This window comes from Rhizobium tibeticum (genome assembly GCF_900110205.1).
Classification (GTDB): Bacteria; Pseudomonadota; Alphaproteobacteria; order Rhizobiales; family Rhizobiaceae; genus Rhizobium; species Rhizobium tibeticum.
In genome coordinates this window covers 1-56,390 of record NZ_FOCV01000032.1, presented here as the reverse complement: position 1 = coordinate 56,390, position 56,390 = coordinate 1, and the positions used below count along the sequence as shown (strand labels likewise).

47 protein-coding genes and 14 pseudogenes are annotated in these 56,390 nt (G+C 59.4%); 34 read left to right on the top strand and 27 right to left on the bottom strand.

Annotated features, from left to right (window positions below; genetic code table 11):
* The first annotated feature begins 375 nt into the window (after positions 1–375).
* Positions 376–2,783: pseudogene (locus BSG20_RS27085) on the top strand (MASE1 domain-containing protein).
* A gap of 293 nt (positions 2,784–3,076) precedes the next feature.
* On the opposite strand, the gene BSG20_RS27080 reads toward BSG20_RS27085, so the two are convergent.
* From BSG20_RS27080 to BSG20_RS27065, 4 genes are all read right to left on the bottom strand, one after another.
* A complete protein-coding gene (locus BSG20_RS27080; RefSeq protein ID WP_065814348.1) occupies positions 3,077–3,223 on the bottom strand; it encodes a DUF1127 domain-containing protein in 147 nt (48 codons plus the stop codon).
* A 264-nt stretch (positions 3,224–3,487) separates the two neighbouring features.
* Positions 3,488–3,895: a hypothetical protein gene (locus BSG20_RS39190; RefSeq protein WP_438646487.1), complete on the bottom strand. Its 408-nt coding sequence runs from the start codon at positions 3,893–3,895 to the stop codon at positions 3,488–3,490.
* A gap of 4 nt (positions 3,896–3,899) precedes the next feature.
* Positions 3,900–4,271, bottom strand: coding sequence for a nuclear transport factor 2 family protein (locus BSG20_RS27070; RefSeq protein WP_072380122.1), 372 nt, complete (start codon positions 4,269–4,271; stop codon positions 3,900–3,902).
* A 402-nt stretch (positions 4,272–4,673) separates the two neighbouring features.
* On the bottom strand, positions 4,674–5,069 hold the full coding sequence (locus BSG20_RS27065) for a hypothetical protein (RefSeq protein WP_072380124.1): 396 nt from the start codon (positions 5,067–5,069) through the stop codon (positions 4,674–4,676).
* A gap of 170 nt (positions 5,070–5,239) precedes the next feature.
* Between BSG20_RS27065 and BSG20_RS27060 the strand changes: the two genes are divergently transcribed.
* Positions 5,240–5,446: a hypothetical protein gene (locus BSG20_RS27060; RefSeq protein ID WP_072380126.1), complete on the top strand. Its 207-nt coding sequence runs from the start codon at positions 5,240–5,242 to the stop codon at positions 5,444–5,446.
* A 123-nt stretch (positions 5,447–5,569) separates the two neighbouring features.
* On the opposite strand, the pseudogene BSG20_RS27055 reads toward BSG20_RS27060, so the two are convergent.
* Positions 5,570–5,894 (bottom strand): annotated as a pseudogene (locus tag BSG20_RS27055) (metallophosphoesterase family protein); the annotation flags it as partial.
* Positions 5,895–6,261: 367 nt separating this feature from the next.
* Here BSG20_RS27055 and BSG20_RS27050 point away from each other — a divergent pair.
* Together BSG20_RS27050 and BSG20_RS27045 are read left to right on the top strand one after the other, a co-directional pair.
* Positions 6,262–8,199 (top strand): GTP-binding protein, encoded by a 1,938-nt coding sequence (locus tag BSG20_RS27050; protein ID WP_072380130.1) that lies wholly within the window; start codon positions 6,262–6,264, stop codon positions 8,197–8,199.
* Positions 8,200–8,371: 172 nt separating this feature from the next.
* Positions 8,372–8,809: a GNAT family N-acetyltransferase gene (locus BSG20_RS27045; RefSeq protein WP_072380132.1), complete on the top strand. Its 438-nt coding sequence runs from the start codon at positions 8,372–8,374 to the stop codon at positions 8,807–8,809.
* Positions 8,810–9,225: 416 nt separating this feature from the next.
* On the opposite strand, the pseudogene BSG20_RS39185 reads toward BSG20_RS27045, so the two are convergent.
* From BSG20_RS39185 to BSG20_RS27020, 4 genes and pseudogenes are all read right to left on the bottom strand, one after another.
* Positions 9,226–9,414: pseudogene (locus tag BSG20_RS39185) on the bottom strand (IS110 family transposase); the annotation flags it as partial.
* 326 nt (positions 9,415–9,740) lie between these two features.
* Positions 9,741–10,052 carry an ASCH domain-containing protein gene (locus BSG20_RS27030; RefSeq protein WP_072380134.1) on the bottom strand — a complete coding sequence of 104 codons (312 nt, stop codon included), beginning with the start codon at positions 10,050–10,052 and terminating at the stop codon, positions 9,741–9,743.
* Between the two features lie 298 nt (positions 10,053–10,350).
* Positions 10,351–10,977, bottom strand: a pseudogene (locus BSG20_RS27025) (calcium:cation antiporter); the annotation flags it as partial.
* Between the two features lie 273 nt (positions 10,978–11,250).
* Positions 11,251–12,270 (bottom strand): LacI family DNA-binding transcriptional regulator, encoded by a 1,020-nt coding sequence (locus BSG20_RS27020; RefSeq protein WP_072380198.1) that lies wholly within the window; start codon positions 12,268–12,270, stop codon positions 11,251–11,253.
* A 219-nt stretch (positions 12,271–12,489) separates the two neighbouring features.
* Between BSG20_RS27020 and BSG20_RS27015 the strand changes: the two genes are divergently transcribed.
* The 4 genes from BSG20_RS27015 to BSG20_RS27000 all read left to right on the top strand — a co-directional run bounded on the left by BSG20_RS27015 (position 12,490) and on the right by BSG20_RS27000 (position 18,102).
* On the top strand, positions 12,490–14,082 hold the full coding sequence (locus tag BSG20_RS27015; protein ID WP_072380136.1) for a sugar ABC transporter ATP-binding protein: 1,593 nt from the start codon (positions 12,490–12,492) through the stop codon (positions 14,080–14,082).
* Positions 14,079–15,395 carry an ABC transporter permease gene (locus BSG20_RS27010; protein WP_072380138.1) on the top strand — a complete coding sequence of 439 codons (1,317 nt, stop codon included), beginning with the start codon at positions 14,079–14,081 and terminating at the stop codon, positions 15,393–15,395. Before BSG20_RS27015 ends, BSG20_RS27010 begins: the two co-directional genes overlap by 4 nt.
* Positions 15,392–16,360: a substrate-binding domain-containing protein gene (locus BSG20_RS27005; protein WP_072380140.1), complete on the top strand. Its 969-nt coding sequence runs from the start codon at positions 15,392–15,394 to the stop codon at positions 16,358–16,360. Before BSG20_RS27010 ends, BSG20_RS27005 begins: the two co-directional genes overlap by 4 nt.
* A 203-nt stretch (positions 16,361–16,563) precedes the next feature.
* A complete protein-coding gene (locus BSG20_RS27000; protein WP_072380142.1) occupies positions 16,564–18,102 on the top strand; it encodes an FAD-dependent oxidoreductase in 1,539 nt (512 codons plus the stop codon).
* Between the two features lie 152 nt (positions 18,103–18,254).
* On the opposite strand, the gene BSG20_RS26995 is transcribed toward BSG20_RS27000, so the two are convergent.
* On the bottom strand, positions 18,255–18,968 hold the full coding sequence (locus BSG20_RS26995) for a GntR family transcriptional regulator (protein WP_072380200.1): 714 nt from the start codon (positions 18,966–18,968) through the stop codon (positions 18,255–18,257).
* 266 nt (positions 18,969–19,234) lie between these two features.
* Between BSG20_RS26995 and BSG20_RS26990 the strand changes: the two genes are divergently transcribed.
* The 8 genes from BSG20_RS26990 to BSG20_RS26955 all read left to right on the top strand — a co-directional run bounded on the left by BSG20_RS26990 (position 19,235) and on the right by BSG20_RS26955 (position 26,385).
* Positions 19,235–20,317: an ABC transporter ATP-binding protein gene (locus BSG20_RS26990; protein WP_072380144.1), complete on the top strand. Its 1,083-nt coding sequence runs from the start codon at positions 19,235–19,237 to the stop codon at positions 20,315–20,317.
* Positions 20,318–20,346: 29 nt separating this feature from the next.
* Positions 20,347–21,645, top strand: a complete 1,299-nt coding sequence (locus BSG20_RS26985) for an ABC transporter substrate-binding protein (RefSeq protein ID WP_072380202.1) — start codon at positions 20,347–20,349, stop codon at positions 21,643–21,645.
* Positions 21,646–21,718: 73 nt separating this feature from the next.
* Positions 21,719–22,633: an ABC transporter permease gene (locus BSG20_RS26980; RefSeq protein WP_072380146.1), complete on the top strand. Its 915-nt coding sequence runs from the start codon at positions 21,719–21,721 to the stop codon at positions 22,631–22,633.
* Position 22,634: 1 nt separating this feature from the next.
* Positions 22,635–23,456 carry an ABC transporter permease gene (locus tag BSG20_RS26975; protein ID WP_072380148.1) on the top strand — a complete coding sequence of 274 codons (822 nt, stop codon included), beginning with the start codon at positions 22,635–22,637 and terminating at the stop codon, positions 23,454–23,456.
* Between the two features lie 4 nt (positions 23,457–23,460).
* Positions 23,461–24,204: an aspartate/glutamate racemase family protein gene (locus tag BSG20_RS26970; RefSeq protein ID WP_072380150.1), complete on the top strand. Its 744-nt coding sequence runs from the start codon at positions 23,461–23,463 to the stop codon at positions 24,202–24,204.
* Between the two features lie 3 nt (positions 24,205–24,207).
* Positions 24,208–24,819: a flavin reductase family protein gene (locus BSG20_RS26965; protein ID WP_072380152.1), complete on the top strand. Its 612-nt coding sequence runs from the start codon at positions 24,208–24,210 to the stop codon at positions 24,817–24,819.
* A gap of 208 nt (positions 24,820–25,027) precedes the next feature.
* Positions 25,028–25,480 carry a hypothetical protein gene (locus BSG20_RS26960; RefSeq protein ID WP_072380153.1) on the top strand — a complete coding sequence of 151 codons (453 nt, stop codon included), beginning with the start codon at positions 25,028–25,030 and terminating at the stop codon, positions 25,478–25,480.
* Positions 25,481–25,872: 392 nt separating this feature from the next.
* A complete protein-coding gene (locus BSG20_RS26955) occupies positions 25,873–26,385 on the top strand; it encodes a sigma-70 family RNA polymerase sigma factor (RefSeq protein WP_244541441.1) in 513 nt (170 codons plus the stop codon).
* A 393-nt stretch (positions 26,386–26,778) separates the two neighbouring features.
* Here BSG20_RS26955 and BSG20_RS26945 read toward each other — a convergent pair whose 3' ends face one another.
* On the bottom strand, positions 26,779–27,048 hold the full coding sequence (locus BSG20_RS26945; RefSeq protein WP_072380156.1) for a hypothetical protein: 270 nt from the start codon (positions 27,046–27,048) through the stop codon (positions 26,779–26,781).
* A 452-nt stretch (positions 27,049–27,500) separates the two neighbouring features.
* On the opposite strand from BSG20_RS26945, the pseudogene BSG20_RS37780 reads away from it, so the two are divergent.
* A pseudogene (locus BSG20_RS37780) lies at positions 27,501–27,867 on the top strand (sulfite exporter TauE/SafE family protein); the annotation flags it as partial.
* 73 nt (positions 27,868–27,940) lie between these two features.
* Here the strand turns inward: BSG20_RS37780 and BSG20_RS26935 are convergent.
* Positions 27,941–28,441, bottom strand: coding sequence for a winged helix-turn-helix transcriptional regulator (locus BSG20_RS26935; protein WP_072380157.1), 501 nt, complete (start codon positions 28,439–28,441; stop codon positions 27,941–27,943).
* 98 nt (positions 28,442–28,539) lie between these two features.
* Between BSG20_RS26935 and BSG20_RS26930 the strand changes: the two genes are divergently transcribed.
* The 4 genes and pseudogenes from BSG20_RS26930 to BSG20_RS38665 form a co-directional block, all read left to right on the top strand.
* On the top strand, positions 28,540–29,064 hold the full coding sequence (locus BSG20_RS26930; protein WP_072380158.1) for a hypothetical protein: 525 nt from the start codon (positions 28,540–28,542) through the stop codon (positions 29,062–29,064).
* 31 nt (positions 29,065–29,095) lie between these two features.
* A complete protein-coding gene (locus tag BSG20_RS26925; protein ID WP_072380160.1) occupies positions 29,096–29,746 on the top strand; it encodes a cysteine hydrolase family protein in 651 nt (216 codons plus the stop codon).
* A 205-nt stretch (positions 29,747–29,951) separates the two neighbouring features.
* Positions 29,952–30,161 (top strand): annotated as a pseudogene (locus BSG20_RS38670) (epoxide hydrolase N-terminal domain-containing protein); the annotation flags it as partial.
* 168 nt (positions 30,162–30,329) lie between these two features.
* Positions 30,330–30,522, top strand: a pseudogene (locus BSG20_RS38665) (sulfite oxidase); the annotation flags it as partial.
* Positions 30,523–30,662: 140 nt separating this feature from the next.
* On the opposite strand, the gene BSG20_RS26915 reads toward BSG20_RS38665, so the two are convergent.
* The 3 genes from BSG20_RS26915 to BSG20_RS26905 form a co-directional block, all read right to left on the bottom strand.
* Positions 30,663–31,835 carry a phosphatase PAP2 family protein gene (locus BSG20_RS26915; RefSeq protein WP_072380162.1) on the bottom strand — a complete coding sequence of 391 codons (1,173 nt, stop codon included), beginning with the start codon at positions 31,833–31,835 and terminating at the stop codon, positions 30,663–30,665.
* 241 nt (positions 31,836–32,076) lie between these two features.
* Positions 32,077–32,865 carry an S-adenosylmethionine:tRNA ribosyltransferase-isomerase gene (locus BSG20_RS26910; RefSeq protein WP_083540004.1) on the bottom strand — a complete coding sequence of 263 codons (789 nt, stop codon included), beginning with the start codon at positions 32,863–32,865 and terminating at the stop codon, positions 32,077–32,079.
* Entirely contained in the window at positions 32,862–33,584 is a 723-nt protein-coding gene (locus tag BSG20_RS26905) for an SDR family NAD(P)-dependent oxidoreductase (RefSeq protein ID WP_072380164.1), read from the bottom strand. The genes BSG20_RS26910 and BSG20_RS26905 overlap by 4 nt, the downstream gene beginning before the upstream one ends.
* An 86-nt stretch (positions 33,585–33,670) precedes the next feature.
* Between BSG20_RS26905 and soxR the strand changes: the two are divergent.
* Positions 33,671–34,100: pseudogene (soxR, locus tag BSG20_RS26900) on the top strand (redox-sensitive transcriptional activator SoxR).
* 493 nt (positions 34,101–34,593) lie between these two features.
* On the opposite strand, the gene BSG20_RS26895 reads toward soxR, so the two are convergent.
* Both BSG20_RS26895 and BSG20_RS26890 read right to left on the bottom strand, forming a co-directional pair.
* Positions 34,594–35,112 (bottom strand): RES family NAD+ phosphorylase, encoded by a 519-nt coding sequence (locus BSG20_RS26895; RefSeq protein WP_072380166.1) that lies wholly within the window; start codon positions 35,110–35,112, stop codon positions 34,594–34,596.
* Positions 35,109–35,498 carry an antitoxin Xre/MbcA/ParS toxin-binding domain-containing protein gene (locus BSG20_RS26890; RefSeq protein WP_072380168.1) on the bottom strand — a complete coding sequence of 130 codons (390 nt, stop codon included), beginning with the start codon at positions 35,496–35,498 and terminating at the stop codon, positions 35,109–35,111. The genes BSG20_RS26895 and BSG20_RS26890 overlap by 4 nt, the downstream gene beginning before the upstream one ends.
* Before the next feature lie 467 nt (positions 35,499–35,965).
* On the opposite strand from BSG20_RS26890, the gene BSG20_RS26885 reads away from it, so the two are divergent.
* Positions 35,966–36,718 carry a protein-L-isoaspartate(D-aspartate) O-methyltransferase gene (locus tag BSG20_RS26885; RefSeq protein WP_072380170.1) on the top strand — a complete coding sequence of 251 codons (753 nt, stop codon included), beginning with the start codon at positions 35,966–35,968 and terminating at the stop codon, positions 36,716–36,718.
* Positions 36,715–39,198: a spermidine synthase family protein gene (locus tag BSG20_RS26880; RefSeq protein ID WP_208611011.1), complete on the top strand. Its 2,484-nt coding sequence runs from the start codon at positions 36,715–36,717 to the stop codon at positions 39,196–39,198. Before BSG20_RS26885 ends, BSG20_RS26880 begins: the two co-directional genes overlap by 4 nt.
* Here the strand turns inward: BSG20_RS26880 and BSG20_RS26875 are convergent.
* Positions 39,169–39,524, bottom strand: a pseudogene (locus tag BSG20_RS26875) (winged helix-turn-helix transcriptional regulator). The gene BSG20_RS26880 and the pseudogene BSG20_RS26875 sit on opposite strands and share 30 nt — an antisense overlap.
* 103 nt (positions 39,525–39,627) lie before the next feature.
* On the opposite strand from BSG20_RS26875, the gene BSG20_RS26870 reads away from it, so the two are divergent.
* The gene (locus BSG20_RS26870; RefSeq protein ID WP_244541444.1) at positions 39,628–40,104 is read left to right on the top strand and encodes a MarR family winged helix-turn-helix transcriptional regulator; all 477 of its coding nucleotides are present in this window, start codon (positions 39,628–39,630) and stop codon (positions 40,102–40,104) included.
* Between the two features lie 220 nt (positions 40,105–40,324).
* Here BSG20_RS26870 and urtE read toward each other — a convergent pair whose 3' ends face one another.
* From urtE to urtA, 5 genes are all read right to left on the bottom strand, one after another.
* A complete protein-coding gene (gene urtE, locus BSG20_RS26865) occupies positions 40,325–41,020 on the bottom strand; it encodes an urea ABC transporter ATP-binding subunit UrtE (RefSeq protein ID WP_072380173.1) in 696 nt (231 codons plus the stop codon).
* A 1-nt stretch (position 41,021) separates the two neighbouring features.
* Positions 41,022–41,777: an urea ABC transporter ATP-binding protein UrtD gene (urtD, locus tag BSG20_RS26860; RefSeq protein ID WP_072380206.1), complete on the bottom strand. Its 756-nt coding sequence runs from the start codon at positions 41,775–41,777 to the stop codon at positions 41,022–41,024.
* Between the two features lie 5 nt (positions 41,778–41,782).
* Positions 41,783–42,946, bottom strand: coding sequence for an urea ABC transporter permease subunit UrtC (urtC, locus tag BSG20_RS26855; protein ID WP_072380175.1), 1,164 nt, complete (start codon positions 42,944–42,946; stop codon positions 41,783–41,785).
* Positions 42,943–44,562: an urea ABC transporter permease subunit UrtB gene (gene urtB, locus BSG20_RS26850; RefSeq protein ID WP_072380177.1), complete on the bottom strand. Its 1,620-nt coding sequence runs from the start codon at positions 44,560–44,562 to the stop codon at positions 42,943–42,945. The genes urtC and urtB overlap by 4 nt, the downstream gene beginning before the upstream one ends.
* A gap of 199 nt (positions 44,563–44,761) precedes the next feature.
* Positions 44,762–46,054, bottom strand: a complete 1,293-nt coding sequence (gene urtA, locus BSG20_RS26840; RefSeq protein ID WP_047518526.1) for an urea ABC transporter substrate-binding protein — start codon at positions 46,052–46,054, stop codon at positions 44,762–44,764.
* 217 nt (positions 46,055–46,271) lie between these two features.
* Here urtA and BSG20_RS26835 point away from each other — a divergent pair, with 217 nt between their 5' ends.
* From BSG20_RS26835 to BSG20_RS37775, 3 genes and pseudogenes are all read left to right on the top strand, one after another.
* On the top strand, positions 46,272–49,658 hold the full coding sequence (locus BSG20_RS26835) for a hybrid sensor histidine kinase/response regulator (RefSeq protein WP_072380179.1): 3,387 nt from the start codon (positions 46,272–46,274) through the stop codon (positions 49,656–49,658).
* Complete coding sequence (locus tag BSG20_RS26830; RefSeq protein WP_072380181.1) at positions 49,651–50,562, top strand: response regulator transcription factor; 912 nt, start codon at positions 49,651–49,653, stop codon at positions 50,560–50,562. Before BSG20_RS26835 ends, BSG20_RS26830 begins: the two co-directional genes overlap by 8 nt.
* 310 nt (positions 50,563–50,872) lie before the next feature.
* Positions 50,873–51,065 (top strand): annotated as a pseudogene (locus tag BSG20_RS37775) (hypothetical protein); the annotation flags it as partial.
* On the opposite strand, the pseudogene BSG20_RS26820 reads toward BSG20_RS37775, so the two are convergent.
* Positions 51,029–51,151, bottom strand: a pseudogene (locus tag BSG20_RS26820) (TetR/AcrR family transcriptional regulator); the annotation flags it as partial. The pseudogenes BSG20_RS37775 and BSG20_RS26820 overlap by 37 nt on opposite strands.
* A gap of 192 nt (positions 51,152–51,343) precedes the next feature.
* Here BSG20_RS26820 and BSG20_RS26815 point away from each other — a divergent pair.
* The 3 genes from BSG20_RS26815 to BSG20_RS26800 all read left to right on the top strand — a co-directional run bounded on the left by BSG20_RS26815 (position 51,344) and on the right by BSG20_RS26800 (position 53,398).
* Entirely contained in the window at positions 51,344–51,601 is a 258-nt protein-coding gene (locus BSG20_RS26815; protein WP_072380188.1) for a type II toxin-antitoxin system VapB family antitoxin, read from the top strand.
* Positions 51,601–51,987, top strand: a complete 387-nt coding sequence (locus BSG20_RS26810) for a type II toxin-antitoxin system VapC family toxin (RefSeq protein WP_072380190.1) — start codon at positions 51,601–51,603, stop codon at positions 51,985–51,987. The genes BSG20_RS26815 and BSG20_RS26810 overlap by 1 nt, the downstream gene beginning before the upstream one ends.
* 457 nt (positions 51,988–52,444) lie before the next feature.
* Complete coding sequence (locus BSG20_RS26800; protein WP_072380192.1) at positions 52,445–53,398, top strand: sulfonate ABC transporter substrate-binding protein; 954 nt, start codon at positions 52,445–52,447, stop codon at positions 53,396–53,398.
* 112 nt (positions 53,399–53,510) lie between these two features.
* Here the strand turns inward: BSG20_RS26800 and BSG20_RS26795 are convergent, their stop codons facing one another.
* The 3 genes and pseudogenes from BSG20_RS26795 to BSG20_RS26785 all read right to left on the bottom strand — a co-directional run.
* Complete coding sequence (locus BSG20_RS26795) at positions 53,511–54,146, bottom strand: RES family NAD+ phosphorylase (protein WP_244541445.1); 636 nt, start codon at positions 54,144–54,146, stop codon at positions 53,511–53,513.
* A 2-nt stretch (positions 54,147–54,148) separates the two neighbouring features.
* Complete coding sequence (locus tag BSG20_RS26790) at positions 54,149–54,925, bottom strand: hypothetical protein (protein ID WP_072380208.1); 777 nt, start codon at positions 54,923–54,925, stop codon at positions 54,149–54,151.
* A gap of 150 nt (positions 54,926–55,075) precedes the next feature.
* A pseudogene (locus BSG20_RS26785) lies at positions 55,076–55,261 on the bottom strand (DUF1330 domain-containing protein); the annotation flags it as partial.
* Positions 55,262–55,316: 55 nt separating this feature from the next.
* Between BSG20_RS26785 and BSG20_RS37770 the strand changes: the two are divergent.
* The 3 genes and pseudogenes from BSG20_RS37770 to BSG20_RS26775 all read left to right on the top strand — a co-directional run.
* A pseudogene (locus BSG20_RS37770) lies at positions 55,317–55,466 on the top strand (IS110 family RNA-guided transposase); the annotation flags it as partial.
* 112 nt (positions 55,467–55,578) lie between these two features.
* Positions 55,579–56,005 (top strand): annotated as a pseudogene (locus BSG20_RS38950) (M24 family metallopeptidase).
* A gap of 110 nt (positions 56,006–56,115) precedes the next feature.
* A partial coding sequence (locus BSG20_RS26775; protein ID WP_143147536.1) for a transposase occupies positions 56,116–56,390 on the top strand: 275 nt, incomplete at its 3' end.

Here is a 56,390-nt window from a genome sequence, read left to right as displayed (position 1 = left end):
ATCGAGACGCCAAACGAAATTTGTAGCGGGCCTCTGTACATTATTGGAACACCGATTCACGGTAGGCGCTGTCTCCGCCGATCGGCCGGAATCGACCTCATGAAGGTCGTTCGGTGTGCAGCTTGGCGATCCTGGAAGCCGTCATTCGTTCATTGGGAGCTCGAAGGTAGCAGGCTTATCGCCACAGTTCGCCTGACCCATCCGATAATCATCGCAAACGAAAATAAGCGCGGTTGGCTTTTGCAATGAACGCGGCGCCCCGCTTCCGATCGGGGCGAAGAGCCATGGCTTGCGCCCGAGAGCGTACCTGCTCTAGGTTTTGCTGATCGCTCGAAGCGCTGATTGCCAGGCATTCGATGTCCGACAGGAGATCTGATGATATACGTTTGGTCGAACCGCCCCCGATTCCTGCACTTGGGTCTCTTTACTGTGGCCTATGTTTTGGGCTGCGGATTCGCTCAATTGCTCGCAATCGTACCTGGAACGGGTATTTCCGTATGGCCTCCCGGCGGACTTTTCATGGCTGCGCTTATCCTCGCCCCCAGGTACAGCTGGCCGTGGTGGATTCAGGCGGGCCTTCTGGCGGAACTGTCAAGCAACGTCTTGTGGTTTCACAGTCCACTGCCTGCCGCCGTCCTGATCTATGTCGGCAACGCTCTTGAAGCGGCGGTCGGCGCATGGCTCGTGAACCGCACCTGCAAGCGGCCCGTTCGGCTGGAGACCTTGCAGGAAGTTCTTGCATTCGTTGTACTGGGTGCTGGAATTGCGCCAGTCGTAAGCGCGACGGTGGGAAGTGGGACACTCGCGTGGTTTGGCTTGCAATCGCAAACCTTTTCGGCGGCTTGGCCTCTATGGTGGATCGGAGACGCCACCGGCGTCTTGATCGTAGCGCCACTGGCGCTAGTCGTGTTCCAGAATTGGCGCGGTGAGGCCCAGCTCTCGGCCGCGCGATGGATGGAAGCATGCGTCCTGGGGCTGATCTTTCTTGGCGTCGCCACCCTTTCCTTGAGCGGTTACCTGCCCTTCGCCTACATCATCATGCCGCCTCTTCTTTGGGCCGCGGTGCGCTTTGAGTTCAAAGGCGCCGCCGTCACCTTGACCCTCCTCGCTCTGATCACGGCGGTATTCACAATATCCGGCGCCAGCCAATTTGCCGGCAATCCTGAGTCCCAGAAGCAATAATGCTGCAGCTTTTTCTAGCCATCTCGGCATTTTCGGCGCTTATCGTGGCCGCGATATCTCGGCAGCACCATTTGGCCGTGCTGACATTGCGCCAAAGCGAGCGCTCCCTGCTGGAGCTCATCGAGACGGTCCCTGCCCTCCTTTGGCGACTGGCTCCAGACGGCGAGCCAATCTTCTTTAACAAACACATGATCGATTTCCTCGGCCTGGGAGTAACTGATTGCGAAAAGCCGGGCATGAACCGGTTGGCGGCCACCATACAGACCGTCGTCCATCCCGATGATAGAGCCGGTTTGGGGGATGCGCTCAACGCATCGCTCAAAACCGGCGAGCGCTTTTTTCAGAGGTCTCGCATGCGTCGCGCGGACGGGGTCTATCGCTGGATCGAGTCCCGCGCCGAGCCCATGCGAGATTGGGACGGCGTTATCATCCAGTGGTACGGTGTGAGCGTCGACATCGACGACGAGGTGCGCGCGCAGAAGGCGCTGCAAGAGAGCGAGCGACAGCTTCAGCAGATCATCGACGCCGTACCGGCCAACATCTGGAGCTGGACACCTGCCGGCGAGATGTCCTACGTCAGCAAACGATACTTGGACTATCTGGGCCTGACAGACGCAAACCCCGAAGATTTCGAACGGGTGGCGCAGGCGCTGGTTCATCCCGACGATATTCCTGAAGTACAGCGCACCACAGCGACCTGTCTCCAAACGGGCGAAGCCTTCGTAATGCGGTACCGTCGGCGTGAGAAAAATGGCTCCTATCGCTGGATGGAAGGCAGGTGCGAGCCATTGCGCGATCGAGACGGAACGATTGCGCAATGGTACGGCGTGTCACTTGACGTTGACGATCAGGTACAGTCGCGGGAGGAACTGAGGGTCGCGCAGGACAATCTGGCACGAGCAAGCCAAGCGGCCAGTCTGGCTGAGCTTTCTGCATCGATCGCACATGAGGTCGCTCAACCGCTGGCCGCCGTGGTGTCCAGTTCAGACGCCTGCCGGCATTGGCTCTTGGCGGAACCGCCAAACATCGAGCGGGCACAGAAGACGCTGGAACGCATCCTTCAGAGCGCCAACTCTGCGGTCGAGGTCGTGAGCCGCATCCGTGCGCTGTTCAAGCATTCCGAAGAAACGAGAAATCTCGCGCCGCTCGGCAGGGTCATTAGCGAGGCACGTGACCTCATGGCCGAAGATGCGTCAAGACGTAGTGTGTACATGGATGTTGAGGTTGCGAGCGACCTTCCGCTTGTCGCGTTCGATCGCGTACAGATCCAGCAAGTCCTGATCAACCTCATTCGCAACGCCGTGGACGCTATGGACACCATGATGAGCGACAAAGTCCTGAAGGTGCGCGTGCACCGAATGGAGCATGCAATCCAGGTCGAGATCAGTGATCGCGGGCGGGGCATTGAAGTCCCTGACAGGATATTCGAGCCATTCTTCACGACGAAACGGCAAGGAATGGGCATGGGGCTCGCCATTTGTCGTTCAATTGTCGAGTCTCACGGAGGAAAGATATGGGCGCAAAAGAACGAACCGCAGGGTGCCATACTGGTCTTCACATTGCCGATCGAACCTGACTCCAGTCACGAACCCACCGGGTAGACCAAAAGACAGCCGGCACTCAGAGTGCAAAATCCAGCAGATCCGGCCTCAGCCGGAAGAGCAGAGCGCTCGGTGCCGAAGGGCGGGCAACTCCGGAAAGACCATAGGCGATGGGCGTTGTTGCCGATGCTTTTCGATATCGGCGGGAAAAGCTCACGGGGCTGTGTGCGCAGTGCGTTTGGTGGGTGGCTCAAAAGGCCTTCCCGACACATTCGAACGGTAGTCCGTGCTAAAAAAGAGCGTCTGCCAGAGGTCTGACAGACGCTCGATACGTCGAAACTTTGACGCTCGCCTTAGCGAGCAATCGCTGCCCGGGCGACGCTGCGGATGTCCGCGCGTTCGATGCCGAGATCGAAAAGCTCGCGGGAGCTCATGCGGCCAAGTTCGGAGACCGTCTGACGGTACTTGCGCCAATTGTTGAAAGAGCGTGCTACGTTCATGATAATCCCCTTTCCTGGGCTTTCGAAGCACAGCTGCCAATCCTTGGCGCTTTGTTTGCCTCGATGACGCTGATATAGGCGCATCCCTGATTGGCGAACAGCATCAAGACTTCACGCCACCTTTGCGATAGGCGCATAGCGGGCCCTGATGGCGCCGCATACGGCCCGGCTTGACTGGCGGATCTGCCTGCTTTCGCTCCAGTATATCACGGCCACCAGGTGCATGTGGGCACAAGCACCCTTGGCCTGCAGGGCTACAGTCCCCTACCTGCCCCTCACTGTCGTGCGGTCGTATGACTCTATGGCAACGATATCCAAACCTGGCTGGCGCGTCTGAAGCGGGACGCGCCGCTCGAAACCGGCGGTCTGTCCCTTTTCAGCGATCTGGGTCTGGGCCTTGCAGACGCCAAATCCGGCCGCGTGCCCACGCGGCCGTGGGGGAGCGCGATCCTCGAAGCGCGCGACGAACTCCCTACCAAGGAAGATCTCGATATGGTGTTTGAGGGACTCACCACGCTGAGTCCCCGCCGCTTTGCCGCCTTGCTGCAGCAGCATCAAGGTGAGCGCCTGTTCCTCGTGTTCGCCGACCGCCACAAACATGCCCGGCCCTGCTGAAATCTCATCCGGAGCAATGGCGATCGTTGCGGTGGATGGATGATTACGTGATTTCATTTACTCACTCAACGAGATGCGCACGCGACGGTGCAGGGTCAAAATGATCGGCGAAATATTGAGTTTCGTTGACTACCAGCCCCTCGCGCAATTCCATAATGCTCACAGCGTAAGATGGTATGCCATCATAGGTAAGTACGAATTCGGTGACCCAGAGATCGCCGCTGCCGATAATTCGTCGCACCGTAAAATGCTTCTTGTTCGGCTGCACGAAGCGGCTCTCTTGAATGTTGTGTCGTCCGCGAATTCGCTCGCCCGATTGCGGATAATAAAGCACGGCATCCTCGCCGTATATGTCATGTTCGACCTTGAAATCGCCCGCGTCCGAAGCATCCCAATGGCGTTCCAGTGCCATGCGCACGGCTCGGTCATCCATCTCAAACTCCCATCTACGCTTCCTGCTACATTCGGAAGCACTGAGTTCACTGTGGTGGAAATGCTTTTCTGAAACCAGGGCACATTCCCGACCGAGCCAGTCGTGTGTCGCCTTACGATACGGCAAATTGCAGTTTCGTTTGAGGATATGCGCTGTGGGGAGCACCCGAAAACATCCGGTGTTGCGTAGCAAATGCGACCAGAGGCAGCTCGTGAACCCATTGCTGTCACTTGATATGACCGACGGTGTCTACCTGGGACCAATTTCCAGCCGCATCAACAGCTCATCGTAGTATTTTCCCCCACTTTCAAAGCATCAACCTCGATGAACCGCCAAAGGAACCCCCGAATGCGGGCCTAAGATCGAGCCGCGGCCGCGAGTGGTGGATCAGACCCCCGAACCTCACCCGACAGTCGAGACTGCATGTACTTGCATATCATCTCGAACCTCGTAGAACTTGTCGCCGTCGATATAGATAAAGTGGCAATTTGGCTTTTCGCCCTTGCCGTTGGAACAAGCTTTATCACCCTTGAACGTGAGTTTGGTTTTCACGTCCATCATTTTACCATCTACGTTGGCCTTACCCGTGATGGTGCCCTTCTTCCAACTCCACACTAGATCAGCGCTCACGGGCTTTTCCAGATCGAAAATTTCCACCTTCACATGCTTGCCATCAGCAAACGCTTTGAACTCTTCCATAGTGACCTTCTTGGCACCTGCCGGGAGGTCTACTGAATAAGCGTCCACAGCCGATAGCAAGAACGCTACTGCGCCAATGCTCGAAAGAATCTTTCCCATGTTGGGCCCACCAGATTAGCACTCGCTAAATTACAACCCGCTGGGCGAAACGGCAATAAAATACATCCTACCCTCTTATGATGAGGCGATCGAACAACCGAAGTAGAGCGCCGCATTCGTTCAACCTATGAGCATTGCCAATCCTTCCCTGATCCGTCACAACATTTGTCATGACCGACGAACATTTCAGAGCGCTGCGGCAGTTGATCCTTGAGCAAAGCCTCAAGATCGAGGCCCTGTCGCTTGAAGTTCGTAAGCTCAAACACGCATTCGAGACGACAGAGGTGATTGTCGTCGAGGATGAGCGCATAACAACCGACGAACTCGAAGAGCTCCTCAAAACTCGACGACCCCGCAGGCCACGCAGCGACAGTTGATCCCCTGCCCAGGTGGCAGCCCCTGCTCTGCGCCGATTGCATCCCTCCACTTATAAGTTCTCCACTCAGCTTTTTTTGCAGCGGCCGCACACGTTCAGGATGAGGAGCAGGCTATCGGCAGTCTAAATGAGCCTGCGGAATGAGCCCGCCGTAGGACTCAACCGTCTCGATGCCACCGTTTGCAAGCCACCAGGACTCTTCGTAGCGGCCCGCCATCGCGCCGACCATCATGTCTTCGTGATTTACCCTTAAGCGCGATCCATTTCCACTCCAGCGACTTCGGGCCGGCAATCAGCCTTTCCACAACGCCCCGGCTATTAGGTCCCCGGTCGACATAGTCTCCGAGGAAAATGACAGTCCCGCGCCCATAGGGTTCGATCCAGCGAAGCATTGCCTCCAGTTGCCTGAGGCATCCGTGTATGTCACCGACGGCAAACGTGAAGCTCATGCTCCAACCCTTCCACCTGAATGACCTTGCTCGAACGATCGGTCGCACGGACGGAAATAGTGCGTCGGCTTGAGACTTCGCGTGGACCGTCTCACCGTCGCGAACGAGATGCCCGTTGAAGTATGCGAGGAGACGAGTTGTGACAGCCATAAGGGCCTCGATCTCGGTCGGGAATACACGAGAGCGTTTGATCATTAATTTCGCCCCACTGGGGCGCTTGACGGTTCCGGTGCGGCATGTTTACAACTGACGAGCGCTCCGTGGAAGGCGAGGTTCGCGGCATCCGACAGTAGCAACCTGGAGCTCCCAATGCGCCGAGTCACTTCTCAAAAAAATCAAGTCCGAAATTTTGAGAAGTTGATGAGATATGCGTACATTAAATCTGGGCATCCTCGCCCATGTGGATGCAGGCAAAACTAGCCTCACGGAACGACTGCTTTTTGACACCGGCACAATCGACAAGCTCGGCAGCGTCGATGCCGGTAACACTCAGACAGACAGCCTTGAACTCGAACGACAACGTGGCATCACGATTACGGCCGCTGTGGTTTCCTTCACTCTCGGCGACCTCGTTGTAAACCTCATCGACACGCCCGGTCATCCGGATTTCATCGCCGAGGTCGAGCGGATACTTCAACTACTCGATGCTGCCGTGGTTGTTGTCTCGGCAGTGGAGGGCGTTCAGGCACAGACGCGAGTCTTGGTTCGGGCGCTGCGGCGTCTCGGTGTTCCGTTCGTCTTCTTCATCAACAAGATCGACCGCCCTGGGGCGCGTTACTCAGAGATCGTAGGGGATACCGCCAGCCAATTGTCGGTTCGATCGGTCGCCATGTCCGCCGTGACGGATGCCGGTAGCCGAGAGGCAAAGGTGGAGACTGTCGATATAATGCACGAGCCCCATTTCTCTGCTTTCTGTGATGCCCTTGCTGCCGAGGATGAAACTCTTCTCAATGATTTCATTTTGGCCCCCGAAAGTCTGACTATCGAGAGGCTTAGAGCAGCTCTTGCGGACCAAGTTGCCAAGGGTCTTTTGCATCCGGCTTTTGGTGGAACCGCGATGACCGGCATCGGTATTCCGGACCTGATTGCAGCTATCGAGACCCTGCTGCCAGGCCGAAATCCCGACCCTCTCGGACCAGTCGAAGGGAAAATATTCAAGATCGAACGCGGATGGGGCGGAGAAAAACTGGCATATCTCAATCTCACCTCCGGTACGGTTGCGGTGCGCAACTATCTCGAACTGCCAGCCGGCGCGGCCAAGGTGACAACCATGCAAGTCTTCAGCGAGGGTCGGCTGGAGAAGGTCAATCAGGTCAGTGCGGGTCAGATCGCCAAGATCGGCGGGCTTGCCAATGCCCGCATTGGGCATGAAGTGGGAGCCGGCAGGAGCGCAACCGGTAGCTTTCATTTCGCGCCACCCACTCTTGAAACCCGCATTCGTCCACGCCGACCATCTGACATTGAAGCACTTTGGTTGGCGCTTCAGCAACTCTCAGAGCAAGACCCGCTCATCAATCTGCGCATCAATGGCGACGCCAGCGAGATGTCCGTCTCTCTCTATGGCGAGGTGCAAAAGGAGATCATTCAGGCCACATTGCAAAACGACTTCGCCCTCGACGTCACGTTTGAGGAAAGCACGACTATCTGCGCCGAAAGGCTGGTCGGTACCGGGAGCGGGCTTGAGATCATTTTTAAGGAGCCAAACCCATTTCTTGCGACGATTGGGTTGCGTGTCGATCCACGGCCGGCAGGCGCGGGCAACAGTTTCGCGCTTGAAGTGGATGTCGGTCAAATGCCGGTGAGTTTTTACCGAGCGGTCGAAGAAACCGTTTTTGAAACGCTCAAAGCGGGCATCTACGGCTGGCAGGTAATCGATTGCCATGTGGCCATGACAGCCGCGCGGCATTCTTCCCCTTCCAGCACCGCCGCCGACTTTCGAAAGCTGACGCCATTGGTGCTGGCGACCGCTCTATCATCTGCGCATACAGTCGTGTGCGAGCCGGTTGATCGTTTCCTTCTCGAGGTACCGGCGGCAGCATTAACTACCACTCTCACCCTGCTTGCAAAATGTGGTGCGTCCCCCAAAGAACAGCTGATCAGCGACGGCATAGCCCGGTTGGAAGGAACGATAACATCCGCGATGGTTCAGACCGTTCAACGACGGTTGCCGGGACTATCGAGCGGCGCGGGTGTGCTGGAGAGTTCCTTTGATCATTATGCTCGAAAATCTGGCTCAACGGTTTCACGGCCACGTTCGGGGGCCGACCCGTTTGATCGGGCTGACTACCTACAGAGGACGCGATGAGGCTTCAAACATTGCGGCGGGGCTCTACTGGCCGTAACGATATCGTTCAAGTCTGCGAAGGTCGACAGCAGTCAAAATGCGCGATGTGCGGACTTTGCGATTTGAAATGCACACGGCTTGCAAGGTGCATCCCCCGCAAGGTATCTGCTGTGCTGCGGGAGTGAGGAGCACAATGATCCACCAGTTGCGAAGCGACGACGAAGCACAATGGCGTACGCTCTGGACGCAATATCTTGCGTTCGACGGCAGCGTTCTTGACATCGCTATCCATGATGGAACGTGGTGCCGCCTATTAGACGAAGGCGAACGGGTGCACGGTGCACTGGCGGTTGTGGACGCTGACGCCGTGGGCTTTGTGCACTACGTCTTCCACCCTTCGACCTGGAGCCTCAGCGACGCCTGTTATCTACAGGACCTTTTTGTCGCACCGACGATGCGCGGGCGGGGTATTGGTCGAGCGCTGATCTCTCATGTGTGTGCAGAGGCGGCGGCGGCTGGATCGTCGCGCGTTTATTGGCAAACGCAAGCGGACAACGCAGCAGCGATTGCGCTTTATGACAAAGTTGCCGAACGCTCGGGCTACATTCAATTCCGAAAGCCGGTCGTCTGATGGTCTGCTGAACAGGGCCAATTCCTGACTGCGAGTTATCATTTGACCGCTCAGGCCAGAAGCTGTCGCTGGTGACATTTGCCATGGTGATGATCGCTATCCACCCTCTCATGGGATCTACCGAATATCGGGAATTTCTGACACCAAACTGTCCGCCTTCGCCCGCTGCACCTAAAGCGATAAGCCCGGCAACGATGCGAAGCTGGAACGACAGGAACGCCACGATCTGCGAGAGCGTGACAATGCCGGTGGCCGTCCCGCCCGAATCGATGAGTTTCTGCAAAGCCTCGGGGCTTGCCTCTCTTGGACGGAAGACAAGCAGATGCGCGTGATCCAGCGGCGCTGCAATCTTTGCGCCCAATCCGGCGCGATTGGATTTCCGATACGACGAATGCCGGTCCAGGCGCATCTTCTGCACGAAAGTGCGAGGCGGCGTAATCCAGCCAGCGTTCACGCTGGCGCAGATAGGCGCGCATGACTGCAACTTCGCCTGACAGTCGGAAGCTGGTTCTGAGCTACCCATATTCATTCAAACGCTGCAGCCATTGGGCATCGCTGATATCGGTCTTGCGGCCCGGCATGTGCTTGGAATCGCGGGCGTTTACGTGCCCAATTATACCGGATTATCTCCAAAATCCGCACCAGACTATATGCCTGGTTATACCCGAATAGGCGCGTTGTAGCATCTGCGACATAATCCCGGATTCTTCGATAGCGTCGCAGCCATCCTTCGGCACATCAAATAGACAAGGACGTGATCAAACCAGAGCATAACAGTCGAAATTCTGACCGGACCCGCGGTGCCATCTCGGCCACTCGCCTCCAGAGATTTCCGACAGAATTGAGTGTATCGGAAGGGTCCGCGAAAACAGGCCAGCTCGATGGCGGATAATGTCGCGTTACCTCAGGAAGCCCCCTCAGCCAAGCGCCTTTATGCAGACTTCCAGCTGATGACGGTAACTTCGGATTCTGTCGATATGCAGGGATGGGCCGGACGAAGATTTTCAACCATTGCATCGGCGCTGGGAAACCCGCTCTGGACAAGTTCGACCGAGCTCAGACTCGATATGGACTTCCGTTCGACTGCAATGACATGCACTTTCGATGCTCCCCAGAAACCACTGGCAGACTTGATCTCAAGCGGCCCTGGTTTGATTGAGCAGTAACCGACCCGAACAGCAATGGTTTTGCTGCCACTCTCTACGGACTCCATATGGTTGTCCGCAATTGCCATGTTTTGCATCACGTCTCCTTTTAAGGCCAACAGGGCATCACACGCAGGGTCGGCTCGATCCTCTTTGCGGGGAGTATTATGCGGATATCGGTTGGAGGCCAAGCGCAAATGCCGAATGGCAGCTATGCATGGCAACCCGAGCGACTTGGGATAAGGGGCGGACAGACGATGACTTCCAGCTCAGCTGCGTGTCCCTGCCGTTGCCTGAGTTGGTGACGGTCATTGGGTACCCGATGCGCAAGCGGCACTCGAATGCATCTCACCTGGCCTTCTCCTTTGACGGCTGACGCGAGGGGGCAACTCCTGGTTACTGGCTATGTGGAGGCAACAAATACAGTGTCATGGCGAGGATCAGGTAGACCATCAGCATCAGCACGCCGACAAACCGCGTCGATCGGCCGCTATTTGTAACGATGATCGCAGTCATCATGGCAATTATTATCATGACGACCACCCCTGGCCAGAATTGCAGATTCATCGGGGTAGGACCGATCACATAGCTGAGAAGCACGAGGGCCGGAGCGACGAAGAGCGCGATCTGCGCGGCGCTACCGAGCCTGTTCTTGCGGGCCGCCGAAAAGGCGGAGGCCATCTCCGCGGCTCCGCCGACCAGCGCAACGACGATAAAGCCGACGAATGCCGGGGTCATCCCGAACGTCTCGGCAGCCGCCTGGACAAATTCGACGAATATTTCGCTGACGAGCCCTACCAGGACGGTCACTCCGGCAAGCGTGGCGAGGGCCACTTTGAGCGGCCAAGGTGCGTGCTCCTCCTCGACTTCCTCCGTGGCACCGAACAGTTCGCGGTGGGTTCTCAGCGAAAAGAGCAGGCCCAGCAGCCCATAGGCTACGATGAGGAGCACCGACAAGCCGACACTCAGTTGCTGCAGGAATTCCGGCGCGGCCTCAGAACCGGCGGAGCCGACAGCCGAAGGATGATCAGGGCAACCGTCGCTTCGTGCCGGTCATAAAAAACTGATCTTGGACGTGGCGCATCAACTCGCTAGGGGTTTTTGGAAGACCACACGGCATGCATGACCGGTGACCATTGAGTGCCCTAGCGGGCAGCTCACAGGAATATCGGCTGCAGATGGGAATCTCCGAGTTGGAGACTGGCCAGCGCTCTTGCTGCAATCAACTTCTATTCGTGATCGACTTCGGCTTCCCTGCCGCAAGCACTCTGTTCAGTAAGCCACCTCGATCCGGGATCATGCCGTAGCGTGAGGCGCAGTCAGCGGAAACGGCCGGCAGGAATCTCGGATTATCAGGCGCCCCTGAAGCATGAGGCGACGTGGCGGTTCCATTCCTCTTCCCGAGAGCCGGTCGATGATCAGTTGTGCCGCCTGTTCGCCGATGGTCTGCACTGGTTGAGCGATAGTTGTCAGATGAGGCTGGAAAACGTCGGCCCAAGGAAAGTCGTCGAAACTGACGACGGAGATATCGTCCGGGCACCTGAGCCCAATGTCGCGAATGGCCTTCATCACACCGATGACCATCAAGTTGTTTGCCGAAAAGATAGCGGACGGACGACCGGCGCTGGTGAGAAGTTGCATCGCCGCCTTGTAAGCATCCTTCTCCCGAAAATTGCCTATTTGCACAAGTTTCTCATCGAAGGGCAGAGCCGCTGCGTCGAGTGCGGCGCGGTAACCAGCAAGGCGTTCGCGACCGGTGGATGTCTCCAGAGATCCCGAGATATAGCCGATACGGCGATGCCCAAGGCTCAGCATGTAAGCAGTGGCGTCCAGAACGGCGCGGCGGTTGTCGAGAATGACCGCATCGGTCTCGATCCCGTCGCAGAGCCGATCGATCAGAACGGTTGGCACGCTGGCGCTCGCAAGAATTCGCTTCAGATGGGCATCCTCGCCCGCCGGCGCGATGATCAGCCCATCGACCATACGGTCGAGAAGCAGCTCAATCTGTTCGTCCTGAAGATTAATATCCTCGTCGTTGCAGCAAAGCATTACCGCATAACCGGCGCGGTGCAGGACATCCTGGATGACAGAGACGACATCGGTGAAGAAGGGGTTGGTGATATCGGCGACCATCAGTCCGATCGTCCGTGTCGTTCCAATCTTGAGGCTGCGGGCGATCGTGTTGCGCTTGTAACCGATCTGCTGGATTGCCGTCTCGATGCGGCTTCGAAGCTCGGGGCTTACGGGCGTCGACCCGTTGACGACTGCCGAGACCGTCGCGACCGAAACTTTAGCCGACTGCGCAACATCCAACATGGTCGGCGATTTTCTGGTGCTTTTGCGCCGCTGCTGCATTTCTTCACCGAAACGTTTCAAGATGTGGCTCGATGGAGTGTATTTCACGAAGCGGAGTTGCGCAATATTGGGGTTGAAGCCTGCATTTTCGGCTTATTGACACAATCTAAACGTTTCGAATAAGATCGGTTTCGATAAGAATAAATCGTCGGATGTGGGCGCAGGGAGGCTGCCAACGTCATGCGCGATGATAGTTCGAAGCCATTCTTTTCGGATGATGTCAGCGCTGCAGCCCAACCTGCGGTGCTGGCGGCGGAATCCATTTCCAAGACCTTCGGCGCCATCAGCGCTCTCAAGGACGTCCGTTTCGAACTCAGACTCGGCGAGATTCACGCGCTGATGGGCGAAAATGGCGCCGGCAAGTCGACGCTGATGAAGATCCTTTCGGGCGTGTATCAAGACTACGACGGTATTGTTCGCATCAATGATGCCCCTGTCCGGTTCACAAGTGTTAGGGACGCGAAAGCCGCCGGCATCGCGATCATCCATCAGGAACTAAATCTCGTTCCGGACCTCAGCGTCGCTGACAATATCTTTCTCGGCAGGGAGCGGCTGATCGCCGGCCTGTTCGTGGACCGCAAGGCGAGCCTGGAGGCAGCACGGCTCCTGCTGCGGCGCCTCGGCATTGAGCTCGACCCGGAGCGGCGGGTCTCGTCTTTGCGGGTGGGCGAACAGCAACTGGTCGAGATCGCCAAAGCGCTTTCGATCGAAGCTCGCATCCTTATCATGGATGAGCCAACATCGGCGCTTTCGCCTGGCGAATGCGAGCGGCTATTTAAGATCATGCGGCAGCTGGCCGCCGGCGGCGTGGGCATCGTCTATATTTCTCATCGGATCGACGAGGTCATGCATCTTAGCGACCGCGTCACGGTATTTCGCGACGGCCGCCATGTCTGGACCAAATCGATAGGCGAGCTGGAAGAAGACACCGTCATCGCGGCTATGGTCGGCCGTAATCTCCTGGAAGCGACGCGTGGTGATCACCACCCTGGCGAGTTCCCCGTTCTTTCCGTTGACGGACTGTCTCTTTCCGTCGCTGAGCGACATGGGTGGCGCAATGTACTGAAGGGCGTGAGTTTCGAGGTGAGCGCGGGAGAGATTCTCGGCATCGGTGGGCTGCTCGGTGCAGGCCGAACCGAAATCCTTGAGACGATCTTCGGGTCCAGCGACGGGCGTCGCGGCGGTGAGATCCGGATAGGTGGAAGGCCTGTCGATGTTCGTTCCCCGCTTGATGCGCGCCGGCTCGGCATGGCGCTCGTGACCGAGGACCGCAAGACCCAAGGGCTGCATCTTCGCGATTCGATAGCGGATAATATCGCACTGCCTCTGGTGGGCCGGATCGCACGCTTCGGCATTCGCGCGTTCAACGCGGAAGCTGCGCTGGCTCGCAGAGCTGTCGAAACGCTCGGCGTGCGTTGTGGTGGGATCAATCAGCCGGCGGCTACGCTGTCCGGTGGAAACCAGCAGAAGGTGGTCATCGCAAAGTGGCTGGCCACCAGGCCCCGTATCCTGCTTCTCGACGAGCCGACGCGCGGGATTGACGTCGGGGCGAAACGCGAAATCTACGATCTCATCTTCAAGCTCGCAGCGGAGGGTCTTGCCATCGTCGTCGTCAGTTCGGAAATGCCGGAGCTTTTGCATCTTGCCGACCGTATCCTGGTGATGGCCGAGGGCCGCCGGACAGGACTCCTTACGCGTGCGGAAGCAAGCGAGGAGCGGATAATGCAGCTTGCCGCGCCGCGCAGCGCAAGACACGGGAGGCCTGCCGCATGAGCGTCCTGAAACTGATCTCCCAAACCAAGCTCTATTGGGGCCTAATTGCCATCTTCCTGATTGGAGTCCTCTGGTCGCCGGTGACCTCTTCGGGAAAGAACATTTTCCTGTCTTCAGGCAATCTTCTTGACGTTCTGCGGCAGGTATCGACGACTGGACTGATTGCGACCGGGATGACTGCAGTCATCATCACCGGCGGCATCGACCTTTCGGTCGGATCGCTGATGGCCATCTGCAGCGTCGTCTGCGCTATGCTGCTGACCGTACCCGGCGTGACGCCTGCCGTGTTCCTCGGTTTGCCTGCCGTCGGGTTTGCGGCATTGCTGGTCGGCGCAGTCGTAGTCCGGTTCATCTTCGTAAACCTGGCAAAGTCGCGGAAGGAAGGCATCAGCAACCGAGAGATCCGGCTGGATCGCATGCGCGGCACGGTCCTGCCCGCCGCTGCCGGACTCCTTCTTTGCGGGCTTCTGCTTACATTCCTCTTGCCGCAGTTACAGACGAAGTTTGGTGTTCTCGGCGTTCTTCTGGTCGCACCCGCCGTCGGTCTCCTCTTCGGTGCGATCAATGGTTTCATTATCGTCGCGGGCCGCCTCCAGCCCTTTATCGTCACGCTGGCAATGATGGTATCGGCGCTCGGCGTCGCGCGGCTGACGGCCGGACAGAACAACGCCGTGCTGCCGGTTTACACTGGATCGAATGCGGCTGCGGAATTCGACATGCTGAGGCAGCTTGTGTTCGGCATCGTGCCAATGCCCGGTATATTCTTCATTGTCGCGATCATCGTTTACGGCGCCGTTCTGCGGCTGACCCCCTTCGGTCGCTATGTCTATGCAATCGGCGGCAACGAAGAAGCCGCAAGGCTGTCCGGCATTAATGCGGGTCGCGTCAAGATTGTCACCTATGCAATTTCGGGCCTGCTCGCCGGCGTCGCAGCAGTGCTCTACGTGGCGCAATACCGGCAGGGAAAGCCGGATGCCGGCGCGGGGCTCGAGCTGGATGCGATCGCCGCCGTCGTCATCGGCGGCACCAGCCTCATGGGCGGCAGGGGCAGCCTCGCGGGCACTTTTTGCGGTGTGCTGATTTTCGGGCTTCTGTCGAACATCCTGCAACTCCACAACATCAATTCCAATCTTCAGCTGGTGCTGAAGGGCGTCATCATCATCGGCACAGTGCTCGTCCAGGAGCGGAATGTCGGCGATATCTTCGCCCGTCTGCGGCCGTCGGGCCGCCGTCCGGCGCAACGGGAAGCGTCCGCAGAGGAGCGGGCGTCGAGAGACACTGTGTCTCTAACATTGGGAGGAAACGAAAAATGAAACGTCGCGACATCATGAGACTGGCCGTTCTTGCCGCAGCGCTTGCCGCAACAACTGCCCTGCTTCCCTCGCGAGATGCCCTTGCCCAAGACAAGAAGTGGCGCATCGGCTTCTCTCAGGCGACCACGATCGAGCCCTGGCGTGCGCAGTTCAACAAGGACATCGTCGCCGAAGCTGCCAAGCACCCCGAAGTCGAACTGATTATCACCGATGGCGGAGACAAGACCGAGAAGCAAGTGGCCGATGTCGAAAACCTGATCCGTCAGGAAGTGGACGCGTTGCTCGTCTCGCCAAAGGAATCAGCGGGGCTGACCGGCGTCGTCCAGCAGGCGATCGATGCAAAAATTCCCGTATTCGTCCTCGACCGCAATGTCGACACGGACAAATACAATCAGTTCGTCGGCGGCGACAACAAACTGATCGGCCGCGCGGCGGGGGAATACGCTGTCGAGTTGCTGGGTGGGAAAGGCAAAGCGCAGGGCAACGTCGTGGAAATATGGGGAGGAATGGGAACGCAGCCGGCGCATGACCGGCATGACGGTTTCCATGAGTTCACGGACAAGGAACCCGGCATCAAGAACCTGTTGGATCAACAGTCGGGCGATTGGAAGCAGGACCAAGCCTATAACATCATGGCCACGGCGCTGCGCAATAATGAAAAGATCGATCTGGTGTATGGGCACAACGATCCCATGGCTTACGGCGCCTATCTCGCCGCTAAGGATGCAGGCCGGGAAAAGGAAATCAAATTCATAGGCATTGACGGTCTGCCTGGCGAAGGCGTGACCTGGGTGAACAACGGCGAACTTAGCGCCACTTTCCTCTATGCGACGCCCGGAGCCGAAGGTCTGCGCCAGGCGATAAAGTTTTTGAACGGTGAGAAGGTCGAGAAGACGGTGACCCTCAACACAATGAAAATCACCAAGGACAACGCCGCACAGATCATGAAGGACAACGGGCTTTAAACAATGCCGGGGCGGGCGGCAGGCCGCCCGCCCAACCTGCAGATGCCGTCGTCAATGAAGACGGGCTCGGCGCAGACCAGCCCTTCAACGCTTTGTCTTTTCTGCTTTGGCTCGGCAGCCGCAACACTGAGATCAAAGGCAGTGCGACACAAAGTTCGCCCTTCGCCCCGCCGAGGCGACCTCTAAAGCCAAGGAGAAGAAGAATGACTCCTAAGCACACGAACACAACTGGGCCAGACTTGGTGCAAGGTGTCGGACTTGCCGATCTTCCCGACGGCAGCAAGCTGGTTGGCCATTTTGGCGATACGCAGGTGTTGCTCGTGCGTCGCGGGCCGCAGATATTCGCCGTTGACGCACATTGCACGCACTACAACGGTCCCCTTGTCGACGGTCTGGTGGCCGGCGACGCCGTCCGCTGCCCTTGGCATCACGCATGTTTCGACTTGAGAACAGGGGAGGCTCTGCGCGCACCGGCCTTCAGGCCGCTGGCATGCTGGTCGGTGGAGCAGCGCGACGGCAAGATCTTCGTGGTCGGAAAGCGAAAGCGTGCAGAACCAACAATAAGCGAGCCTTCTGTGGAAGCAATGCCGGGGAAGATCGTCATCGTCGGCGGCGGTGCGGCCGGCTTTGCCGCGGCCGAGAGGCTGCGGCGAGAGCAGTATCCGGGAAGCATTGTCATGCTCAGCGACGACGAAGCGCCGCCTGTCGACCGGCCGAACCTTTCAAAGGACTACCTTGCCGGGAAGGCGCCGGAGGACTGGGTCCCACTGCGGGGGGAGAGCTACTATTCGAAAAACCAGATTGACCTCCGTCTCGGTACGCAAGCAGTTCGCGTCGATCCGCACACACGTGAGGTCATCCTCGCTGACGGAGGCTCGATTCCCTACGACAGGTTGCTGCTGGCGACCGGTGCAGAACCCGTTCACCTGACCATTCCAGGCGCCGACCGGCCCCATGTTCATACGCTACGCTCGCTTGCCGACTGCCGTGCCATCATTGAGCAGGCCAAGACTGCCAAGCGCATCGTCGTGCTTGGCGCCAGTTTTATCGGCCTCGAAGTCGCCGCAGCCCTGCGCTCTCGCAGAATCGACGTCCACGTCGTCGCACCCGACAAGCAGCCACTGGGGCGGGTTCTGGGTCCACAGATGGGCGATTTTATCCGGACCCTTCACGAGAAGAACGGGGTCGTTTTTCACATGGAGGAGATTGCGAGCAGCATCAAGGGCGGCGAGGTGAAACTTCGCAGCGGCCATGCGCTAGCCGCCGATCTTGTTGTGGCCGGTATCGGCGTACGGCCGCGCACCAGCCTCGCCGAAATGGCGGGGCTGACTGTTGATCGCGGCGTCGTCGTGAATAGCTTTTTGGAAACCAGCGCACCTGGAATTTTCGCGGCCGGTGATATTGCGCGATGGCCCGATCCCAATAGCGGAGAGAACATCCGCGTCGAACATTGGGTGGTTGCTGAGAGGCAGGGGCAAACCGCGGCGCTCAATATGCTCGGCCGGAACGAAAAGTTCGCAGCCGTGCCGTTCTTCTGGAGCCAGCACTACGACGTCAGGATCAATTATGTCGGCCATGCCGAACGATGGGACAAGATCACGGTCGAAGGGGACATCGCCGGCAGGGACTGTCTGCTGCGCTTCACGCGTGACGGACATGTATTGGCTGCCGCTTCGATTTCCCGTGACGTTGACAATCTGATGATCGAGGTGGCGATGGAGCGTGAAATGGCCGCCTGCTGACGATGCAGGCGCCGACTGGCTTGCACCGCCGCAGTGAAGTAAATGAGCTAAACTATGTCGATGTTGCCCGAACACAATTGAGGTTCTGGCCTGCATGTTGGTTGCCGAAACGCTCGGCGTGCGCTGCGGCAGGACCCAACGCTAAAATCTTGCTACAGATCGAAGGCTTCCTTGAGGCCGACACTCTTGCGTTCGCGTAGATCGAGGTCCGCCTCGATGTGCGCGATGTGGTGAAGCATCAACCGGCAAGCCTCCTCCAGATCGCTTCGCTCGATCGCGGCGACGATGTTGCCATGCTCGGAATGGCCGCAGCTCGAGATGGTCGATTGGCCGTAAAGGGCGATCACGAGCGAGGAGCGCGCGACGAGTTCATCCATGAAACGCTGCATGATGGCGTTGCCCGATATCGCCGCAAGCGTCAGGTGAAAATCGCCGGAAGCCTGGATTTCGGCGCGGCGTGCTGTCTGACCGCGTTCGCCCATCAGTCGGCCTTCCTCGAGCAGTAATTGCTTCAGGTGCTGGATCTGCGAAGGCGCAATTCTGGCTGCCGCCTCCCGCAGAATCCCGGGCTCGATGAGACGACGGGCGGCGAAAATCTGGCGCGCCTCTTCGGGCGAAGGGTAGGCAACGAACGCGCCTCGATTTTTCTCGACGCTGACCAGGCCCTCATAGGAAAGGGACTGCAAGGCTGCCCGAGCGAGTGTGCGGCTGACATTGAACAGGTTGCCAACGTCGCTTTCCGACAGCTTCGTACCTGGCGCTAGGCGCCGTTCCACGATTGCATCGCGGATCGCGTCGCGGATTTGCTGCGTGCCGGTATCGGCTGAATCGTCGGCGGTTTGGAGAGCGTTTGCGGAGGATTTCATGAAATCGGATACCTTTTGACCGGGAAATGATATCTGCGTTTCCCGCAAAAGTTAAATGGAATTTGCTCTCAAAGTGGCGACTAAATTGTATACGATAATCTGCACGAATTGCAGACGATCGCCTATTTTATGTGCAAGCTGGCATCCTGCCTGAATTTTGAGACAACGGCGATTTCAGGGACAAGTCTCTGATTTGCCGGTGCCTGTGCGCCGTAACAGGAACTGGCACGGCAGATGCATTGTCTTTCTCAAACAGAGGAAGACCGATGTCGAAAGCCGCAGAGATCGATATAGTATCCGTTTCCAAGGTGTATGGCGCCACGACGGCCGTCCATTCCATCAGCCTGAAGATTCCGGCCGGTTCCTACTGCTGCTTCCTTGGGCCTTCGGGCTGCGGCAAGACGTCGACGCTGCGCATGATCGCCGGACACGAAAGTATTTCCTCCGGCGACATCAGGCTTGGAAATGCCGTCGTCACCGATTTTCCACCGGCCAAGCGCGGCACTGCCATGATGTTCCAGTCCTACGCGCTGTTTCCGCACCTAGACCTCATCGACAATGTCGCCTTCAGCCTGAAGATGAAAGGCGTCGAGAAGGAAGAGCGTCGCGCCAGGGCGCTGCAGATGCTGACGCTGATGCAGATGGACGCCTATGCGACGCGGCGGCCGGCTCAGCTTTCGGGCGGCCAGCAACAGCGTGTGGCGCTGGCGCGCGCCCTCATCACCGATCCGGAGGCGCTGCTGCTCGACGAGCCGCTTTCGGCACTTGATCCGTTTCTCAAGATCCGCATGCGCGCCGAGCTCAAGAAGCTCCAGAAGAGCCTCGGCATCACCTTCGTTCATGTGACGCATAGCCAGGAAGAGGCGATGGCGCTGGCCGATCTGATCGTCATCATGAACGACGGCAAGATCGAGCAGGCGGCAACCCCGCGCAAGGTGTTCGAAGAGCCCGCCACTGCGTTCGTCGCCCGTTTCATGGGCGATCACAACGTGCTGTCTGGCCGTGTCGTCTCTTCGCAAAACGGGGTCACGACGCTGGAGGCGCCGGAGGGGCAAGCCTTCTGCGTGCGCGGCAATGGCAAACAGGTCGGCGAGAGCGTCGATATCGGCATCCGCACTGATCGCGTCCGCCTCGAGGCGACCGCCGACAAGACGCTCGGCTTCAACGGCATCGTCTCCAACATCGAATATCGCGGCGCGTCGGTGAAGATCACCGTCGTCGGCGCGGGCAGTGACGACTTCACGGTCATCGCGAATGACGGCGACTACTTCGCCAAACCCGTATCGGTCGGCGATGCGGTGTCTCTGAGTTGGGCTCTGGAGGACGCGATCCTCCTTGGCCATGCATGAACCTCACCACCAAAAAAAGGGGAACTGACATGACAACTGAAAAGAACACGACCAAGACGAAACCGGCTATTTCCCGCCGTAGCCTGCTGAAGACTGGCGCTGCCGCCATCGGTGCAGCCGCGGGCTCCGGCCTGATCACTGGCTTCCCGACCATCTGGGCACAGTCGAACATCACACTTCGTCAGTTCGGCACCGGCGTTTCGAACATCAACGCCATCGCCGAGCAGTGCAAAAAGGACCTTGGCATCACACTCGAGATGACGGCAACCGATTCCGACGCTGCCGCCCAGCGCGCCGTGACGCAGCCAGACAGCTACGACATCGCCGATATCGAATACTGGATCCTGAAGAAGGTCTATCCGACTGGCGTCATCCAGCCGATGGAAACGAAGAAGCTGAAGTATTACGACCAGGTCGTGCCGCTGTTCAAGACAGGCAAACTGAAGCCAGACAGCGTTATCGCTCAGGGCACGGCGCCGCACACGGTCGGCTACGTCGAAAGCAAGGATGCCAAGACTTTCGCCAAGGGCGAGACCGAATTCTTCACCATGATGCCGACGATCTACAATGCCGATACGCTGGGTATTCGCCCTGACCTCGTCGGCCGCGAGATCAACACCTGGGCCGATATCATGGACCCGAAGTTCAAGGGCAAGACCTCGATCCTCAACATCCCGTCGATCGGCATCATGGACGCCGCGATGATCATGGAAGCCTTGGGCAACATTACATATGCCGACAAGGGCAACATGACCAAGGAAGAGATCGACAAGACGATCGAGTTCCTGATCAAGGCAAAGCAGGATGGCCAGTTCCGTGCCTTCTGGAAGAGCTTCGACGAGTCCGTCAACCTGATGGCCTCTGGCGAAGTCGTTATCCAGTCCATGTGGTCGCCGGCCGTTGCCGCCGTCCGTTCGAAGGGCATCGCCTGCAAGTATCAGCCGCTCAAGGAAGGCTATCGTTCGTGGGGCGGCGGTCTCGGCCTTGCCTCGCACTTGAAGGGTGCTCAGCTCGACGCGGCATACGAATACATCAACTGGTACACGTCCGGCTGGGTCGGCGGCTACCTCAACCGCCAAGGCTATTACTCGGCCTGCATGGAGACTGCCAAGAAGTTCATGACCGCCGATGAATGGGGTTACTGGATCGAAGGCAAGGCGGCGCAGGGCGATGTCCTCTCACCGGAAGGCAAAGTCATGGAGAAGGCCGGCGCCGTTCGCGACGGTGGTTCGTTCGAAGAACGCATGGGTCATGTCGCGTGCTGGAACTCCGTCATGGACGAAGACCGCTACATGGTTCGACGCTGGAACGAGTTCATCGCCGCTTAAGGCATACCGCTTCTGCCAGGCCCTCTCCCCAGTTCCTTTGGGGAGAGGGTGTCCACAACGGAGAGACCGGAACATGGCCACGATCGCGTCTTCGCAGGCCGAGCAACAATCGCAACAGTCAAGCCGTCGAACGATCGGATGGCCGGCATGGACTGCGTCCTATCTGCAGGCGACGCCGCTGATCCTCATTCTCGGTTTCTTCTTCATCCTGCCGATTGCCATGATCGCGGTCGTCAGCTTCTGGGACTATGATTTCGCAGGTCTTTACCCGGCCTTTCTGACCATGAACTACACCGATACCCTCGGTTCATGGGTCACATGGAAAACCTATCTCAACACCCTGAAATTCACGGTGATCGTCTGGGGCTTGACGCTCTTCATCGGCTTCTGGGTCGCCTACTTCCTTGCCTTCCACATCCGCCGCACGACGACGCAGATGATCCTTTTCCTGGTCTGCACCGTGCCGTTCATGACCTCGAACATCATTCGCATGATCTCCTGGATCCCGGTGCTCGGCCGTAACGGGCTCGTCAACTCGGCGCTGGTTCAGATGGGCATCGTGCCGCAGCCGATCGAATGGCTGCTCTATTCCGATTTCGCCGTCGTCCTTGCCATGGTGCACCTCTACACGCTGTTCATGGTAACGCCGATCTTCAATACGCTGATGCGCATCGATCGCTCACTGTTCGAGGCGGCGCGCGACGCCGGCGCCAGCGGCTGGCAGATCCTCTGGAACGTCGTTCTACCACTTGCAAAGCCCGGCATGGCGATCGGGACGATTTTCGTCGTCACCCTCGTCATGGCCGATTTCTCGACCGTCCAGGTCATGTCCGGCGGCCAGAGCGCCTCCGTGGCGCTGATGATGAAGAACCAGATGTCGCTGCTGCAATATCCGGCCGCTGCCGCCAATGCAGTGGTGCTGCTGGTGGTGGTCCTCCTGATGGTCGCCGCGATCCTGCGCGTCGTCGATATCCGCAAGGAGCTGTGAGATGAACCACGAGAAGCGCACCTTCGAATTCTACGTGCTCGCGGCGTTCTTCCTCATCTTCGTGCTGTTTCTCTACGGACCGCTGTCGGCGATCCTGATCCTGTCCTTCCAGGGACCGGATGGCGGCCTGACGTTCCCGCTGAACGGGGTATCCGTTCATTGGTTTTTCAACCTCTTCGAGAAGCAGGCGGTCGGGGACTTCGGCGCATCTTTTCGTCGCTCCTTCACGCTCGGGCTGATGGTGATGGTGGTAACCGTTGTCGTTTCGCTGCTCGCAGGCCTGGCGTTCCGGCGCCGCTTCCGCGGTTCGACCGTGCTTTTTTATGCGACCGTCGCAAGCCTCGTCGTTCCATCGATCATCATCTCGCTCGGGATCGGCGTAGTGTTCCAGCAAAGCGGCCTGAAGCCAGCCTGGTATTCATCCGCTTTCGGCGCGCATCTGACATGGACGCTGCCCTTCGGCGTGCTGATCATGTTTGCCGTCTTCAACCGCTTCTCCCCCGCCTATGAAGAGGCGGCGCGCGATCTTGGCGCGACCTCCTGGCAGACTTTCAGGCATGTCGTGCTGCCAATGATTGCGCCAAGCCTGATCGGCGTCGGCCTCTTCGGCTTCACGCTCTCTTATGACGAATTCGCTCGTACGCTGATGACATCGGGCAGCTACAACACGCTGCCGCTCGAAATCTACGGCATGACCACCAACGTCACGACGCCAGTGCTCTACGCGCTCGGAACGGTGACGACGCTGTTTTCCTTCACCATCATTCTCGTCGCGCTCGGCATCATGCTCATGCTGCGCCGGCGCCAAGCAAAAACAAGTTGATTTCATGCGCATTCTTCTCGTCAATCCCAATACAACGGCTTCCATGACCGAGAAGGCGGCTGTCGCTGCCCGCGCGGTCGCGGCCTCGGGCACCGAGATTATTGCTGCGACCTCCCGTATGGGGCCGGTCTCGATCGAGGGGCATTACGACGGTGCCTTGGCAATCCCGGGGCTTCTCAGCGAACTGAAGGAACAGAAGGCCGGTGGCTATGACGCGGCCATCATCGCCTGCTTCGACGATACCGGGCTTGATGCCGCGCGCAGCTTTGCCGATGTGCCGGTGCTCGGGCTTTGCGAGTCCGCGGTCGCGACGGCCGGCTTCCTGGCGCAACGCTTTACCGTCGTGACGACGCTGGAGCGCTCGCGCGTTCTGATCGACAATCTCGTCCGGCGCTATGGCATGGGCGCACGTGCAAAGGTGCGCGCATCGGACATACCGGTTCTTCAGCTCGAAGACCCCGCGTCGGGAGCCATCGACAAGTTGCGAGCCGAGATCGAACGGGCGCTCTCGGACGATGGGGCGGAGGCGATCGTTCTCGGTTGCGCCGGCATGACCGATCTGGCGCGCGAGCTGCAGGATATTTACGGCGTCCCGGTCGTTGACGGTGTCGCTGCCGCGGTCAAGCAGGCGGAGGCGCTGGTGTCGCTCGGGCTATCGACCAGCAAGCGCGGCTCCTATGCATCGCCGCTGGCCAAACCTTTCACGGGCGCGATGAGCGCCTTTGCGCCGATGCGGGCAGCAAGCTGATCCATGACCATTTCCTTCGACTTCGAAACGATCTCGGAGCGCGAACGCTACAAGCTGATGATCGGGACCATCATTCCGCGGCCGATTGCGCTCGTGACGACTGTCGACGAGCATGGCCGCATCAATGCGGCACCTTTCAGCTTCTTCAACTGCCTGTCGGCCGATCCACCAATCCTGGCGCTCGGCGTCGAGAACAATCCGGATATGTCCTTCAAGGACACGGGCCACAACATCCGCATGACCGAGGTCTTCACGGTCAACATCGTGTCGTTTGCCATCGCGGAGGCGATGCATGTCTGCGGTTCCAAATATCCGCGCGGCGTCGATGAACTGAAGGAAGCCGGACTGACGGCGATGCCTGGCCAGAAGGTCGCCTCGCCCTGGATCGCGGAAGCGCCGGCAGCCTTTGAGTGCCGGCGTCACGTCACGCTGGAGCTCGGGAAGTCCCGGCAGATCATCATGGGCGAAATCGTCTACGCGCACTATCGCGATGGCGTCGTCGATCCGGAACGGCTGCGCGTCGATCCCGCTGAAGTCGATGCCATTGCGCGCCTCGGCGGCGATACCTGCTCTACGATCCGCGATCGCTTTGAGATGCTGACCCCGAAATTGTAAGGCCGCGCTATCACCACGAGCCTCATGCAGGATCACGAGGCACGGCGTCTGGCATCGACGTTGCCGATCGTAGCCGGTCGTCGATAGCTTTTGAAATCATCCCCGTGTTCCTCGCCTATACGTTGCCCTGGACCCATTCGCGTTGGATGCAGTGATATGCTGGAACAGTTGGGTGCTGCTGTCGTTATTGTTTGTCATGGAGGACGCTATGTCGAACGTTTCGAAGACAGGTACCGACGATATCAACAATGCGACCAACCCGAATACGTTCGGGCGTTCGGTCGAAAGCCAGGCGCAGATCGCCGATGCGGCCGCGCAGGGCTCGCCCGGCAGCGCCGGGGAACCCCTTAGGATCTATCGTCTTGAGCCGATCGCCGCGCCCGACGATCCAAGATGGGCCAACTCTCCAGGACATGGAGTTGTCGTCGTGGCGGCGCGGACGCCAGGCGACGCGCGGATCATGGCGGCAAGTCGCGAGCTGGACTTCATGGAGGTCGATGCGGCGCCTGCAGAAGACGTGACGACGGCCAACGCTAGCGCATTCCGGGACGACAAGCTCTACACCGTGATTGAGATCGACCGTGACCGTACCGACGTCTCGCGCGGGATCCTCGAGGGTAACATCTCAGTCGATACGATCCGGCCAGTGCAACCGGACTGACGCACTCAGAGGGTATCTGCTCGGTTCATCGCCGCTCGAGGCCTTCACGGATCCGCCCCATCACGAGACCCTCGATGTCATGTGTCTGCGTGATAGGGATCAACGAGGTAGCCTCGAGCCTTCGTTGGCAGCGCATCATACCAGTCTGTCGTCACCTGTCATGGGCCAGCCCCTGGTGTCATGTGATCGCCTCCGATGTGCAGGTCCCCTCCATGTTGACAGTTTCCGCGCCCGATGCGAGGGCAAATTGCGTTTCGAGGCAACCCCGAATGACAGGATTGTTCACTGCGGTATCGTCAACCCAAACCTCTTGGTTCGATATCGGACGGTGCGCGAAATGCAGGAACCATTAGTGCTCGTATCCATTGCGGTTGATGTTCGGAGGAACCGCAATGCCGCAAGACGCTTCCCTTCAAGATGACATCGTTGCCCTACGTCCTGTCATGCAGGCCTTCGCGCATCGCTTCACCAGATCAGATGCCGACGCTGAGGATCTTGCTCAGGAAACGATCATGAAGGCCCTCAGCCATCTGGATCATTTCACGCCCGGAACCAACCTCAAAAGCTGGATGTTCACCATCCTGCGGAACCACTACTGCAGCCAGTACAAGCGCTCGAAGCGTTGCCGTCCGGCCTCCGATCTCTCCGACGGCTCCTTCGAGATCCCCGTGCCATCGGATCAGGATTGGCCATTGCGGCTGAAAGATGTTTCAGACGCGATTGATCGCCTGCCCCGACAGCTGAGACAAGCGCTAATGCTGGTCGTGGCTGGGCGCTCGTACATGGATGCTGCAAAGGAGTGCGGGTGCGAAATCGGCACCATCAAAAGCCGCGTCGCACGTGCACGGATGGCTTTGATGCTGGCTTTGGACGAGGTTTCCTTCAGCGAAGCAGCAACCCGGTAGAAAAAGGCCGTCAAAGCGGGCGATTCGAAGTGCGCTCCAGTTGACCGCCTCGTCGCTCGCGTCTGGCTGAGAGAACCCGTATCAGCAATCCCTACGGCCACGAGCCGCGGTTAGTGGAACGAAGTCTGCCTGGCCTCAAGATAACGGGCCATCGCACTTAGGCGTCGGGGGCAGACAAGACCGACGCGGTACAAGGCAATAATTGTTCGCGCAAGCCGATCGGGATCGGTGCAGATGTTGTCTGCCCGCAGACGTTCGAAAACCGGTGTGAGAATCTCAAAGTCGGTGGACGTCAGGATGTCAGGGAAGTATCTCATCTGATGCACGGCGCCCTCCACGAAACTCACTCCCTGGCAAAACCCTACGCTTCTGATCGAAGAGTTCAGGCGAATCCTAATGGGTCCGAAAGGTTTGCTGGAGACGATGGTAGATCGCACAGATCTCTCGTTTCGCCTCGCTCAGAACAAAGCATCCGGGAGGCCGCAATGAACTCGAAACGAAGGCCGCGAACACGAACGGGATCTGGCCAACGTCAAGCATTTCCACGCACGCAATCATCTCGTGACCCTCGTAATCGAGATCGACGATCGCGCCATCGTGGCCACCAAGGTCAGAAGCCTCAAGGGCGGCCGCAGCAATCGGACCCGCGAGAACGATATCCATTGCTTTCCACGCGCTTGACACACTCGGCGGGAGCGCACGTTTGGAAATCACAAGATATCGAAGCATGGCTGCCCCCTGAGTTGCGATATCCGAACAGAACATACTCGGAGATGTTCCGGAAGTCCCCCCTTGCACGAGCTCCGATCTGGGGAGAGGTGAGCTCCAGGGGGACCACCATGGTGTGGGTTGCCGTTTAGAGCGATACATAAGAGGGGATTAGTTTCCTCCCCGCCGGACGCGCGGCGGGCGTGATGCGCGCGGTGGTCAACGTAGCACTGCTGATATTCTGTCATCACAGGAAGCTTCCCGACGTCGGGATTTCTGGTGTTGGACACTGCGCTGCTCACCTATCGCGAGCCGTCCAGCATTAAGCATGGAGACCTTGCGCCCGACGAAGCCGAGAAGAAGACCAGCCTTACGGAGAACGTCTATCGCCATCTAGCAGCAGGACGCGTCCACGTTCGACGCCGAAGGCGATCATTGGTATCACCACGATGGTGGCGCATCGGGACGGACTGCCACTTGCGAAGTATCTGCTGCCGCTCGACCTCAGCAAGGAATTCTACGCGGGAACGAGCCGTCTGTTTCTTACGGCCGGCAACGCGACCAAGGCGGTGCCATGGCTGCTGCTGGTGAAACCGAGCGCCGATCTCTGGATCCTGACGGCGATATGCCTGTTCGCCATTCCCGCCGGCGTATGGCTGGGGTTGGCGGCGTCACGGAATGTTGGACCAGGGTCAGACTTATCGCGCCTGCTACGGATTATTGGTCTTGAGCGTGATGAAACTGTTGTGGGACGGCGTCTTCGGATTTCTCGTGCGAGCGCGAGCCTACTTTGGACGCCCAGCGTCCACCCAGTTCCGCAAATCCGGGGGAAGCCTATTTGGAAAGCTCACCGATTGGCCTTGAAGGCCTCCCACCGTCCATCTCGTTCGCTTTCGTAGGCCGGGCTTAACTCAGCCATCAGTTCCTTCCGTTTCAGCGGCTCCCCGCAGGATTCACAGAGCGGGCCAAGGCCTGCCGGTTTTCCGCAGGCAAGATGCGTATATTCAACGGCGCGGCCCTCTTCAGGTGACTTCATCCAGGCCTCGCCCCAGGCCCGAAGCGCCAGCAGCACGGGATGGAAAGCCTCACCTTTTTCGGTCAGGTGGTATTCGTAACGCGGCGGCCGATTGCTGTAGCGGCGGCGCTCGACGAGTCCCTCCCCCTCCAATGTCTTTAGACGCGCCGCGATCATCTGTGGCGTTCCCCCGGTCTGGGCTTGAATCTGTTCAAACCGATGACTGCGCATGAACAGTTCGCGCAGGATCAGCACCGTCCAACGATCTCCGACGACGGCTTCAGAACGAGCAACCGGACACAGGGTAGTCGTGGGAGTTTCATTCCGCTTCATGTCACTTTCTTTTTCATATGGTCTTGTAGCTATGATTTTCATAGCCAATATAAGTACTCGCCGGAACAAGTGCAACGGGCAAACGGAAGGAACTCGTCATGAGCGATCATGAAATCGTCGATTCAAGCTTCACCGCAATCATCAACGCACCATTCGAGAAGATCGACATCCCGAAATGGTGCTTCACTCTGTCAGAGGACGAGTATCAGCGCTGTTCTCCAGCCCACATCGCCGCCGGCTTTACCACTGCGCCGGACGGGAGGCGCATGTCGATCAATGTCGAGACCATTGGCGGCAGCCTGATGGTTCAACACTACGTCGAGACGTTGGGCGAGAAACATCACCTGATCCTGGAGTCCGTTTCGGATATATTCCCGCCTACGGGCCGCACGACGATCCACGTGGTTTGGGAACTCAGTGTCAGACGCATCGACGATCAGACATGCGAATTTACCAACCACGTTCGTTCCAGAGCAACGGAAGAGTTCAAGGCTTCACTCGATAGGCAAGGCATCCCGTTCGACGTCTTTCGCGCGCAGCGACAGCCGATGTCGATCGCCCACAACAAGGGTGAGACGCCGCTCTTTGCCGCGAGCATCGAGCGGGCCGCGATTCGCAACTAGGCACTCCACAATCCAAAGGAAGGAGACGAACATGTCAAAGCCAAACTACAGCAAGGAAACGACCGCGCTGCTCTTCGTCGATCCCTACAACGACTTCCTCTCGGAGGGCGGCAAGATCTGGGACCGCATCAAGCCCGTTGCCGAGGAGGTGCGCCTAATCCAGAACCTCAAGGCCATCGACGCCGCCGTTCGAGGCGCTGGCATCCGAGTGTTTATCGCGCCCCACCGCCGCTGGGAGCCGGGCGACTATGAGGACTGGGCGCATCCCAATCCGACGCAGGTCGCGATCATGCATCGCCATTCCTTCGCACGCGGCGAATGGGGTGGTGACTGGCATCCCGATTTCGCGCCGAAGCCGGGCGACGTCGTCGCCAAGGAGCATTGGGGTCAGAGCGGCTTTGCCAACACCGACCTCGATCAACAGCTCAGGCAGCGCGGCATAACGCACCTCATCGTGGTCGGCCTGCTCGCCAACACCTGCATCGAGTCGACGGCGCGCTATGGCATGGAGCTGGGCTACCACGTGACATTGGTGCGCGATGCGACCGCCGCTCTTACACACGAGATGATGCACGCCGCCCACGAGCTGAATGGCCCGACCTACGCACACGCAATCCTGACAACAGCAGAGCTGCTGGCGACCCTGCCAAATGCGCCCGTTTCAGACGAGGCCACGCTGTGACCTTGCTCACGAGATGGTTCGCCCCCGAAACGTCGCATGATGTCATCGACCACGGTCGGCGCATGCTGATCGCCTCGGCCTTAGTGGACTGGTGGCGGCGGGTGTAGGCACCGCATTGCGTCCCGCTCCGGCCGCGGCTGCGACTCCGACTGCGACAGGCGACCTGATCCGACCTTTCCACGCCCATGCCGCAGACGAGGACCTGATGGACCTTAGTCAGCATATCCGCATGACCCGCTGGCCCGACCGGGAAACGGTCGCCGATCAGTCGCAAGGCATCCAGCTCGCAAAGCTGAGAGCGCTCGTCGAGCACTGGGGCACGAACTACGACGGGCGGAAGGCCGAGGCGAAGCTCAATGCCTTCCCACAATTCGTCACCCAGATTGAGGGTATCCACTTCATTCACGTTCGCTCGAAGCATCCGAACGCCATGCCGGTCATCATCACCCATGGCTGGCCAGGTACGGTGTTCGAGAACTTGAAGGTCATCGGTCCGCTCACCGATCCGACCGCTCATGGCGGAACGGCGGAGGACGCCTTCGATGTAGTGACCCCGTCGATGCTCGGATACGGCTTCTCCGGCAAGGAGGCCGAACACGCTTGGAAGATTGGTCGCTGGATTGGGCAAATCCCTCCCCTGGAGAACACACGGTGACCTCGCGCGGGATCGGTGCCACGGGCAAATTCAACGGGCAATGGACGATCCCGTAATCGCCAAAAAGCACACATACTTGGAAAGCAATGGCCAGGTGACGCGCCCCATCCGCATCGTTTGAGAAACGGTGCTGCCTCGCACGTCGGCTGCTGAGTGAACGGAACGTTCCACCGAGAACCCTCGCTTGGGATTGCGACATTTCAGGAGAAGACGCCGGCGGTCATCCGCTGGCAGCGGATCAAACAGGCCTCCTCCCTTCCGCTAGTCTGCCCCGTCTTTTTTTGCCCGCTCGATGAATTTCCCGGCGACCGCTTTGCCAAGTGCGGCACCGGCCCGGTTGTCCATTTCATAGTGGATGCCGGCCCAGATGCGGGAATCGCCCGCCTCCTTGCCGACCGTGCGGATGAACTCCGCCTGGTCGGGGAACAGGTAGGCAAGCACCTCGCATCGGGCAGTCGACAACGTGGAGTGGTTCGACGGATAACTGGGATGGGCCGGCACTGCGAACAGGGGAGTAATGCTCGGGTCAAGCATGTTGGGCCGCAGGTACCAATAAGCGTATTTCCCGTCGTTGCTTGCAATGAAGGCGTCGTAGTAGACCGCTGCGAGCATCGCGTAAGCCCGTGCGGCGCGCGGCGGGTTCGAATCCGTCTTGTCCTCGAACATCCACTTGCTGGCATAGTCATACCAGTCGGTGAACAGGCCGGATGGGCTTTGCCAGTAGAACGCCTTGTAGCTGTTGGGGAATTTTCGCTCAAACTGCCGGACTGCATCCGTCTCGGCCTTCACGGCCGCAGACTTGCAGTCGGGCGGAGTCGGTGGCCTGAATTCATCGGCTGCCTCGAGCAGGATCGGCTTCCAGTTTGGCACGGTTGCATTGGCGGGTTTGTCTCCGACCCACATGCACGGCCCGGTCGGCACCGTGCCGGTCCAGACGGCATCGGAGCCGTCGGCCTTTGCCCGCGCAATCACTTGCTGTGCCACGCGTCGCCCCAGTTCCAGGCCGGCGGAAGATTGGACCCCGGCAAGGACACGCGACTGTGCGGCTTCTTCGGCCATCGCCTGGAACGACGACGCCTCGTCCGGAAAGAAATAGGCAAGAACAGTCGCAGCGGCTCCGGCGGCTGCCGCGTGTTCAGATGGATAACCGGGACTCCGAGGCGTAGGCAGCGCAGTCGGCAGTGTCGTATCCACCTCCCTCGGGCGGGGGCGATTGTAGAAGTATTTCGACTCCCAAGCCGCGACGGTGGCGTCGTAGACCGCCATCGTCAAATAGGTGTAGACGCGATGCGCATTGGGGATCGTCTGGTTTGCGAGAAGACGGTTGTTGACCAGATCGATCCATCGATAGCCGGGCGAGCCGGCGTCCCAGAACGTGATCTTGGCGGCGACCTGCGCATCGTTCTTTGCGACAAGTTCGCGGACCTGCTCCAATTCGGTTGCGGACGTATCCGGTGGGGGCGGGACTCGGAAGTCTTTGCCCGACGTGATTATCCACGTCTTCCACGTTCCAGCCTTTGGCTCTATCTGATCCGATTGGGCGAAAGCGAAGCTCCCTGACAAAAGGATTAGCGCGCAGGCCCTGCTAAAGCCGCTAAGCATGTTCGACCCCCGTAGTTGATCCCCGGCGCAAAGCGGAAGGTTTTCCGTCTTGACGGCCATTCCATTTTATATTTTAGCAACCTCTAATTACCTCAAGCGCCCGCACGACGCTCGTGCCAATCGCGATGATGCGGCTGCGGCGGAGCTTCGCCCGCGCGACGCGCTCCGCCGTGCGCTCGGGGATGTGGTACGGCTCGTCGAAGGGAAGGCGCGAGTCGAGCGCGGGATCGCCAGTGGAAGAAACGCCGGCGGCATGCGTGAGTGCTGCGAATCCGACGTCGCGCAGACGCCAGGTTTGAAGCGTGCGCCAGTCGAGCGCGAAGGACGCCGACGGCGCCTCGAACGCCAACGGCCGGGCGGCAATCTTCGTCCAAACATCCCACAGTGCCAACAGCTCGGGAACATGCGCGTATTGGATCGGCCGGCCGTGCTGCGCCATTCCTGCAAGCACCGCTGCGGGGGTTCCTGGGAAGCGGAGCTCGAGAAGTCGGTGATGGTCGAGAAGACCCTCGATGACGGCGTCAAGCGGGCCGAGCCGCAGGCGGTCGCCTGTTGACAGCGCAGGCGGAGGCAGCCGGTCTTCCGTTGGCGTGCGGTGATCGCCCACGCCGAAGGCAATCGCCACGAAGCGGGTAGGATCGGGAAGGGATCGCCAGCCGGCCAGGCGGATCTCGATCGCCTCGCCGCTTGGGATATGCGTGCCGTCTAAGCTGGCAGGCAAGGTCGCGGCGTCATTGGCGACGACCAGATCGCCAGGACTGAACAGCGTCGCGAGCCTCGTGCGCGCCAGGTCACGCATCGTGCCGTCCGTCTCGACGACGAACAGCCTGGCGGAGCGCCGATCGGAACGGTCGGCAATCATGCATGTTCCCCGGGGAGAAGCTGAGCCCGGACCGACAATGCGTCGAGCATCTTTTCGATGACCTCGAAAGCAGCAAGGTCGGGGGCCTTCAAGGTCGACGGATCGGCGTCCGGAAGCGCCAGCGCGTGGAGTGGGGTGTCCATATCGCCAGGGTCGAGCACGAGGAGCCTAATACCATCGGGCTTCGCCTCTTCGTCCCAGATCGCCGTCAAATGGGCAAGAGCGGCCTTGCTCGCGCCATACGCGCCCCAGCCAGGATACGCGTTGACCGCTGCGTCGCTGGAGATGTTGATCACCAGCGCTTCGCGGCCCTCGCGTGCGGACGCGGCAAGGGCACCGAACAGGGCTTTCGTCAGCCGGAACACCCCGAGGAGGTTGACCGCAAGCGCCGCTTCCAGCTCTTCGCAATCGGTATCGGCAAGAAGCGCCAGAGGAACAGGACCGAGGCTTGACGCATTGTTGATCAGGACGTCGACCCCGCCAAGGCGGGCAGTGACCTGCATTGCAATCGGATAGATGTCGTCCTTCTTGCCGATGTCAGCGACAATGCCGTGCGCGCCCGTCTCGGCTGCAACGCGTTCGACATTGGCGGCCGTGCGAGCGACGAAGGCGACGCGCGCACCCTTCGCTGTGAGCTGCCGCACAAGCGCCAGTCCGAGGCCGGAGGTACCACCCGTGACCATCACGCGAAGTCCCTGAAGATCGATATTCATCTGCATTGCCGGTGCTCCTTCAATCCGTGAGAACAGTTGCTACAAGTTCAAGTTAACTTGAAGTCAAGTGGGAATCGTGCTCTCATTCATGCATGAATCCGATGCTGACCATCACCGACGTGTCGCGGCGCAGCGGCGTAGCCTCATCGGCACTGCGTTTCTACGAGGAGCGCGGGCTGATTGCGTCTGAGCGGGCCGGGGCATAGGCGCTATCACCGGTCCGTATTGCGCCGGATCGCCTTCATCGCCTTTGCACAGCGCATTGGGTTGACGCTTGAGGAGATCGGCGCCGAGCTCGCCAAGTTGCCGGCCGACCACGTGCCGTCGCGTCGAGATTGGTCACGGCTGTCAGGCGAGTGGGCAATGCGCATCGACCAGCGCATAGCCGAGTTGCAGCGCCTGCGGTCAGGGCTCACGGAGTGCATCGGCTGCGGCTGCTTGTCGATCGACCGGTGTAGCCTGGCGAATCCTGCTGATGTGGCGGGACGCAAGGGGCCGGGGCCGAGGTATTGGCTGGGGTGATGGTAGGGCCGCGATCTCGGGGTCTTCGACCTGTTCTTACTCACATCGCTCTGCCTGCCCTGCATAGCGGCAACAGGCATTGCTTCGGTTCTCCTCGGTCGATGTCTGCATCCAGGCGGACCAGCCGGATTGCCTCTCGAATACCGGCAGCGACCTAAGAATGGGCCAGGTTCGCGCTGGGTCTTCGTGATACTGGTCACCTGAGCCTCAAGGGTAAAAGACCTGCTGGCCCGGTGATTTCCGGTTGGCCGGAATGCGCGCATCATCCCAAGCCCAGCTTCCGGTAGGAGTTACAGACCTCTTACAAATTCGGCCGGCTAAAGGTCAATTTGACTGCAAAACCCAATGACAAAATGCAACACTTCGCGACCAGCTACACCCTCGTCTGGCCGTTGCTCCAGGGGAGTTTGATTACGTGCCTAACGGCATCGATGTCGCGTCGATGGTTCGCGCGAAGCGCTGAACAGCGGCGCGTGAAGCATAGTCAAACGCTTCAACGCCATGATAGCTGATCCTTGGGGAGCCGACCGCTCGGGTCATTCACCTTTACCTGGTGAGGAAGATCTGGCCCCCATTTCCACAGAACGAGGTTCTGGTCATCCGACTCGGCGCCAGGCGCGAAACTCGGCGCGAGGATGCCGGCCGTGCCGTGCCCGTGGAGGCGATCGTAGATCGCCCAGGAGGCGGGGCGTCGTGCTTCTGCAAGTGCGGTTGCCCAGGCGAAAGACATTTCATCGAATGAAACAGAATATTCGCGCCTGCCTTGCTCGGTGGTCAGATCAGCGACGTCCTCGCAGTCAATGTCGTAAGAACACAGGACGCAGGGATCGATGCGGTGGGCGAAGCCTTGATTGGCTTCCTTTACAGCCGTCATAATGCTGCCCGCAAGGTAAAGCGCCGGCACTCCCTTCGGATTGAAGCGGGCGCCCCTGATTGTAGCGCCATCGCCGGATGTTGGTTTAAAGGACCAGCGTGGATCATGCGCGCGATAGCAGGTTCCCTTGAACCTCAAGCAAAGCCGCCCAAGGCCACGTGGTCGAGATAATCGCGAACGGCTGCAGCCTTGCCATCCTTTACAAGTGCCTCGGCAGTTCGACCACCGAAAGCCGGCAGCGGTTGTGCCCGGTACCAGGCCATTGCCTGTTCCTTGCCGCCGGCCCACTCTGTGATCCTGCTGATGATTTCAAGCATCTCGCGAAGACGGCTCTGCGTTTTTGCTGCACGGCTGCGCTCGCTCCGGTAGAGGCTTTCGCGCGCAAGTCCCGCAGTTTCCGCAAGCTGGCCTTTAGACATGCCAAACCCGTCTGCCACTTGCCCGATGGCGATTTTTCCACCTCGATCCATGTAAGACAGTATCAACGGTCCGGTCTCTCCAGGGTGTTTGTGCGCTTGAGCCATCTCTCTGCCTGCCATATGTGGAAACATATTTTACGTGCATAAGATATGGCATGACGCGCTCCGTTGCAAGGTGCCTCGCTTTGATGCACCGCTGAGGAACTTCAACCAGCAAGTCTCGGTACAAGTGCAATTTGTCGGCGCACGATCAACCGAGGACACCCAGCTTGCCAGGGTTTACACGTGGATGATTTCGTCCTTTCCTGTTGAAGCTTGGTAATTTGTGCCAGTAAGCCTTTCAACAGCGCTCCTTTCTCACCTGCCAAATCCCTCCCCAAGCGTGTTAAGTTCAGCTCTTGAAGGTTCTGCAATCATCGAGAGTAAACGATTATAGTAGGCGCGACCACTTCCGTCAGCGCCATCGCTTTGTTGTGAAGTCTCAAGCTGGAGAGCGGTAGAGAGCCGAGCGAGGTTTCTTCAAAATTGCCTCCGCGGCCACTATACTCGGCGTCAGAGCCGGGAGAGAGTTCATGCGTCCACTAGCCCAGTGCCAAGCGTTACTGGCCGCGGTTCTCGCGAGCGCTGCCGCCGTGGTGTCGACATCCGCGCCCGCTCAGGATCGCCTTGGCGAGCGTGCAGCGATGATCGAGACGATCAAATTGCACGCCCGCTCGGCGCCGTCAGCGGTCGAGGGCCAGGGCATCGATCCGGCTGTGCTGGAGACGATGGGAAACGTGCCGCGCCATTTTTTTGTGCCCGAGGAGCAGCGCGGCGCGGCCTATCGAGATCGGCCACTGCCGATCGGATACGGCCAGACTATCTCGCAGCCCTTCATCGTCGCGCTGATGACCGACCTGATCAACGTTCGGCGTGGCGACGCTGTCCTCGAGATAGGAACTGGCTCGGGTTATCAGGCAGCCGTCTTGTCGCCGCTCGCAGCGAAGGTTTACTCGATTGAGATCATACCCGAACTGGGCGAAAGGGCGGCCGCCCGATTGGCGGAGCTCCGCTTCGACAATGTTGAGGTGAAGGTGGGCGACGGTTACTATGGTTGGCCTGCGCACGCGCCTTTCGACGGTATCGTGGTGACTGCCGCTGCCAGTCACATCCCGCCGCCGCTGGTCGAGCAACTCGCCAAGGGGGGCCGGATGGTCGTCCCCGTGGGCGGCCCCTTCGCGACCCAGTTTCTCATGCTGGTCGAGAAGCGACGGGACGGAAGCATCACGACCCGGCAGTTGCTGCCGGTGGCCTTTGTGCCGCTGAGGGGAGGTAGGGTCCAATGAGAGCGGGGCGCCTGCTGCCGGTTGGTCTCATATCGGCGGCAACCCTTGCTTACGAAGTGCTGCTGATGCGGCTCTTTTCGATCATTCAGTGGCATCAATTTGCCTATATGATCATAAGCATCGCACTCCTGGGCTTCGGCGCGAGCGGTACGTTCGTTGCCTTGGCCCGCCGCCCCCTGGTGAAACGGTACCCGGCCGCCTTCGCAGCGTCGGCAGCGCTGTTTGGCATCACTGCGGTTGCCAGCTTCGCCGGTGCCGAACGCCTGCCGTTCAACGCGCTCGAGGTCGTCTGGAATCCGGGCCAGCTCGGTTGGCTCGCGGCCATCTATGTTCTCCTGGTCCTGCCGTTCTTTTTTGGTGCAACCTGTATCGGCCTTGCCTTCAGCCGCTATCCTGGCCAGATCGGACGCGTCTATGCCTTCGACCTGGTAGGCGCTGGGGTCGGTGCACTGGGCATCGTCGGACTCTTGTTCCTGGTCTTTCCCTCTGCGGCACTGCGCTTCATCGCTGCGTTGGGATTTGCGGCGGCTGCCCTCGCCGCGACGGGCATGGCTCGCCATCGGCGGCTCGCCGCGGGCAGCCTCGGGCTTGCAGCCGCGGTCATCGCGGTGTGGCTGCCACCGTCCTTTACGGCCACCGGCCCGCACATGTCGCAGTACAAGGGCCTAAGCATGGCTCTCGACGTCCCGAATGCATGGGTGGTCGAGGAGCGATCAAGCCCGCTCGGACTACTGACAGTCGTGGAGAGCCCGAGCGTCCCTTTTCGGCACGTGCCGGGCCTCAGCCTCGCCAACACCCAAGAGCCGCCCACGCAACTCGCCGTCTTCAGCGATGGCGATAGTATTACGGCGATGACCGCCTATGGCGGCGATCCGGCGACGGTCGCTTATCTCGACCGGACAACGGCGGCGCTCCCGTACCGCATGCTTGCGCGGCCGCGAACACTGGTCCTCGGTGCTGGTGGCGGCGAGCAGGTGCTGCTGGCGCTGCGCACTGGAGCCGATATCGTGGACGCTGTAGAGGTCAACCCGCAGATGATCGACCTGGCTCGCAATCGTTTCGCGAATTTCGTCGGCGGCATCTTCAGCCGACCGAACGTGCATCTGCATCTAGCCGAGGCGCGCGCCTTCGCTGCGACCGCTGGCGAGCGTTACGACCTGATCCAGATGCCGCTCCTTGACTCCTTCAGCGCGGCCGCGGCCGGGGTGCAAAGCATGCATGAGAACTACACCTACACCGTGGAGGCGCTGCGGGATTACCTGGCGGCACTGAAACCAGATGGCGTCGTCGCCATCACGCGATGGCTGCGGGTGCCGCCGCGCGACATTCTCAAGCTGTTCGCCACTGCTATCGCAGCGCTTGAAGCGGATGGCGTGTCCCAGCCCGGCCGGCACCTGGCGCTGATCCGGAGCTGGAACACTGCAACGCTGCTCGTCGCCAAGTCGCCGTTCACGGGCGAAGACATCGCAGCCATCCGCGGCTTCGCGGCCGAGAATTTCTTTGACGTCTCCTGGGCGCCGGGCATCTCCGCGAGCGACGTGAACCGCTTCAACCAACTCGACCGGGAATATCTCTACGAGGGAGCAGTCGCTCTCCTCGGCCCTGAGCGAGCCGACTTCACAGAGCGCTACAAGTTCGACATTGCACCGGCCACTGACGATCGCCCCTATTTCTTCGACTTGTTCCGCTGGCGTGCGCTGCCCGAACTCCTGACGCTGCGCACCCAAGGTGGGGCAGCGATGCTCGACTGGGGCTACTTGATCCTGGTGACGACGCTCGTCCAGGCCGCGATCCTCAGTGCCGTGCTGATCCTGCTGCCGCTCTGGCTTCGCCGGCGCGCACTCGGGAGAGCCGGACACCGGCTGCGCTTCGGGCTCTATTTCCTTACCTTGGGCCTGGCCTTTCTCTTCATTGAGATCGCCTTCATCCAGCGCTTCGTGCTGTTCCTCGGCCATCCGCTCTACGCTGTCGCTGTCGTGCTTGCGGGTTTCCTTGCCTTCGCCGGTCTCGGCAGCGCCGTAGCCGCGCGCTGGACGGAGGCGGTCGGACGCGGATCGGCGGTGCGCGGCATCACGCTCGCGGTCGTGGTGATCGCATTCCTGGCTGGCACCTACCTGCTTGCGCTGCCGTTGATATTCGAACGGCTGCTGGCACTCCCGGATGCTGCGAAGATCGCGATCGCACTCCTCCTCATAGCGCCGCTCGCCGTCTTCATGGGCATGCCGTTCCCCCTCGGCCTCGGCCATGTCGGCGCATGCTCCGAGCAGTTTATTCCCTGGGCGTGGGGGATCAATGGCTGTGCGTCGGTGCTGAGCGCGATCCTCGCCGCACTGCTTGCAATGCATGTCGGGTTCACTGGCGTCGTGACGATCGCCACCATCCTCTATCTTGTCGCCCCGGCCCTACTCGCCGGGTCGTGGGACCGATACGATCAGCAGACGTCGCAAGGCTTATCGGAATCGGAACCGTTCGTGAGTTAAACCAGCCGCCGGAAACAACCCTGCTACCCGCTTGTCATAGGCGGCCGGCCTCTCGGCAAGGCCGCCGCCATCGAACACGACTACCGTATGGTCGTCCAGCGTCACCTCGGTGAAAACCGTTATGTGATCGACCAGCATTCCAAGATTGAGCCGCGCGTTATAGCTCGTAATGTAGCCTCCTTTTTCCAGCCGCTTCACTCGCGCAAGACAGGGCCTCGGAGAAAGCCCACAGCTTGCGCGAGATCCACGTTGGACAGCCGACTGTTCTGCTGCAACTGCCCGAGAATGTTAATGTCGATATGGTCGAGCTTCGGCAGTCCCAGCATGCGAGCAGTCCCTCACAAAAATGATTAACCTTGCTTCCTCAAGTCTTCCTGGTGCGCCTTCGCCCGATCCGCCATGCTGTCGAAGCGGAAGTCATACTTGGGCATTTCCGAAAGCTTGAGAGGAATCCCGCAATGCCTGATTTGGAACCAATCCCGTTGGGACAGCCAGTTGTGCTTCTCGCTCTATGGAACGACCATCGCGATCAACCGTGCGTATAAGCCGTTCCTCGAGGGCCTCGGCATCACCTATCCTCAATACCTCGTCCTCAGCGTGCTCTGGGAAGGGGACGGTCAAACGATTTCCGGCATCGCCGACCGGCTGGCCCTCGAACCCAGCACCATCACCCCGTTGGTCAAGCGCCTGGAACATGCGGGACTGGTCGTTCGCCAACGCAGCACGCGCGATGAACGGCAAGTCGGCGTGCATCTGACCGACAGCGGAAAGGCTCTGCGATCGCGAACGGCATGTCTGACGGACACCTTGCTGCAGCGCTCCGGGATGACAGTGGAAGAGATCATCTCGCTCAATGAGCGCATTCAGACGTTTCGAAAGGCCTTGACTGAATACGGTGCCGACTAAGGGCGTGGCTCGGATCGAACGAGGTCGCTTTCGCGGCTCGGAATATTCTCTATTAGTCCGCCTTGCCCCCTGATGGGACATTCCTCTCGGAAGTCAGCAAACGATTGAACGCAAGCAACTCCTGTGCCGCGCAGACAGGTCGTACGGCCTACGCCGGGCGAGAACGCGCCGCTCGGAAGCTGCCGCTAGAAGCGACATGTGCGTGACCCTCGCCACCAACTCAAACAGTCAGATGGCGACGCGCCTCCGGCGTATCCAGCGTTTCGGCCAGCCCTTGGTGAACGATCTCGCCGCGGTCCATGATGTAGACGTAGTCTGCGAGCTCGCGGCAGAAATCGAGATACTGCTCGACCAGGAGGATAGCCATGCCGGTGCTGTCGCGCAGATAGCGGATAGCCCGACCGATATCCTTGATGATCGAGGGCTGGATACCTTCCGTCGGTTCGTCGAGAACCAGGATTTTCGGCCGCGTCACCATCGCCCGGCCGATCGCCAGTTGCTGCTGCTGCCCTCCTGACAGGTCGCCGCCACGCCGCCCCAGCATCGATTGCAGCACCGGAAACAGGCTGAAGATGTCGTCGGGGATGTTTTTGTCACGGCGCGAAAGCGGCGCAAAGCCCGTCTCCAGGTTTTCCTTGACCGTCAGCAGCGGGAATATCTCTCGCCCCTGCGGCACGTAGCCGATCCCCTGTTTGGCACGGGCGTAGGGCGGCAACCCATTGAGCTTGACGTCGTTGAAGGTCACCGCCCCGGCAGATAGGGGGTGCTGGCCGGTAACGGCGCGAAGAAGAGAGCTCTTCCCCACGCCGTTCCGCCCCAGCACACACGTAATCTTTCCCATCTCCGCCTTGATGGAGATCCCACGCAGCGCCTGTGCTGCGCCATAATGGAGGTTCGCATTCTCGACTGTCAGCATCTCAGCGCCCCAGATAGTTTTCGATCACCTTCGGATCGGAGCTCACGAAATCGATTGATCCCTCGGCCAGCACGGAGCCTTCCGCAAGACACGTGACCTTGACGCCAAGGTCGCGAATGAAGCCCATGTCGTGCTCGACGACAACGACGGAGCGGGTCTTGGCGATCTCCTTGAGCAGGATGGCCGTCTCAGATGTTTCCGCATCGGTCATCCCGGCCACCGGCTCGTCGACGAGAAGCAGCTTCGGCTCCTGTGCCAGCAGCATGCCGATCTCCAGCCACTGCTTCTGCCCATGCGAGAGATTGGCCGCAAGATCGTCCCGACGATGCGTGAGCCGCACCGTCGCCAGGATTTCATCGATGCGCGAGCGGTCATCGGCAGACAGCCGATAGAACAGCGTTGGGAAGACACCGCGCTTGCGGTTCAGTGCCAGCTCGAGATTGTCCCAGACGGTGTGGCTTTCGAAAACCGTCGGCTTCTGGAATTTACGGCCGATGCCGAGCTGGGCGATGTCGGCTTCATCAAGCTTCGTCAAGTCTGTCTGGCCGTTGAAATAGACTTCGCCGGCGTCGGGGCGCGTCTTGCCGGTGATGATATCCATCATCGTCGTCTTGCCGGCACCGTTCGGGCCGATGATCGCGCGCAACTCGCCCGGCTCGATCACGATCGAGAGCGCGTTCAGTGCCTTGAAGCCGTCGAAGGAGACCGAGACGTTGTTGAGATAGAGAACGCTGTTGGGTTTGACATCGGGGATCATGGCGCTCACTCCGCGGCCTGGATTTTTGCGTCAACGCCGTCTTCCTGCTTGGCAGACGACGCATCAGCGGGGAGCCGTTTGCGCTTGCCCAGATACTGCGCCAGCGTGCCGACTATGCCCTTGGGCAGGAACACGGTGACCGCAACAAACAGGCCACCGAGCGCAAACAGCCAGAACTCAGGGAAGAGACCCGTGAAAATCGTCTTGCCGCCGTTGACAAGGATGGCGCCGATGATCGGCCCGATCAACGTCGAGCGACCGCCGACAGCCGTCCAGATGACGACTTCGATCGAATTGGCCGGCGCGAATTCGCCGGGATTGATAATGCCGACCTGCGGCACGTAGAGGGCACCTGCTATGCCTGCCATCATCGCCGAGACGACAAAGGTGAAGAGCTTGAAATGCTCGACGCGGTATCCGAGGAAGCGGGTACGGCTTTCCGCATCGCGAACGCCGACCAGAACCTTGCCGAACTTCGAGCGCACGATCGCGGACGCCAGCATCAGCGACAGCGCAAGGAAGATCGCGGTTGCGGCAAAGAGTGCTGCACGCGTTCCGTCCGCCTGCACGTTGTAGCCGAGGATTTCCTTGAAATCGGTCATGCCGTTGTTGCCGCCAAAACCCATGTCGTTGCGGAAGAAGGCAAGTAGCAGGGCGTAGGTCATCGCCTGGGTGATGATCGAGAGATAGACGCCGTTGACCCTGCTGCGGAAGGCGAACCAGCCGAAAACGAAGGCAAGCAGCCCGGGTACCAAGAGCACCATGATCGCAGCGAACCAGAAGTGGTTGAAGCCGTACCAGAACCAGGGAAGGTCCTTCCAGTTCAGGAACACCATGAAGTCGGGCAGGATCGGGTCGCCATAGACGCCGCGCGAGCCGATCTGCCGCATCAGGTACATGCCCATCGCATAGCCGCCAAGCGCAAAGAAGGCGCCGTGGCCAAGCGAGAGGATGCCGCAGAACCCCCAGACAAGATCGAGTGCCAGCGCCAACAGCGCGTAGGTCAGGTATTTGCCGAACAGCGCCATGATGTAGGTGGGGATGTGCAGCGGGTTCGTCGGCGCCGTCATCAGGTTCAGAACGGGTACCAGGACGGCGATTGCCAGAAGAAGAACGAGCGCAATGACGATCTTGCGATCGAGAGACCGGAGAAGGAAGGCCGTAATCATGCTTCCACCGCCCTTCCTTTGAGTGCGAAGAGCCCACGCGGACGCTTCTGGATGAAGAGAATGATGAGGACGAGCACCAGGATCTTGCCGAGCACGGCACCGGCGAAGGGCTCGAGGAACTTGTTGACGACACCGAGCGACAGCGCGCCGACGAGCGTACCCCATAGATTGCCGACACCGCCGAAGACCACGACCATGAAGCTGTCGATGATGTAGCTCTGGCCGAGGTTCGGCGAGACGTTGTCGATCTGTGAGAGCGCCACCCCCGCCATGCCGGCAATGCCGGAGCCGAGCGCAAAGGTGAAGGCATCGACCCAGCCGGTGCGGATGCCCATCGAAGATGCCATGCGACGGTTTTGCGTAACAGCGCGCATCTGCAGACCGAAGGCGGAACGCTTCAGCAGCATGAGCAGTGTCACGAAGACGGCCATCGAGAAGACGATGATCCAGAGGCGGTTCCAGGTGATCGACAGACCGCCGAGTTCGAAGGCGCCGGACATCCAGCTCGGATTGCGAACTTCGCGGTTCGTCGGACCGAAGACGGAACGAACGGCCTGCTGCAGGATCAGTGACACGCCCCACGTCGCCAAGAGCGTCTCGAGCGGCCGGCCGTAGAGGTAGCGGATGACGAGGCGCTCGATCACCAGACCGACGAAGCCGGTAAACACGAAGGCCGCGGGAACGGCAAAGGCAAGCGAATACGTGGCGAGCCCCGGAAATGCGGAGGCGATGTACTCCTGGACGACATAGGTCGTATAGGCGCCGATCATCACCATCTCGCCATGCGCCATGTTGATCACGCCCATGACGCCGAAGGTGATGGCAAGACCGATCGCAGCAAGCAGGAGCACTGAGCCGAGCGAAAGGCCATACCAAATGTTCTGAACGACATCCCATAGGGCAAGGCTACGATTGATCGAATTGATATGGGCTTGAATCTCGACCTTCAGTTCCTCAGGCGCGGTTGCCATTGCGGTTGTCAGGATGGTCAGAGCGTTGCGCCCTCCGCGCCCGGCAATCGTATCGACGGCCGCTTTCTTGTCCTCGGCGTTGACGTCGCTCTTCAGCGTCATCACCGCACGGGCGGCCTCCATCGTATCCTTGACCTCGAGGTCCTTCTCTTCCGCCAGCGCGGAATTCAGGAGATCAAGGTTAGAGGGGTCGGCGTCTCTGAGCAGTCCTTGGGCTGCTGCGAGCCGCGCATCTCGATCGGGGCTCAGCAGGGTCAACTGGCTCATCGCCGTGCTGATGACGCCGCGAAGCGAATTGTTGATCTTGACCTTGGACATGTAGTCCGGATCGACGTCGGCAACTGCTTCGCCGCTGATCGGGTCGGAATAGGTCGGCTCATCCTCCGTACCGCCCTGCAAGAGAACCGGGCCACCACTTTCGGAATTTACAAAAAGCTGGCCGTCGCTGAGCTGCTGCAAGATCTTGCTGACGTGGGAATCCCCAGAGGCGACGAGCGCCCTGATGGCAGCCTCGCGTTCCGGGAAGTCACCGACGCCGAGCGCATCGATCAGGGGGTGAATGTCTTCCTGTGCTTTGAGCACCGTCGCAAAGGCCGGCATTGCCAGGCAAAGCGTCAGAAGCAGAATCTTGATGGCGCGACACATCGGCTTTCTTGCCTCGGTTATCGTTGGCCTTTCGGCGCAATCGGGAGAAATCAGTCTTCAAGTCGGCATCGATGCAATGCAGGGACCGCTTTGCCGTCCGAAGCGTCCATGCAGCACCTTGCAGATGGACCTTCCGCCCGGACAGGAGAGAAACCGGACGGAAGTCTTCAGGCTATCAGAGTGACGGGGTGGTACGCACTCAGGAGCCCTTGCCGCCGCACTTGCCCGTGGCAACGTTGAAGTTGCCGCAGTTCATGGGCTTGCGCCAATCGGAGATCAGGTCCTTGGAGTCCGGCAGGTAATCGGACCATTCGTCGCCGACGACTGCTGGGGTCTGCTGAACGATTTCGAACTGGCCGTTGCCCTGGATTTCACCAATGAGAACCGGCTTGGTGATGTGGTGGTTCGGCATGACGGTCGCATAGCCGCCCGACAGGTTCGGAACCGTGGTACCGATGATGGTGTCGAGCACCTTGTCCGTGTCGGTCGTGCCGGCAGCCTGGACGGCCTTAACCCAAGCGTTGAAGCCGATATAAGCAGCTTCCATCGGGTCGTTGGTTACGCGCTTGTCGTTCTTGGTGAACGCATGCCATTCCTTGATGAACTTCTTGTTGGCCGGGCTTTCGACCGACTCGAAGTAGTTCCAAGCGGCAAGGTGGCCGACGAGCGGCTTGGTGTCGAGACCGGCAAGTTCTTCTTCGCCGACCGAGAAGGCGACGACCGGGATGTCGGTTGCCTTGACGCCCTGGTTGCCGAGTTCCTTGTAGAACGGAACGTTGGCGTCACCGTTGATGGTGGAGACGACGGCGGTCTTCTTGCCGGCAGCGCCGAATTCCTTGATCTTGGAAACCTCGGTCTGCCAATCGGAGAAGCCGAACGGCGTGTAGTTGATGATGATGTCTTCCTTCGGAATGCCCTTAGCGATCAGGTAGGCTTCCAGGATCTTGTTGGTGGTGCGCGGATAGACGTAGTCGGTGCCTTCGAGAACGAAGCGCTTAACGCCTTCCTTTTCCATCAGGTAGTCGACAGCCGGGATAGCCTGCTGGTTCGGAGCAGCACCAGTGTAGAAGATGTTGCGCGAGGACTCTTCACCCTCGTACTGGACCGGGTAGAAGAGAATCGAGTTCAGTTCTTCGAAAACCGGCAGAACCGACTTGCGCGAAGACGAGGTCCAGCAGCCAAAGACGGCCGCGACCTTGTCCTTTTCGATCAGTTCGCGTGCCTTTTCGGCAAACAGCGGCCAGTCGGAAGCCGGATCGACGACGACCGCTTCGAGCTTCTTGCCGAGAAGGCCGCCCTTCTTGTTCTGCTCGTCGATGAGCATCAGCATGGCGTCTTTCAGCGTCGTTTCGGAAATCGCCATCGTGCCGGACAGCGAATGAAGCACGCCGACCTTGATGGTGTCGTCAGCCGCAAGGGCTCCATGGAATGCGGCTGTCGCCGACATGACGGCGCCGAGTGCGGCGCCTGTGATATAGGACTTGAGATTCATCTGGTTGATCCCCTCTTCTTGTTCGACAACAGACCGAAAACGGAAGTTAACTGTTGCTTAAGGGACTATCCGGTGCTGCACTGCGAAAGCGTATACGTAATATGACGTAGTAGACGGGGCGAAATGTGCAGTTTTGCGTTGCAGCACACTCTTAAGCCCTGTGTCGTTCCGTGTTACGAACGCATGACAAGGGGAACAAAGGGGCTGGCACGAACGCATGGCAGCGCGGCAACGCATCATTCCAGTCAGGCGCGAATACAATCGCTGGGTCGCGAACCAGACGCTCGAAGACTACGCGTTGCGCTTTACTGCAAAGAGCGCACGGCAATTCTCCTCCCAGCGCATTTCGCAAACCGCGATCGGCGCGATTTCCTTCCTGGCGCTTGAGGCCATCGGCGGCGCAATTACGCTGTCTTACGGCACGACCAACGCCTTCTACGCGATCCTCGTCGCCTCGGTCGCCATGCTGGCCATTGGCCTGCCCATCAGCCGCTATGCGATCCGCCACGGCGTCGACATCGATCTCCTGACGCGCGGTGCAAGCTTCGGCTATATCGGCTCGACCATCACCTCGCTGATCTATGCCAGCTTCACCTTCATGCTGTTTGCGATCGAAGCCTCGATCATGTCGGGTGCGCTGGAGCTGACGCTCGGCATCCCGCTCTGGATTAGCTACATCATCAGCGCCGTCATGGTCATTCCGCTGGTAACGCACGGCGTCCGCCTTATCAGCCGGTTTCAACTGCTCACACAGCCGTTCTGGATCGTACTCAACGTTCTTCCCTTCATTTTTATTGCCGTGATGGACTGGGAGAAGTTCGATCTCTGGCGGGCCTTTGCTGGCATCCGCCACGCCTCCGGCCCCCCGGGCACTGTCGCGTCCTTCGATCTCGTAGAGTTCGGCGCAGCTTCCGCTGTCATCCTGGCGCTGATGTCGCAGATCGGCGAGCAGGCCGACTTCCTGCGCTTCCTGCCGCCGGAAAAGCAGCGCAACTGGCGCCATCGCCTGGCCGTCTTCCTTGCTGGTCCAGGCTGGGTGATCATCGGAGCGCCGAAACTGCTTGCGGGTTCCTTTCTGGTCGTCCTGACGTTCGCCTCGGGCGTACCGGTCGATCGCGCCGCCGATCCGGCACAAATGTACCTGACGGCCTTCGGCTACATGATCCCCTGGCACAATGCCGCATTGCTGCTGATGGCCGCCTTCGTGGTGGTCTCGCAGCTGAAGATCAATGTGATGAATGCCTATGCCGGATCGCTCGCCTGGTCGAACTTCTTCTCACGCCTGACGCACAGCCATCCTGGCCGCGTCATCTGGCTCATTTTCAACGTGGCGATTGCGCTGCTCCTGATGGAGCTTGGCATCTACACGCTGCTCGAGGAGACCCTGGGCATCTTTTCGATTATCGCCATGGCATGGCTTTGCACGATTTCAGCCGATCTCTTCATCAACAAGCCGCTTGGCCTCGCCCCTCCCGGCATCGAATTCAAGCGCGCCCACCTCTACGATATCAACCCGGTCGGCCTTGGCGCCATGGCGCTGTCGGCCGGCATCGCTTTGATTGCGCATTTCGGCGTGTTCGGCTCCGTCGCCGCGTCGCTGGCGCCCTACATCAGTCTCGTTGTCGCGCTGATTGCCTCGCCGCTGATCGCCTGGGGTACGAAGGGCAAGTTCTACCTCGCGGGCAAGCCGCGCCACAGTTGGAAGAACCTGACCAACATCACCTGCTCCGTCTGCGAGCATCCCTTCGAGCCGGAGGACATGGCCTGGTGCCCGGCCTACGCGGCACCGATCTGCTCGCTCTGCTGTTCGCTCGACAGCCGTTGCCACGATATGTGCAAGCCGAATGCGCGCTTGAATGCCCAGATCGGCACGGTGGCCAAGGCAGTGCTGCCTGAAACCGTCGTCGAGAAGCTGACCACCCGCCTTGGCCGCTACGGCATTGCCGTCGTGCTGGCGCTTAGCGCCGTCGGTGCGATCCTTGCGATGATCGCCCATCAAGTCTCCGCGGCTTCGCCGGAAACCGCCGAGGTGGTCAACCGCACCATCCTGGTCGTCTTTTTCGTCTTTGCGGTCATCGCCGGTGTCGTCTGCTGGTTTTATGTGCTCGCCCATGACAGCCGGGTCGTGGCCGAGGAGGAATCCTCGCGCCAGAACACGCTGCTGCTAAAGGAAATCGCCGCCCACAAGAAGACGGATGCGGCGCTGCAGACCGCCAAGGAAACAGCAGAGGCCGCCAACCGCGCCAAGAGCCGTTACGTCGTCGGCCTCAGTCACGAATTGCGCACACCGCTCAATGCCGTCCTCGGCTACGCGCAGATCCTCGAGCGCGACGAGACGATCCCCGCCCCGCGGCAATCCTCGATCAAGGTGATCCGCCGCAGCGCCGAGCATCTGTCTGGTCTTATCGACGGGCTGCTCGATATTTCCAAGATCGAGGCCGGGCGCCTGCAGGTCTATTCCAACGAGATCAATATCCAGGACTTCCTGGATCAGATCGTCGACATGTTCCGTCCCCAGGCACAGGCCAAGGGACTGACCTTCCATCATGAGCGCTCGCAAGCCCTTCCGCAATTTGTGCGCACCGACGAGAAGCGGCTGCGCCAGATTCTCGTCAATCTGCTCTCCAACGCCATCAAGTTCACCGACGAGGGCAGCGTCACCTTCGACGTCGGATACCGCAGCCAGGTGGCGACCTTCACCGTCACCGACACAGGCCGCGGCATAGCCGAGAAGGACTTGAGCCGCATCTACGAGCCGTTCCAGCGTGGCGAGGCCGACAGCATCCGGCCGATGCCCGGCCTCGGTCTCGGTCTGACGATCACGCGGCTCTTGACCAACACGCTCGGCGGCGAAATCTCGGTGAGCAGCGAGAGGGACCGTGGAACAGTGTTCCGCGTTCGGCTTATGCTTTCGGCCGTGCTTCGCGAAATGATCGTCCCACCACAGGAGAAGAAGATCATCAGTTACGACGGGCCGCGTCGTACGATTGTCGTCGTGGACGACAATGAAGACCACCGCGAAATGATGCGCGAGGTTCTTGCCCCTCTCGACTTTGTCGTCCTGACTGCAGCGAGCGGCGCCGACTGCCTGACCTTGATCGAAGGCATCCTGCCCGATCTTTTTCTCGTCGATATCTTGATGCCCGGCATGAATGGATGGCAACTCGTTTCGCGCCTGCGCGCACATGGCCAGGCCGCTCCGATCGTCATGTTGTCAGCCAATATCGGCGATGCCGCCGCGCACCGCGACAGCGACGACAGTCACAACGATGCAATCGGCAAGCCGGTCGACATCAAGCAGCTGCGTGACAAGCTTGCGCTCCATCTGGGCTTGAAATGGCTCTATGCGGAGGCGACCCCGCCTACTCCCGCCAAGCATGAACGGCCGTTGCTCAGCCCGGGACCCGCGCATCTGCAGGAATTGTTGCGGCTCGCCGAGATCGGCTACATCAGGGGCATCGAGGCAAAGCTCGCCGACCTTGCCAAGGTGGAGGCAAATCAGCCATTTACGGAAGAACTCTGTTCTTATGTCGCCGCCTTCGATCTCAACGGCTTCATGAATTTCCTGCATCACTTTGATAAGAAGGTAGAAACCCTTGGCTGAGCTTCCGCGCGACATCGTTCTGCTGGTGGATGACTCGCCGGAAGCACTGGGGTTCCTGACCGACGCCCTGGAACAATCCGGATTCTCCGTACTGATCGCAACGTCGGGATCGGCTGCGCTGAACATCGTGGAGCGCATTACCCCCGACCTCATACTGCTGGATGCGGTCATGCCATCCATGGATGGTTTTGAAACCTGCAGGAAACTGAAGGCAAACCCAGCGATCAGCCAGATCCCCGTCATCTTCATGACCGGGCTGACGGAGACCGAGCACGTCGTTCGTGCTCTCGAATCCGGAGGCGTCGACTACCTGACGAAGCCGATCAACATCGATGAGCTGCGCGCCCGCATCGGAGTCCATCTACGCAATGCGCGTTCGGCGCTGAGCGCGCGAGTGGCGCTGGATGCTGCCGGTCGGCATCTCCTTGCGGTCAAGGGCAATGGCGACATTCACTGGTCGACGCCACAGGCGACGCGCCTTGTCAATGCCGCAATGGAGCGAGACGACGCGATGGATACCGTGGTCGGCAAAATTGCCGATTGGATGAAGGCCCGCTCGGGATCGGCGCGCGACGGCGCGATCTCCGTTTCGCGTGCCGGCAAAGACGTGCTTCAGCTGGCCTTCCTCGGCGCGATCGGTGCTGACGAATATCTGTTTCGTCTCACGGCGAACAATGCGCGCGCCGACGACGAGGTGCTGCGCCGGCATTTTTCGCTGACACAGAGGGAATCCGAGGTGTTGCTATGGATTGCGAAGGGCAAGGCAAACCGCGACATCGGCGAGATTCTTGGCCTTTCGGCGCGCACTGTAAACAAGCACCTCGAACAGATCTACGTGAAGCTCGGTGTCGAAAACCGCGCCTCTGCCGCCGTCAAAGCCGCTCATGTCCTGCACGAGATGTGATTCAATTAGAATGCTTCGGAGAAAGCCGCATTGATCTGCAAAGCGCCCGAACGCGCTATCCAATCACTCCAAGGTTTCAGTCGAAAACATTGCGCAGACCGGCTGCCTAACGAATGGCGGCAGCTAAAGTTCAAGCCTATGCAGCCGAGCCCAACTGCTGTGGCTTGCTGCCACTGGATGAGAACTCGCTTCTTCATGGATTGTGCCTCTTGGAGAGTCGTCCAAGATGGCTCGCTGCAGCCTGGGAGAGAAAAATCCTTGTGGGGAAAGTGTCAATAGGAGCGCGGGGAAAGTGTCAATAGGTGGCGGGGGTCGCATCGCCGCGATCCGGCCGCGTGGTGAATCGACGGTTGATCGCCGCGACCGCGATCGTCCACGAGCTGACCCTGGTCACACACAATGTCAAGGAATTCGAAGACACGGACGTATCTGCGATCAACCCTGGGAGGCATCGGCGTGAGCAGCTCTATGATGTACCCCTATCAACCATGTTACGAATGTAGGCGCAGAACATGTCAGCCATGGCGTCGACATAGGCCTCTATCTCGGCCGGTCTCCGTGGCGTCTCTGAAAACTCCTTACCGACAGTGCTCCCGTGTCCTGAGCCGGTGTACCCCACGCAGATTTGAACGTCGCGATCTGGTCGGCCTCGCTCCGAGACAATGAACATTCGTCATTTACCTGGACGAAATGGTGCCGAATGGCGACGGTCGCGTCAATTGGACAGCGATCGAGATTTTGGGTAGAAATGCGTCAAAAGGTAGAAATATCGGAGCTGCCAATGTCCCTCAACATCAAAAACCCCGCCACAGTTGCTCTCGTTGACGAGCTTGCGCGGCGGCAAGGTATCAGCAAGACCGCAGCAATTCATCAGGCGTTGACGGAGCGTCTCCATCGCATGGGATACGGCGATGGGGCGCAGGAGCGTCTGCTCACTGAGATGCAGTCGATCCGCGGGCGAGTGTCGCGATTGCCCGAACTCGACAGCCGCAGCGATGAAGAGATCATCGGCTACGATGAGCATGGAATTCCGAACTGATGGTGATCGATACCTCGGCGATTGTCGCGATCCTGCGCAGCGAACCAGAGGCGGCAGCGCTCGAGAGAACGGTCGTCGCCAACCCTATTCGCTTGGTCCCTGCGACATGTGTTCTTGGGGCACGTATGGTCTTGGTCAGCCGACGCGGCGAACACTCACTTGCCGAGATCGATCTGTGGCTCGCCAGAATCGAGGCCGACATCGTTCCGGTCGACGCCGATCTGGTGGATCTGGCGACACGGGCCTGGCTTACTTACGGCAAGGGCCGCCATCCGGCAGCGTTGAATTTTGCTGATTGCTTTTCGTACGCTCTGGCAAAGCGCGCAGACGAACCTCTGCTCTTCATCGGCAAGGATTTTTCTCAAACCGACATCGAGGCCGCATAGTCACATCAGCAAGCGGATGCTGTTGCCAATCAGGACTTAGCTGAGATCGCGCCCTCGCCGGCCTTGCCGACGCATTTGCAGGATCTCACCGATCGCGCACGCGGCTATGTCGAAGCGGCGAGCTCCGCCAACAACCGCGAGGCCTGTGGCAGCGACTGCAAGCACTGTGCCGCCTGGTGCGGCACTCCAACGTTTCTCCCCCGGAATCCGCAAACCGTTGGGCTATACATCACCACCTGTGCATCGGCACCGCCGACCAGGGGAGCAAAGCGACTTTGAGACCATCGTCAAGCGGCCCCCGCGTTAAAATCCGGATCAGCATGAGGCGCAGTTCTTTTTGCTCGCTGTCGGGACAGAACAAAAAGCGAATCCCGGAGAAACGGACGTGGGAGTATGTATATTCTAGTAAAAATGTAGAGACACTTTAATTTAGCCTCGTCTTATTCCGGAGGGTATGATGAAGATCACAAGACGAGCTTTCACTGCTATGGTGGCAGGTGCCATCGCGACACCTTTGACTCATGTTCGACTGGCTCGCGCGGCTGACAAGGTCGTGCGTATCGGCTACCAGAAATATGGGACTCTGGTGCTTCTCAAGGGCAAAGGGACACTGGAGAAGAAACTTGAATCCATCGACTACAAGGTTGAATGGACCGAGTTTCCGGGCGGTCCCCAGCTCCTCGAGGCCCTGAACGCTGGTGCTGTCGATTTCGGATCGACCGGCGAAACGCCGCCGATCTTCGCGCAGGCCGCGAACGCTCCGCTTGTCTACATCGCACACGAGCCGCCCGCCCCGCGCGGCGAAGCCATACTTGTCCCGAAGGATAGCCCCATAAAGTCTGTTGCGGACCTGAAGGGCAAGAAGGTCGCCTTCAACAAGGGCTCGAACGTGCATTACCTGCTCGTTAAGGCGCTCGAAGAAGCCGGCTTGTCCTATGAGGACGTGGAGCCATCCTTCCTCGCCCCGGCCGACGGTCGCGCAGCGTTCGAAAAGGGCGCGGTGGATGCATGGGTCATCTGGGATCCCTTCCAGGCAGCTGCGGAAGTGGCGATCGAAGCGCGAGAGCTCAGAAACGGCGAGGGCATCGTTCCCAATCACCAGTTCTATCTCGGCACCCGGGCGCTGGTCGACGGCCACGCCCAGGCGATCGATGTCTTGATCGACGCCATTTCCGAGATTGACGAATGGACCAAGTCCGACACGACCGCTGCGGCTGCGGAGCTGTCTCCGTCGGTCGGCATCCCTGAACCTGTCCTCGTCAAGGCGCTCGAGCGTCAGTCTTACGGGGTCAAGAACCTGGATGACTCCGTCGTCGCGCAGCAGCAGGACATCGCCGACACCTTTTTCAAACTCAAGCTCATTCCCAAGAAGGTGACGATTTCCGACGTTGTCCGCAAGGGCAAGGCGTGACGCCCAGCTGCCGCACGCGTCGCGTCGACCGATAGATAAAAGAGTTCCGCTTCTGTCGGGACTCGCAGACTTTCGGGAAAGAGGTTGAACGCCGCTAGCTGGGAGACGACCGTCAGATAATCGTAATTCCTGCGCGCTTACCCCAGCCCCTCAACTCGAGAAGAAGGTCGGGATTTGTGGCAACATCGATGCAATCCAAGACATCAAAGTCGCTCTCTCGGACACGGTCTCCAAAAAAGATCAGGCAGCTCTCCGGATCGCATTGGCGCGACGTCCAGATCAAGCCCTTGATATCGGGATACGCTCTGTGAAGCGCCTGCGCCCACAAGACCGTTTCCAGATAGGTCGACTTTGGTGTCTCTATCAAATTCGTGCGGGCGATACCCCAGGCTTTGAGGTCCGGGGAATAAAGATTGACGACAGGAAGGTCTTTATTTGGAACGATTCTGCTGACGCTCCGCGATTGGACCGTGCTCAAGCGAATGGTTTTAAATCGCGCAGTAGGAGCAATATCATGAAATATGCTCTCGAACGCGGCAGCCTCCCGGCTGGTCGCCGCATAAAGCGATGGAACACATGTGCCAGTCACGTCTGCAAACGGCGCAAATCTGGTCGGTTGCCCGAGGCACGGATTGAACTGACCCGGGCGAAACGCAGATGCATGTGTCCGATGAAGTACCGATCCAGCGCTGATCGTCGCGATATTGACGGTCGCGAATGCAGCCGGTGGAGGAGGAACACTGTTCACCCTCACCCAATAACCTCCTCATGTTCCTTCTTCGCCGCAGCCACCAGGGCGTCTGCATTGTCGAGGAGATCGATAGGTGCGGCATCTTCCAGCCAGCCGTTCGAAGACACGAACCACAACGCCTTCTGCCAGGCTGTCATGGATTGAGGAAGCGCCGCCAGAACCTGCTTTATGGTTGGGTGCGGTCGGCCGTCCTGGAACTGAAACGCCGGGAAAAACTCAGAGCCTCGATGCTGAACGGAAATGATTTCGCCATTCTTCTTCCAGCGCGCTGCTGTTGCGTAACTGTTCTTTGCGCTGGATCCAGACTGCTTTCCAACATCGATACTACTTAGTTGAGGCACCTCCTGGACAAAGCGATCACGTAACGCAAGATTGTCTGCCGCAAGCACGCCGCGCGCATCTTCGAGTTCGTCCGGCAAAAGCACTTCCGCTAGTTTGCCTATGGCTGCTTCCAGTCGATTCTCTTCGACCGAACCGCTTACCCGGACCAGTGCGTCAGCGAACGTTTTCACCGACTCCTTGCCGGCCCCGGATAAATTCCGGTGGAGACGAAGAATGACGGAGTCGCCGAATGCGATTTCGGCCACCGCATTGGCGAACCGCTGTAGCTCTTGCTCAGTTCCTCCGACCCTCAAAGTCTTGCCTTTCCGCAAGGAACCGAGGGCCTCAAAAATCGCAGCCGATAGTTTCGCCTGGACAGCACTTGTGTCCTTACTGGGGATCGCCGGTGAAGCCAGGTCATCTATCAGTATTGCATGGTCGAACAGTGGCTGCATTTGGAGCCTCATGAGTTTAGTGATAAATCTTCCATATCACTTATGTCACGCCGCGTCGATATCAAGTGGTCGGCCACGATGGAAGCCCGCGGTCATGGCAAAGCTGCCGCACGCGATCGAAACGGCGCTGCCGTTCTCTTGCGGATGCAGTTACACGCCGCACAAGGCAATGATCCGCGAACCCGCAGCAGCCTGACGCTGGTGCGCGAGTGGCGCATATTCGGGGGATGTAAAGAGACCACGGATGGCACCCATGTCCGGAAATTCGATGATCAGCATGTTGGTTGATTGCCACTCTTCTAGCTCGAGTGGGGCGTCATCGAGAGCGATGAGGCGGCACCTCTCGCACCGCAGCGCTGGCTGCGCGGCGCGTGCGCGCGGGACGCCCACCTGGATGGCGATTAACGACTGGCTCGACGACATTTGTGATGATGTCGTTCTCGCCCATCCGTTGAAGGTCAAGGCGATTGCTGACGCCAAGTTCAAGACCGACAAAATCGACGCGGCCGTGCTGGAGCATCTGCCCGGGGCCGCGCTGGTGGTTCCAATCCATCTTCGTGAAAGGGGGCGAGTTCAGGGCGAACGAGGCTGCGGCCCCTCGACAGACTCGCCGTTCGGGTTCGGCGCCGGGGTGTCTCTACTAGTGTCTCGGCATGGCTGTTTGCGATCACGCGACTCAAGTGGCGCTTCGTCGTGGTCGGGACGGCGTCGAAAAGGCCGTGCAGGCGGCGCTAAAGGCGGCCAAGCCCGGCGTTCCCAGCCGCGACGTGGACGCTGTGGCCCGCAAGGTGATCACCATGCGGCTATGGCGAGTACTTCGTGCATCGCACCGGGCACGGCATGGGCATCGACGGCCACGAGCCGCCCTATATCACCGCCACCTCGGAAACCGCGCTGGAAGAGGGCATGGTCTTCTCCATCGAGCCCGGCATCTACCTGCCCTGCCGCTTCGGCATCCGCCTCGAGGATATCGTAATTCTGCGCGAGGACGGGCCGGAGATTCTTTCAGCACTTCCACGGACGGTTCATATTGTGCAGGTCTTGAACGACGGTGCCGGCATCACCGCGCCCGACTTCTAATACCGTGCCGCATGTTTTAAGGCGTACCCCGGACCTAGCACTACTTTGGCAGATTAATCCTCGGTTAACGATGATCGGCGATCCTTGGCACTTCAACAGGGGTGCGAAGGATGACAGAGCAGGATGTTGCACTGACGGAATGGCTGAAGCCGTTTGTTGAGAAGCTTGGCCACAAGAAGCGTCGGCAGATGTGCCCGATCTATGTTTCTGGCCTGATCGGGCCGGGAGATCGCAAGAGTATCGAGCCGATGGCGGAGCGCCTGGCACCTGATCGCTATGACCGCCTGCATCATTTCATCTCGGATGGCATTTGGGACGCCGGTCCACTTGAGGCGGAATTGGCGGTGCAGGCTGACAGAATAGTCGGGGCTTCGGATGCTTTTCT

What these genes read in the sequence shown, in the direction of transcription:
- BSG20_RS27080 (WP_065814348.1), bottom strand. Translation starts at nt 3,223, where the DNA reads ATGAACGTAGCACGCTCTTTCAACAATTGGCGCAAGTACCGTCAGACG.
- BSG20_RS39190 (WP_438646487.1), bottom strand. Translation starts at nt 3,895, where the DNA reads ATGAAATCACGTAATCATCCATCCACCGCAACGATCGCCATTGCTCCG.
- BSG20_RS27070 (WP_072380122.1), bottom strand. Translation starts at nt 4,271, where the DNA reads ATGGATGACCGAGCCGTGCGCATGGCACTGGAACGCCATTGGGATGCT.
- BSG20_RS27065 (WP_072380124.1), bottom strand. Translation starts at nt 5,069, where the DNA reads ATGGGAAAGATTCTTTCGAGCATTGGCGCAGTAGCGTTCTTGCTATCG.
- BSG20_RS27060 (WP_072380126.1), top strand. Translation starts at nt 5,240, where the DNA reads ATGACCGACGAACATTTCAGAGCGCTGCGGCAGTTGATCCTTGAGCAA.
- BSG20_RS27050 (WP_072380130.1), top strand. Translation starts at nt 6,262, where the DNA reads ATGCGTACATTAAATCTGGGCATCCTCGCCCATGTGGATGCAGGCAAA.
- BSG20_RS27045 (WP_072380132.1), top strand. Translation starts at nt 8,372, where the DNA reads ATGATCCACCAGTTGCGAAGCGACGACGAAGCACAATGGCGTACGCTC.
- BSG20_RS27030 (WP_072380134.1), bottom strand. Translation starts at nt 10,052, where the DNA reads ATGCAAAACATGGCAATTGCGGACAACCATATGGAGTCCGTAGAGAGT.
- BSG20_RS27020 (WP_072380198.1), bottom strand. Translation starts at nt 12,270, where the DNA reads ATGTTGGATGTTGCGCAGTCGGCTAAAGTTTCGGTCGCGACGGTCTCG.
- BSG20_RS27015 (WP_072380136.1), top strand. Translation starts at nt 12,490, where the DNA reads ATGCGCGATGATAGTTCGAAGCCATTCTTTTCGGATGATGTCAGCGCT.
- BSG20_RS27010 (WP_072380138.1), top strand. Translation starts at nt 14,079, where the DNA reads ATGAGCGTCCTGAAACTGATCTCCCAAACCAAGCTCTATTGGGGCCTA.
- BSG20_RS27005 (WP_072380140.1), top strand. Translation starts at nt 15,392, where the DNA reads ATGAAACGTCGCGACATCATGAGACTGGCCGTTCTTGCCGCAGCGCTT.
- BSG20_RS27000 (WP_072380142.1), top strand. Translation starts at nt 16,564, where the DNA reads ATGACTCCTAAGCACACGAACACAACTGGGCCAGACTTGGTGCAAGGT.
- BSG20_RS26995 (WP_072380200.1), bottom strand. Translation starts at nt 18,968, where the DNA reads ATGAAATCCTCCGCAAACGCTCTCCAAACCGCCGACGATTCAGCCGAT.
- BSG20_RS26990 (WP_072380144.1), top strand. Translation starts at nt 19,235, where the DNA reads ATGTCGAAAGCCGCAGAGATCGATATAGTATCCGTTTCCAAGGTGTAT.
- BSG20_RS26985 (WP_072380202.1), top strand. Translation starts at nt 20,347, where the DNA reads ATGACAACTGAAAAGAACACGACCAAGACGAAACCGGCTATTTCCCGC.
- BSG20_RS26980 (WP_072380146.1), top strand. Translation starts at nt 21,719, where the DNA reads ATGGCCACGATCGCGTCTTCGCAGGCCGAGCAACAATCGCAACAGTCA.
- BSG20_RS26975 (WP_072380148.1), top strand. Translation starts at nt 22,635, where the DNA reads ATGAACCACGAGAAGCGCACCTTCGAATTCTACGTGCTCGCGGCGTTC.
- BSG20_RS26970 (WP_072380150.1), top strand. Translation starts at nt 23,461, where the DNA reads ATGCGCATTCTTCTCGTCAATCCCAATACAACGGCTTCCATGACCGAG.
- BSG20_RS26965 (WP_072380152.1), top strand. Translation starts at nt 24,208, where the DNA reads ATGACCATTTCCTTCGACTTCGAAACGATCTCGGAGCGCGAACGCTAC.
- BSG20_RS26960 (WP_072380153.1), top strand. Translation starts at nt 25,028, where the DNA reads ATGTCGAACGTTTCGAAGACAGGTACCGACGATATCAACAATGCGACC.
- BSG20_RS26955 (WP_244541441.1), top strand. Translation starts at nt 25,873, where the DNA reads ATGCCGCAAGACGCTTCCCTTCAAGATGACATCGTTGCCCTACGTCCT.
- BSG20_RS26945 (WP_072380156.1), bottom strand. Translation starts at nt 27,048, where the DNA reads ATGGATATCGTTCTCGCGGGTCCGATTGCTGCGGCCGCCCTTGAGGCT.
- BSG20_RS26935 (WP_072380157.1), bottom strand. Translation starts at nt 28,441, where the DNA reads ATGAAGCGGAATGAAACTCCCACGACTACCCTGTGTCCGGTTGCTCGT.
- BSG20_RS26930 (WP_072380158.1), top strand. Translation starts at nt 28,540, where the DNA reads ATGAGCGATCATGAAATCGTCGATTCAAGCTTCACCGCAATCATCAAC.
- BSG20_RS26925 (WP_072380160.1), top strand. Translation starts at nt 29,096, where the DNA reads ATGTCAAAGCCAAACTACAGCAAGGAAACGACCGCGCTGCTCTTCGTC.
- BSG20_RS26910 (WP_083540004.1), bottom strand. Translation starts at nt 32,865, where the DNA reads ATGATTGCCGACCGTTCCGATCGGCGCTCCGCCAGGCTGTTCGTCGTC.
- BSG20_RS26905 (WP_072380164.1), bottom strand. Translation starts at nt 33,584, where the DNA reads ATGCAGATGAATATCGATCTTCAGGGACTTCGCGTGATGGTCACGGGT.
- BSG20_RS26890 (WP_072380168.1), bottom strand. Translation starts at nt 35,498, where the DNA reads ATGGCTCAAGCGCACAAACACCCTGGAGAGACCGGACCGTTGATACTG.
- BSG20_RS26885 (WP_072380170.1), top strand. Translation starts at nt 35,966, where the DNA reads ATGCGTCCACTAGCCCAGTGCCAAGCGTTACTGGCCGCGGTTCTCGCG.
- BSG20_RS26880 (WP_208611011.1), top strand. Translation starts at nt 36,715, where the DNA reads ATGAGAGCGGGGCGCCTGCTGCCGGTTGGTCTCATATCGGCGGCAACC.
- urtE (WP_072380173.1), bottom strand. Translation starts at nt 41,020, where the DNA reads ATGCTGACAGTCGAGAATGCGAACCTCCATTATGGCGCAGCACAGGCG.
- urtD (WP_072380206.1), bottom strand. Translation starts at nt 41,777, where the DNA reads ATGATCCCCGATGTCAAACCCAACAGCGTTCTCTATCTCAACAACGTC.
- urtC (WP_072380175.1), bottom strand. Translation starts at nt 42,946, where the DNA reads ATGATTACGGCCTTCCTTCTCCGGTCTCTCGATCGCAAGATCGTCATT.
- urtB (WP_072380177.1), bottom strand. Translation starts at nt 44,562, where the DNA reads ATGTGTCGCGCCATCAAGATTCTGCTTCTGACGCTTTGCCTGGCAATG.
- urtA (WP_047518526.1), bottom strand. Translation starts at nt 46,054, where the DNA reads ATGAATCTCAAGTCCTATATCACAGGCGCCGCACTCGGCGCCGTCATG.
- BSG20_RS26835 (WP_072380179.1), top strand. Translation starts at nt 46,272, where the DNA reads ATGGCAGCGCGGCAACGCATCATTCCAGTCAGGCGCGAATACAATCGC.
- BSG20_RS26815 (WP_072380188.1), top strand. Translation starts at nt 51,344, where the DNA reads ATGTCCCTCAACATCAAAAACCCCGCCACAGTTGCTCTCGTTGACGAG.
- BSG20_RS26810 (WP_072380190.1), top strand. Translation starts at nt 51,601, where the DNA reads ATGGTGATCGATACCTCGGCGATTGTCGCGATCCTGCGCAGCGAACCA.
- BSG20_RS26800 (WP_072380192.1), top strand. Translation starts at nt 52,445, where the DNA reads ATGAAGATCACAAGACGAGCTTTCACTGCTATGGTGGCAGGTGCCATC.
- BSG20_RS26790 (WP_072380208.1), bottom strand. Translation starts at nt 54,925, where the DNA reads ATGCAGCCACTGTTCGACCATGCAATACTGATAGATGACCTGGCTTCA.